Source organism: Tabrizicola sp., from assembly GCF_016792905.1.
Classification (GTDB): Bacteria; Pseudomonadota; Alphaproteobacteria; order Rhodobacterales; family Rhodobacteraceae; genus Tabrizicola.
In genome coordinates, this window is sequence record NZ_JAEULP010000079.1 from 1 (window position 1) to 56429 (window position 56429).

At 67.1% G+C, this 56429-nt stretch carries 52 protein-coding genes, 2 tRNA genes and 1 riboswitch (1 of these 55 running past the window's edge); of the genes, 23 read left to right on the plus strand and 31 right to left on the minus strand.

Annotated elements, in window-relative coordinates; translation table 11 throughout:
* From JNL31_RS16510 to JNL31_RS16520, 3 genes are all read right to left on the minus strand, one after another.
* Nucleotides 1–809: glycine--tRNA ligase subunit beta (locus JNL31_RS16510; RefSeq protein WP_294975605.1), on the minus strand; the 809-nt coding region annotated here is incomplete at its 3' end.
* Between the two features lie 2 nt (nt 810–811).
* Nucleotides 812–1303 (minus strand): DUF6446 family protein, encoded by a 492-nt coding sequence (locus tag JNL31_RS16515; RefSeq protein WP_294975608.1) that lies wholly within the window; start codon nt 1301–1303, stop codon nt 812–814.
* A complete protein-coding gene (locus JNL31_RS16520; protein WP_294975610.1) occupies nt 1300–2226 on the minus strand; it encodes a glycine--tRNA ligase subunit alpha in 927 nt (308 codons plus the stop codon). Before JNL31_RS16520 ends, JNL31_RS16515 begins: the two co-directional genes overlap by 4 nt.
* A 164-nt stretch (nt 2227–2390) precedes the next feature.
* Between JNL31_RS16520 and JNL31_RS16525 the strand changes: the two genes are divergently transcribed.
* The gene (locus JNL31_RS16525) at nt 2391–4133 is read left to right on the plus strand and encodes a peptidoglycan-binding protein (RefSeq protein ID WP_294975612.1); all 1743 of its coding nucleotides are present in this window, start codon (nt 2391–2393) and stop codon (nt 4131–4133) included.
* A 6-nt stretch (nt 4134–4139) separates the two neighbouring features.
* On the opposite strand, the gene JNL31_RS16530 is transcribed toward JNL31_RS16525, so the two are convergent.
* The 3 genes from JNL31_RS16530 to metZ form a co-directional block, all read right to left on the minus strand.
* Complete coding sequence (locus JNL31_RS16530) at nt 4140–5588, minus strand: TrkH family potassium uptake protein (protein WP_294975614.1); 1449 nt, start codon at nt 5586–5588, stop codon at nt 4140–4142.
* Between the two features lie 71 nt (nt 5589–5659).
* Nucleotides 5660–6745, minus strand: coding sequence for a GTP cyclohydrolase FolE2 (gene folE2 / locus JNL31_RS16535; RefSeq protein ID WP_294975616.1), 1086 nt, complete (start codon nt 6743–6745; stop codon nt 5660–5662).
* Nucleotides 6746–6899: 154 nt separating this feature from the next.
* Nucleotides 6900–8084 (minus strand): O-succinylhomoserine sulfhydrylase, encoded by a 1185-nt coding sequence (gene metZ / locus JNL31_RS16540; protein WP_294975619.1) that lies wholly within the window; start codon nt 8082–8084, stop codon nt 6900–6902.
* A 63-nt stretch (nt 8085–8147) separates the two neighbouring features.
* Nucleotides 8148–8225, minus strand: a riboswitch (SAM riboswitch).
* Nucleotides 8226–8328: 103 nt separating this feature from the next.
* On the opposite strand from metZ, the gene JNL31_RS16545 reads away from it, so the two are divergent.
* Nucleotides 8329–9444, plus strand: a complete 1116-nt coding sequence (locus JNL31_RS16545) for a tetratricopeptide repeat protein (protein WP_294975621.1) — start codon at nt 8329–8331, stop codon at nt 9442–9444.
* A 48-nt stretch (nt 9445–9492) separates the two neighbouring features.
* On the opposite strand, the gene JNL31_RS16550 is transcribed toward JNL31_RS16545, so the two are convergent.
* The 6 genes from JNL31_RS16550 to JNL31_RS16575 all read right to left on the minus strand — a co-directional run bounded on the left by JNL31_RS16550 (nt 9493) and on the right by JNL31_RS16575 (nt 14589).
* On the minus strand, nt 9493–10125 hold the full coding sequence (locus JNL31_RS16550) for a hypothetical protein (RefSeq protein WP_294975623.1): 633 nt from the start codon (nt 10123–10125) through the stop codon (nt 9493–9495).
* Between the two features lie 97 nt (nt 10126–10222).
* Nucleotides 10223–10831, minus strand: coding sequence for a septation protein IspZ (locus tag JNL31_RS16555; RefSeq protein ID WP_294975625.1), 609 nt, complete (start codon nt 10829–10831; stop codon nt 10223–10225).
* A gap of 53 nt (nt 10832–10884) precedes the next feature.
* Entirely contained in the window at nt 10885–11763 is an 879-nt protein-coding gene (locus tag JNL31_RS16560; RefSeq protein WP_294975628.1) for a hypothetical protein, read from the minus strand.
* Nucleotides 11753–12667, minus strand: a complete 915-nt coding sequence (locus JNL31_RS16565; protein ID WP_294975630.1) for a hypothetical protein — start codon at nt 12665–12667, stop codon at nt 11753–11755. Before JNL31_RS16565 ends, JNL31_RS16560 begins: the two co-directional genes overlap by 11 nt.
* The gene (ftsY, locus tag JNL31_RS16570) at nt 12664–13833 is read right to left on the minus strand and encodes a signal recognition particle-docking protein FtsY (RefSeq protein ID WP_294975632.1); all 1170 of its coding nucleotides are present in this window, start codon (nt 13831–13833) and stop codon (nt 12664–12666) included. The genes JNL31_RS16565 and ftsY overlap by 4 nt, the downstream gene beginning before the upstream one ends.
* A 63-nt stretch (nt 13834–13896) precedes the next feature.
* Entirely contained in the window at nt 13897–14589 is a 693-nt protein-coding gene (locus tag JNL31_RS16575; RefSeq protein WP_294975635.1) for a lysoplasmalogenase, read from the minus strand.
* Nucleotides 14590–14644: 55 nt separating this feature from the next.
* Between JNL31_RS16575 and JNL31_RS16580 the strand changes: the two genes are divergently transcribed.
* From JNL31_RS16580 to JNL31_RS16610, 7 genes are read left to right on the plus strand one after another with little or no spacing between them, the layout of a single operon-like run.
* Nucleotides 14645–15703 carry an alkane 1-monooxygenase gene (locus tag JNL31_RS16580; protein ID WP_294975637.1) on the plus strand — a complete coding sequence of 353 codons (1059 nt, stop codon included), beginning with the start codon at nt 14645–14647 and terminating at the stop codon, nt 15701–15703.
* Nucleotides 15704–15759: 56 nt separating this feature from the next.
* Nucleotides 15760–16152, plus strand: a complete 393-nt coding sequence (locus tag JNL31_RS16585; RefSeq protein ID WP_294975640.1) for a hypothetical protein — start codon at nt 15760–15762, stop codon at nt 16150–16152.
* Between the two features lie 10 nt (nt 16153–16162).
* Nucleotides 16163–16534, plus strand: a complete 372-nt coding sequence (locus JNL31_RS16590) for a hypothetical protein (protein WP_294975642.1) — start codon at nt 16163–16165, stop codon at nt 16532–16534.
* A gap of 2 nt (nt 16535–16536) precedes the next feature.
* On the plus strand, nt 16537–16926 hold the full coding sequence (locus JNL31_RS16595; protein ID WP_294975645.1) for a hypothetical protein: 390 nt from the start codon (nt 16537–16539) through the stop codon (nt 16924–16926).
* Nucleotides 16926–17312, plus strand: a complete 387-nt coding sequence (locus tag JNL31_RS16600) for a hypothetical protein (RefSeq protein ID WP_294975646.1) — start codon at nt 16926–16928, stop codon at nt 17310–17312. Before JNL31_RS16595 ends, JNL31_RS16600 begins: the two co-directional genes overlap by 1 nt.
* A gap of 1 nt (nt 17313) precedes the next feature.
* Nucleotides 17314–17703 carry a hypothetical protein gene (locus JNL31_RS16605; protein ID WP_294975649.1) on the plus strand — a complete coding sequence of 130 codons (390 nt, stop codon included), beginning with the start codon at nt 17314–17316 and terminating at the stop codon, nt 17701–17703.
* Nucleotides 17703–18092, plus strand: a complete 390-nt coding sequence (locus JNL31_RS16610; protein WP_294975651.1) for a hypothetical protein — start codon at nt 17703–17705, stop codon at nt 18090–18092. Before JNL31_RS16605 ends, JNL31_RS16610 begins: the two co-directional genes overlap by 1 nt.
* A 24-nt stretch (nt 18093–18116) precedes the next feature.
* On the opposite strand, the gene JNL31_RS16615 is transcribed toward JNL31_RS16610, so the two are convergent.
* Nucleotides 18117–18416, minus strand: a complete 300-nt coding sequence (locus JNL31_RS16615; protein WP_294975653.1) for a YciI family protein — start codon at nt 18414–18416, stop codon at nt 18117–18119.
* A gap of 9 nt (nt 18417–18425) precedes the next feature.
* Nucleotides 18426–20000 (minus strand): exodeoxyribonuclease VII large subunit, encoded by a 1575-nt coding sequence (gene xseA, locus JNL31_RS16620; protein WP_294975656.1) that lies wholly within the window; start codon nt 19998–20000, stop codon nt 18426–18428.
* A gap of 119 nt (nt 20001–20119) precedes the next feature.
* Here xseA and JNL31_RS16625 point away from each other — a divergent pair, with 119 nt between their 5' ends.
* The gene (locus tag JNL31_RS16625) at nt 20120–20377 is read left to right on the plus strand and encodes an excalibur calcium-binding domain-containing protein (protein WP_294975659.1); all 258 of its coding nucleotides are present in this window, start codon (nt 20120–20122) and stop codon (nt 20375–20377) included.
* A gap of 9 nt (nt 20378–20386) precedes the next feature.
* On the opposite strand, the gene JNL31_RS16630 is transcribed toward JNL31_RS16625, so the two are convergent.
* Entirely contained in the window at nt 20387–20647 is a 261-nt protein-coding gene (locus JNL31_RS16630) for a hypothetical protein (protein WP_294975662.1), read from the minus strand.
* Between the two features lie 63 nt (nt 20648–20710).
* On the opposite strand from JNL31_RS16630, the gene purD reads away from it, so the two are divergent.
* The 4 genes from purD to ptsP all read left to right on the plus strand — a co-directional run bounded on the left by purD (nt 20711) and on the right by ptsP (nt 26599).
* Nucleotides 20711–21979, plus strand: coding sequence for a phosphoribosylamine--glycine ligase (purD, locus tag JNL31_RS16635; protein WP_294975665.1), 1269 nt, complete (start codon nt 20711–20713; stop codon nt 21977–21979).
* The gene (locus JNL31_RS16640) at nt 21976–22875 is read left to right on the plus strand and encodes a bestrophin family protein (protein ID WP_294975667.1); all 900 of its coding nucleotides are present in this window, start codon (nt 21976–21978) and stop codon (nt 22873–22875) included. The genes purD and JNL31_RS16640 overlap by 4 nt, the downstream gene beginning before the upstream one ends.
* Before the next feature lie 76 nt (nt 22876–22951).
* Nucleotides 22952–24208 (plus strand): aspartate kinase, encoded by a 1257-nt coding sequence (locus JNL31_RS16645; protein WP_294975669.1) that lies wholly within the window; start codon nt 22952–22954, stop codon nt 24206–24208.
* A gap of 144 nt (nt 24209–24352) precedes the next feature.
* The gene (gene ptsP / locus JNL31_RS16650; protein ID WP_294975671.1) at nt 24353–26599 is read left to right on the plus strand and encodes a phosphoenolpyruvate--protein phosphotransferase; all 2247 of its coding nucleotides are present in this window, start codon (nt 24353–24355) and stop codon (nt 26597–26599) included.
* A 25-nt stretch (nt 26600–26624) separates the two neighbouring features.
* Here the strand turns inward: ptsP and JNL31_RS16655 are convergent, their stop codons facing one another.
* The gene (locus JNL31_RS16655) at nt 26625–27320 is read right to left on the minus strand and encodes a thioredoxin family protein (RefSeq protein ID WP_294975673.1); all 696 of its coding nucleotides are present in this window, start codon (nt 27318–27320) and stop codon (nt 26625–26627) included.
* A gap of 183 nt (nt 27321–27503) precedes the next feature.
* On the opposite strand from JNL31_RS16655, the gene acnA reads away from it, so the two are divergent.
* Both acnA and JNL31_RS16665 read left to right on the plus strand, forming a co-directional pair.
* A complete protein-coding gene (gene acnA, locus JNL31_RS16660; RefSeq protein WP_294975676.1) occupies nt 27504–30251 on the plus strand; it encodes an aconitate hydratase AcnA in 2748 nt (915 codons plus the stop codon).
* A 110-nt stretch (nt 30252–30361) separates the two neighbouring features.
* Nucleotides 30362–30493 carry a hypothetical protein gene (locus JNL31_RS16665; protein ID WP_294975679.1) on the plus strand — a complete coding sequence of 44 codons (132 nt, stop codon included), beginning with the start codon at nt 30362–30364 and terminating at the stop codon, nt 30491–30493.
* Nucleotides 30494–30635: 142 nt separating this feature from the next.
* Here JNL31_RS16665 and JNL31_RS16670 read toward each other — a convergent pair whose 3' ends face one another.
* The 6 genes from JNL31_RS16670 to JNL31_RS16695 all read right to left on the minus strand — a co-directional run bounded on the left by JNL31_RS16670 (nt 30636) and on the right by JNL31_RS16695 (nt 35024).
* Entirely contained in the window at nt 30636–31175 is a 540-nt protein-coding gene (locus tag JNL31_RS16670) for a DsbE family thiol:disulfide interchange protein (RefSeq protein ID WP_294975681.1), read from the minus strand.
* Nucleotides 31168–31329: a heme exporter protein CcmD gene (gene ccmD / locus JNL31_RS16675; RefSeq protein ID WP_294975684.1), complete on the minus strand. Its 162-nt coding sequence runs from the start codon at nt 31327–31329 to the stop codon at nt 31168–31170. The genes JNL31_RS16670 and ccmD overlap by 8 nt, the downstream gene beginning before the upstream one ends.
* Nucleotides 31326–32054, minus strand: a complete 729-nt coding sequence (locus JNL31_RS16680) for a heme ABC transporter permease (protein WP_294975686.1) — start codon at nt 32052–32054, stop codon at nt 31326–31328. The genes ccmD and JNL31_RS16680 overlap by 4 nt, the downstream gene beginning before the upstream one ends.
* A gap of 55 nt (nt 32055–32109) precedes the next feature.
* Nucleotides 32110–32766, minus strand: a complete 657-nt coding sequence (ccmB, locus tag JNL31_RS16685; RefSeq protein ID WP_294975687.1) for a heme exporter protein CcmB — start codon at nt 32764–32766, stop codon at nt 32110–32112.
* A complete protein-coding gene (gene ccmA / locus JNL31_RS16690) occupies nt 32763–33377 on the minus strand; it encodes a heme ABC exporter ATP-binding protein CcmA (RefSeq protein WP_294975690.1) in 615 nt (204 codons plus the stop codon). The genes ccmB and ccmA overlap by 4 nt, the downstream gene beginning before the upstream one ends.
* A 69-nt stretch (nt 33378–33446) precedes the next feature.
* A complete protein-coding gene (locus JNL31_RS16695; RefSeq protein ID WP_294975692.1) occupies nt 33447–35024 on the minus strand; it encodes a N,N-dimethylformamidase beta subunit family domain-containing protein in 1578 nt (525 codons plus the stop codon).
* Nucleotides 35025–35148: 124 nt separating this feature from the next.
* On the opposite strand from JNL31_RS16695, the gene JNL31_RS16700 reads away from it, so the two are divergent.
* The 4 genes from JNL31_RS16700 to JNL31_RS16715 all read left to right on the plus strand — a co-directional run bounded on the left by JNL31_RS16700 (nt 35149) and on the right by JNL31_RS16715 (nt 41090).
* The gene (locus tag JNL31_RS16700) at nt 35149–36522 is read left to right on the plus strand and encodes an FAD-binding oxidoreductase (RefSeq protein WP_294975695.1); all 1374 of its coding nucleotides are present in this window, start codon (nt 35149–35151) and stop codon (nt 36520–36522) included.
* Between the two features lie 63 nt (nt 36523–36585).
* Complete coding sequence (locus tag JNL31_RS16705; RefSeq protein ID WP_294975697.1) at nt 36586–37905, plus strand: vanadium-dependent haloperoxidase; 1320 nt, start codon at nt 36586–36588, stop codon at nt 37903–37905.
* Nucleotides 37905–39476 (plus strand): CRTAC1 family protein, encoded by a 1572-nt coding sequence (locus JNL31_RS16710; protein WP_294975699.1) that lies wholly within the window; start codon nt 37905–37907, stop codon nt 39474–39476. The genes JNL31_RS16705 and JNL31_RS16710 overlap by 1 nt, the downstream gene beginning before the upstream one ends.
* 474 nt (nt 39477–39950) lie before the next feature.
* Nucleotides 39951–41090, plus strand: a complete 1140-nt coding sequence (locus tag JNL31_RS16715) for a serine/threonine-protein kinase (protein ID WP_294975701.1) — start codon at nt 39951–39953, stop codon at nt 41088–41090.
* 418 nt (nt 41091–41508) lie between these two features.
* On the opposite strand, the gene JNL31_RS16720 is transcribed toward JNL31_RS16715, so the two are convergent.
* From JNL31_RS16720 to tgt, 8 genes are all read right to left on the minus strand, one after another.
* Nucleotides 41509–42711 carry an ABC transporter permease gene (locus JNL31_RS16720; RefSeq protein WP_294975704.1) on the minus strand — a complete coding sequence of 401 codons (1203 nt, stop codon included), beginning with the start codon at nt 42709–42711 and terminating at the stop codon, nt 41509–41511.
* On the minus strand, nt 42708–43427 hold the full coding sequence (locus JNL31_RS16725) for an ABC transporter ATP-binding protein (RefSeq protein ID WP_294975707.1): 720 nt from the start codon (nt 43425–43427) through the stop codon (nt 42708–42710). The genes JNL31_RS16720 and JNL31_RS16725 overlap by 4 nt, the downstream gene beginning before the upstream one ends.
* A gap of 1 nt (nt 43428) precedes the next feature.
* Nucleotides 43429–44712: an efflux RND transporter periplasmic adaptor subunit gene (locus JNL31_RS16730; protein ID WP_294975709.1), complete on the minus strand. Its 1284-nt coding sequence runs from the start codon at nt 44710–44712 to the stop codon at nt 43429–43431.
* Between the two features lie 88 nt (nt 44713–44800).
* Nucleotides 44801–44876 (minus strand) — tRNA-Val (locus JNL31_RS16735).
* Between the two features lie 101 nt (nt 44877–44977).
* A tRNA-Val gene (locus JNL31_RS16740) sits at nt 44978–45052 on the minus strand.
* A gap of 13 nt (nt 45053–45065) precedes the next feature.
* The gene (locus tag JNL31_RS16745) at nt 45066–45464 is read right to left on the minus strand and encodes an HU family DNA-binding protein (protein WP_294975711.1); all 399 of its coding nucleotides are present in this window, start codon (nt 45462–45464) and stop codon (nt 45066–45068) included.
* A 134-nt stretch (nt 45465–45598) separates the two neighbouring features.
* Nucleotides 45599–47995: an endopeptidase La gene (lon, locus tag JNL31_RS16750; protein ID WP_294975714.1), complete on the minus strand. Its 2397-nt coding sequence runs from the start codon at nt 47993–47995 to the stop codon at nt 45599–45601.
* Nucleotides 47996–48180: 185 nt separating this feature from the next.
* Complete coding sequence (gene tgt / locus JNL31_RS16755; protein ID WP_294975716.1) at nt 48181–49311, minus strand: tRNA guanosine(34) transglycosylase Tgt; 1131 nt, start codon at nt 49309–49311, stop codon at nt 48181–48183.
* A 143-nt stretch (nt 49312–49454) separates the two neighbouring features.
* Here tgt and JNL31_RS16760 point away from each other — a divergent pair, with 143 nt between their 5' ends.
* Genes JNL31_RS16760 through JNL31_RS16770 form a run of 3 tightly spaced genes read left to right on the plus strand, consistent with a single transcriptional unit; the run spans nt 49455 to nt 54591 of the window.
* Entirely contained in the window at nt 49455–50069 is a 615-nt protein-coding gene (locus JNL31_RS16760; RefSeq protein WP_294975719.1) for a TetR/AcrR family transcriptional regulator, read from the plus strand.
* Between the two features lie 5 nt (nt 50070–50074).
* On the plus strand, nt 50075–51250 hold the full coding sequence (locus JNL31_RS16765) for an efflux RND transporter periplasmic adaptor subunit (protein ID WP_294975722.1): 1176 nt from the start codon (nt 50075–50077) through the stop codon (nt 51248–51250).
* 11 nt (nt 51251–51261) lie between these two features.
* Nucleotides 51262–54591, plus strand: a complete 3330-nt coding sequence (locus JNL31_RS16770; protein WP_294975725.1) for an efflux RND transporter permease subunit — start codon at nt 51262–51264, stop codon at nt 54589–54591.
* A 232-nt stretch (nt 54592–54823) separates the two neighbouring features.
* Here JNL31_RS16770 and JNL31_RS16775 read toward each other — a convergent pair whose 3' ends face one another.
* Nucleotides 54824–56429: the 3' portion of a hydantoinase B/oxoprolinase family protein gene (locus JNL31_RS16775; protein ID WP_294975728.1), read on the minus strand. It continues 83 nt past the right edge of the window; the window shows 1606 of its 1689 coding nt (coding positions 84–1689); its start codon lies beyond the right edge, outside the window — the gene reads right to left on this strand; it ends in the stop codon at nt 54824–54826.

The window sequence follows — 56429 nt, forward strand, 5'->3', positions numbered from 1 at the left end:
ACCTCCGGCGGCAGGCCCAGGAAAGCCTCCGCAATCCGCCCCATCAGCGGCACCGGCCATTCCACCAGTCCCGCAACTTCGGCCAGCAAGCCGGGGTCCGCGACCACTTCCATCCCGGCGGCAAAGGCCAGGTTCTGCGCCCCCTGCCAGATCGCCGCCTCGCGCTCGGCCGTATCCAGCACCACGCGCGCCCGCTTCAGCTTCACCGCGTAATCGTCAAAGCCCGAGACTGTGAAGCGCCCGTTGCCCATGAACCGATGCCCCTCGGTCACGTTCCCCGCCTTGATCCCGTCGACCTCCATCGGCACGACATGCGCCCCGGCCTCGTCCGTCAGCAGGCAGATGATCGACTGCAACGGCCGCACCCAGCGCAAGGACCCCGAGCCCCAGCGCATCGACTTCGGCCAGGGGAAAGCGCGGATCACGCCCTCCAGCACCTCGGCCACGATGACCGCCGCCGCCCGTCCCGGCTTTTCCACGACGGCATAGAAGGTCTCGCCCTTCTTCTCCGCCCGCCGCTCCAGTTGCTCCAGCGTCAGCCCGGTCGACCGCAGGAACCCCTCCACCGCCTGCGCAGGCGCGCTGGTCGACGGCCCCTTCCGCTCTTCCCGCACCGGGCGGCTTTCCGCCGTCAGCCCCTCGACCGACAGCACCAGCCGCCGCGGCGTCGAGAAGGCCCCCGCCGAAGCATAGGTCAGCCCGGCCTCGACCAGCCCGTCCGTCACCAGCTTGCGCAGGTCGTCGCGGGCCTTCCCTTGCATCCGGGCCGGGATTTCCTCGGAAAAGAGTTCGATCAGCAGGTCCGGCATGATCAGTCCTTGAATTGGGCGTTCAGCTGTTGCCAGGCATAGGCCCGGCCATCGGCAAAGACCGCGACCACCCGGTCGACGCCGGGGTGGATGTTCGGCTCGGAGAGGAAAGCCAGCGCCTCGCCCGTCTCCAGCGCACGGCCGATGGCGTCGGCGTCGAAGCAGTCGAAGCCCGAGGGCGCGACCAGCGGCTCGGCCCCGGGATAGTCGCGGTAGGTCTCGGTCAGCGTGGCCAGCGTGAGCGGCGTGGTGAAACAGGCGCGGAACTTGATCGGAGAGCTGTCCGCGTCGATCCCCTCGACGCCGCTCACGATGATCGCCTCGGGCTGGTCCGAGGTCAGCGGCACAAGGCGGATTTCCGCGCCGGGCTGGAAGGCGACGGGCGTGTAATAGGCACGCTCGGCGGTATACCACAGGACCGCGCCCGCAATGGCCGCAACGATCACGATAGCCCCCACGATGAGCTTTCCCGCATTGACCGGACCCGCATTCACGCGTCCATCCCCGCTTCCGTCAGCCGGAAGGCATCGGCGCATTGCTTCGCCAGCGCGCGGACCCGACCGATATAGGCCTGCCGTTCGGTCACGGAGATCACCCCCCGAGCGTCGAGCAGGTTGAAGAGATGGCTGGCCTTGATCGTCTGGTCATAGGCGGGATGCGCCATGATGATCCGCTTGCCCGACTTGGGGTCCTGCGGCTCGAAGGCGAGAAGACGCTCGCATTCGGCCTCGGCGTCCTGGAAATGCCGAAACAGCATCTCGGTCGTCGCCCCGTCGAAGTTGTGGCGGGAGTATTCCTCCTCCGTCTGCCGGAAGATGTCGCCATAGGTCAGCGGGATCGGGGACTGGGGGTCGTTGAAGGCCATGTCCATGACATGGTCCACGCCCATCACATACATCGCCAGCCGCTCCAGCCCATAGGTCAGCTCGCCCGAGACCGGCTTGCAGTCATGCCCGCCGACCTGCTGGAAATAGGTGAACTGGCTGACCTCCATCCCGTCGCACCAGACCTCCCAGCCGAGGCCCCAGGCGCCGAGCGTCGGGCTTTCCCAGTCATCCTCGACAAAGCGGATGTCGTGCAGGCCGAGGTCGATGCCGATGGCGGCGAGGCTTCCCAGATACAGATCCTGCAGGTTCGCGGGCGATGGCTTGATGATCACCTGGTACTGGTAATAGTGCTGGAGCCGGTTCGGGTTCTCGCCATAGCGCCCGTCGGTCGGGCGGCGCGAGGGCTGGACGTAGGCCGCCGCCCAGGGCTTCGACCCCAGGCTGCGCAACGTGGTCGCCGGGTGGAAGGTGCCTGCGCCGACTTCCATGTCATAAGGTTGCAGAACCGCACAGCCCTGCCCCGCCCAATAGGTCTGGAGCCGCAGGATGATCTCCTGGAAGCTTTTCGGCGTGGCGGTGGCGTCGGACATGGGGAAGCCTCTGGCGGGGGCGAAACGTGCCGCCTTCCCTATTCCCTGGGGGGCAAAGGGTCAATTCCGGAACGAGACCTTCGCAAACGTGACAGGTTTCGCCTTGCCGCCACGCGCGCCTTCACTAATGTCGCGCGAACGCCATCCGACTTCAGGACGTAAAGATGTTCAGACCCGTTGCCCTCATTGCCCTGCTGCTGTCCGCCCTTTTCCTTGTCAGGCCCGAGACGGCACAGGCCCAGGATGGCACTGTCTGGCTCCAGGTCGAGGCGCTTCCCGACCTTGCCACCGCAACCGACCGGGCCGAGGCCTATGCCTCGCTTTTCCCCGAAACCGGCGGCTTTCGCCTCCGTTCGGGCTGGTATGGCATCGCTCTTGGCCCCTACCCCGCCGATGAGGCGGCACTTCGCCTTGCTGCGCTGAAGCGCGAGGGCCAGATCCCGGCGGACAGCTTCATCGCCTACGCCAAGGACTTCGGCGAGCAGTTCTGGCCGGTGGGCGGCGCGCCCGCGGTTGTTCCCGTGCCCGAGGCGCCGGAAGTCGTGGCGACGGCCGAACCCGAACCCGCCGAGGCCCCGGACGAAACCAAGGCCGAGGCCCGCGACAGCGAGGCGATCCTGCTGCCCGAGGACCGCAAGGACCTGCAGACCGCGCTGCAATGGTTCGGCTTCTATCAGGGCGGCATCGACGGCGCCTTCGGCCCCGGCACCCGCAATTCCATGGCCGCCTGGCAAGAGGCGCAGGGGATCGAGCCCACCGGCATCCTCACCACCCGCCAGCGCCGCACGCTGCTCGACGCCTGGAAGGGCGAGCTGTCGGCCTTCGGCTTCTCGGAAGTCGTCGAGCCCGAATCCGGCATCACCGTCACCCTGCCCCTCGGGCTGGTGGAGTTCGACCATTACGAGCCGCCCTTCGTCCACTACCGCGCCAAGGCGGACGGGGCACCGCGCATCCTTCTGATCTCGCAACCCGGCGACCAGGCCGCGCTTTACGGCCTCTACGACGTGCTGCAGACGCTGGAATCCGTCCCCCTCGACGGCGCGCGCGACCGGGGCGACCGTGATTTCCGCATCCGCGGCACCAGCGCGACCACAGACACCACCGTCTTTGCCGCGCTGAAGGGCGACCGGATCAAGGGCTGGATGCTCATCTCCACCCCGGGGAACGAGACACGCGATGCCCGCATCCTCCAGGTGCTGGAACAAAGCTTCAAGCCGGACGGTGACAGCGTGCTGGACCCCGGCATGGTGGCGATGGACGCAGGCACCAAGGCCGGGCTGCTCTCCGGCCTCGAAGTGCGCAAGCCGAAGCTCAGCCGCACCGGCTTCTTCATCTCGCCCGAGGGCGCGGTACTCACCACGGTCGAAGCCGTCACCGCCTGCGGCCGCGTCACCATCGACCGCGCGACCGACGCGACTGTCACCCTGTCCGACACCACGTCGGGACTGGCGCTTCTTACGCCCAGGGCGCCTCTGGCCCCCCGCGCGGTGGCCGGATTCGCCACCAGCCCCGCCCGCCCCGGCAGCGAGATCACCGTGCCCGGCTATTCCTACGAAGACCGCCTGCCTGCCCCGACCCTGACCTTCGGCACGCTTGAGGATCTGACCGGCCTGAACGGCGAGGCGGGCCTGAACCGGCTGTCCCTGCAATCGCTGCCCGGCGATACCGGCGGTCCGGTCCTTGATGCCTCGGGCGCGGTCCTGGGGATGCTGCTTCCGGCAGCGCCGCAGGGGGGCAAGCAACTGCCCGCGGGCGTGGTCTTCGCGCTGCCCGGCGCCGAGATCGCCCGCATCCTGTCACCCACCGGCATCGCGCCCCTGCCGACCGCCCCGACCGGCGCGCTGTCACCTGCGCAGCTGGCCGACACCGCAATGGGCATGACCGCGCTTGTCTCCTGCTGGAACTGACGGGCCTCAGCGCCGCCAGAAGCTCGGCAAGACCAGGACCAGGATCGTCAGCAGGCCCAGGCGGCCCAGAAGCATGCACAGCGACATGATCGCGATGGCGCCGGGCGGAAAGTCGATGAAGGTTCCGGTTCGCTCGACCAGCGGGCCGAAACCGTAGCCGATGTTGCCGATCGCCGTCCAGACCGCGAACAGCGCCGAGGTGCTGTCGACGCCCAGAAGCGTCATCGCCACGCTCATCAGCCCCAGGATCAGGATATAGCCCGAGACGAACAGGATCAGCGCGTTCAGCACGTCCTCGCCCACCGTCCGTCCGTCGTATCGGATCGGGTCCACGCTCGACGGATTGCCGATCCGCCGCACCTCACGCCGCATCACGGCCAGCACCAGCTGCACCCGGAACACGGTCAGCCCCGCCCCGGACGACCCGGAACAGCCCCCGACGATCCCGATCACGAAGGCCACCACCAGCATGAACCCGCCCCAGGTCGGGAACGTGCCGGTGAAGAAACCGCTCGACGACATGATCGAGGTCAGGTTGAACAGCGCCTCGCGGAACACCGGCTCGACCGGATCGCCCGTCGTCCAGACCCGCCAGAGGGTGACGGACAGGACCGCATAGGCCAGCCAGCGCAGATAGGCCCGCGCCTGGGCGTCGTGCCACAATGGCCGCGGCGAGCCGTTCACCAGCTGCACATAGCGGATATAGGGCAGACTGCCGAGGATCATGAACAGCGACCCGAAATATTCGCCCGCCCCCGCATATTTGTTGAACGATGAATCCGAGGCCGAAAACCCGCCGGTGGCAACGGTCGAGAAGCCGTTGACCACGGCATCCAGCGTTTCCATGCCGATCGCCGCGTAGACCGCGATGCAGATCACCGTCAGCCCGACATAGACGCCCAGGAGCTGCACGGCGATGTCGGTGGCACGCGGCAGGGCCTTGCCGAAGGTGTCGAAGCCTTCGGTGCGGAAGAACTGCATGCCGCCGACGCGCATCAGCGGTAGGAAGATCATCGCGATGAAGGCGATGCCAAGCCCGCCCAGCCAGTTCATCATCCCCCGCCACAGGTTGGTGCCGGCGGGCAGGTCATCAAGTCCGTAGATCACCGTCGCCCCGGTGGTGGTGATGCCCGACACCGCCTCGAAATAGGCGTTGTTCAGGCTCAGCCCCGGCGCGCCAAGCCAGAGCGGAAGGCAGCTGAAGAACGGCACGAGAAACCAGGTTCCTGCCGTCAGGAGATAGGCCTGCCTTGTATCCAGCGGCTTTCCCAGCGCATTGGCGGTCGACAGCGTCAGCCCCGCGCCCACCACACCCGTCAGCGCCGCCGATGCCAGGAAGTCATAGCCATTCACCAGCCCGGCCCGCCAGTCGATGATGGCAGGGGCCAGCATCAGGATCGCAAGGACGATCAGGATGCGACCGATCACATAGGCGACTGGGCGGAAATCAACCATGGTCGCGCATGGCTACGCGGCGCCGCGCGCTGCGTCAATCCGGCCCGTCGATCCAGCCTGTCAGCGCCCCGTCACCGGCCGTGGATCAGGCTCTGGAGCAGATGCGGGTCCAGGCTATCGACCGCGAAGGTCGCGCCTTCTGTCAAAAGGCTGACCGCGTCGTGGCTGTGCAAGGACTCCTGATGGCTCGCCACCACCCGGAAATCGCCGATCCGCGCGTCGGCCCGCAGCGCCTCGCAGAAGAGCCGCGCCGCATCCTCGACGAAGATCGGATTCGCCGCGTTCAACTCGGCAAAGGCCTGCTCGTCCTCGCGCTTGACCATCACCTGCGTCTCGGTCACGACCGCGCCCCGCGCCAGCTCGATCAGGTCCTCGAAAGCCATCTCGCCGGTCAGGACCACCGACAACCGCGCGACCGAGCGCTGCGAATGCGGCGTCGCCAGCTGCCCCCGCGTGGCGCGAGCATGTTCGGCCAGTTCCAGGCTGCAGGGGCAGGTCGAGGAATAGACATAGTCCAGATGCACGATGCGCTGGCGCACTCCCGCCGTGTCGACCAGCTCCAGCGCAAGATCGTAATACTGCCAGCCCGACAGCCCCGACCGCAGCGATTGCAGCTGCATCGGGAACGACACGCGCATCTGGATGCGGGCGTCGAAGGCGCCGAGGTCGGCCTTGTAGTCGTCGAGCGCCGCCTCGATCACCCCGAACGAGAACTCCTTCTCGGCATGGGCATAGAACGACCGCATGATGCGGCTCATGTTGATGCCCTTCTTCTCGGCCTCCAGGCTCACCGTGCCGGTGACGCTGGTCTCCAGCACCAGTGCCGCACCGTCTCGGGTCGCGTAGCGGATCGGCAGGCGGAAGTTGGAAATGCCGACATGCTGGATGCGCGTCTTCGCGCCCCGGATCAGGCTTTCCGGCCCGTTCTGCAAGTCGGGCATCGAAGCCCGATAACCCGCATCCGGGCGGAAACCTTCAGGATAGACGCGCGACAGTGCCGGATAGCCCTGCCCCGGCACCAGCCAGCCCACCGCCGAATCCAGCCGCGAAATCTCTTCGTCGGACGACTTTCCGGCCCACTGCCGCAGCACGGCAAGCGCCGCCTCTGCCTCTTCGCGCGTGGGAAGACGGTCGATCTCGGGGGTATGGATGTTCATCGGGCTGGTCCTTTCGGTTCAGGCGGGCGCATGGCCACACCGTCAATTTCCGGAATATTCTACGAGAGAGGCCCGCCGCCGGATCACCCTGGTCCGGGGCAGACCCCAATCACATAGGCATTCCGCCGCCCAAAGCAAGCACCGATTGCGACGATCACGCGACCGAAAGCGCCCGGTTCAGGTCGGCGACCAGATCACCCGCATCCTCCAGCCCCAGGGACAGCCGGATCAACCCGGGCGTGATGCCCAGGCTGTCCTTCTGGTCCTGCGGCAGGCGCTGGTGCGTCGTCGTCGCCGGATGGGTGGCTATGGTCTTGGCATCGCCCAGATTGTTGGAAATCTTCGCGATCTCCAGCGCGTTCATGAAGCGGAACGCCGCCTCCTTGCCGCCCGCGACCTCGAACGTCACCAGCGTGCCCCCGGACCCCATCTGCGCCATCGCCAGCTTGTGCTGCGGGTGGCTGGCGAGCCCCGGGAAGATCACTTTCGACACTTTAGGATGCGCGGACAGCGCCTTGGCCACCACCAGCGCCGCATCCGCCATCGCCCGGCAGCGCAGGTCCAGCGTCGCCAGGCCGTTCAGATGCATCCAGGCGGTGAACGGACTCATCGAGCCACCGGTGTGCTTCATGTAGGGTTCCAGCACCTTGCGGACAAACTCCGTCGTGCCGCAGACCACACCGCCCAAGGCCCGCCCCTGGCCGTCGACATGCTTCGTCGTGGAATAGACCACCACATCCGCACCCTGCTCGACCGCACGGCTGAAGATCGGTGTCGCGAAGACGTTGTCACAGATCACCAGTGCGCCCGCCTTGTGCGCGATCTCGCTGACGCCGCGAATGTCCACCAGCTCCAGCGTCGGGTTCGACATCGATTCGAAGAACACCGCCTTGGTGCCCGGCACCACAGCCTTGCGCCACGCGTCAAGATCCGCCCCGTCGACGAACGTGACCTTCACGCCAAAGCGCTGCAACACCTCTTCCAGCACATAAAGGCAGGACCCGAACAGCGCGCGCGACGACACCACATGGTCCCCCGCCCGCAGGCAGGACATCAGCGCCCCGGACACCGCCGCCATGCCCGAAGCCGTGGCAAAGGCGTCCTCCGTCCCTTCCAGCGCCGCGATCCGTTCCTCGAACATCCGCGTCGTGGGGTTGCCGTAGCGGGCATAGATGAACTCGTCCTCGCCCGCCTTGACGAAGCGCGCCTCGGCCGCCTCGGCCGTCGGGTAGACGAAACCCTGCGTCAGGAAGATCGCCTCGGCCATCTCGCCATACTGGCTGCGGCGGGTGCCTTCGTGCACCAGTTGCGTGCGGGTCTTCCAGTCCTTCGACGACATCGCCAGATCTTCCCTAGAACGGCCTCCCGGCCAATAAAAAGCCCCGGCAAACCAGAGGTGCCGGGGCTGACGCCCTTCACCTCTTTAGCGGCTTGTTTAACGTGGCCCGCAATCCGGTAACAAATCGCCACGAGCGCCCTCTTACGCCCCCGCCCCGGCCCGGTCAATGCCGCGCCCCCCATCGCCCTTGATTTTCCCCCGCAGGTGGCCGACGCTCCGCCCCGGAACCACCATGCAGGCCCCCATGCGCTCCTTCCTTTTCGTCCTCGCCGCCGTGCTTCCGACGAATGTCCTGGCAGAGACCTGCGATGACCGCAGCCAGGATTTCGAAGCCCGGATCGCGCTCTGCGACCAGGCCTTCGAGGCCGCCGATACGCCCGAGGCCGCCGCCCAGGCCCTGTCGCTCAAGGGCGAGGCACAACGCATGCTCGGCCAGCTGGACGAAGCCGCCGCGACCCTGCAGCAGGCGCTTGGCTTCAACGCGGAAAGCGCCTGGGTCTGGGTCGAGCTGGGCAATGTCCGCTACGACCAGGGCGACACCGCCGGGGCGCTGGCGCATTACTCCGCCGCGCTGGCGGTCGAGGACTACATCGACGCCTGGGCCAACCGCGCCGAAAGCTGGTGGCAGTTCAACAATGGCCAGCGCTGTTCCGACGACGCCGACAACGCCCTGCGCCTCGACCCGCAATATGCCTATGCGAACGAAATCAAGGGACGCTGCCTGATCGACCTCGGCCAGGCGGAACAGGCGCTAAGCTACTTCGACACCGCCATCTCGCTGATCCCCGGCTATCAGAATGCCTATCGCAACAAGCTTGCCGCCCTGGCAGCGCTCGGTCGCTACGAAGACCTTGTCGCCGTCGCGGACGAGGCGTTGCGCCCCGGTGTGGTCACCGACCCGAACCCCTCGATCGAAGAGGACATCCTGGCCCGCCGCCTGCTGGCACTTGGCGAATATGCCCCCCCGGCCACCGTCGCGGCCGAGGCGGATGCGCTTCTGAAGCGCTATCCGCAGAATCTGGCCGCGGTAAACGTGCAGGGCGCCGCCCTTCTCGCCGACGGCAAGGTGGAAGAGGCCGATCGTGTGACCCAGGTCCTGCGCCAGAACCCCGACGGCGCCCGGATGGAGGCGACCTATCACGACACGCTTGCCCGGATTGATGCGGCCATGGGCCGGATGGAAGACGCCTACGCAAACTACGAGGCGGCATTGAACCTGGACGCGTCGCTGTCCAAGACCTATGCGCGCAAACTGTCGGAACTGGGGTTCCTGCCCTTGTCCAACGCACCGGCAGGCGTCCTGACGGCGCTGCGTCGCTGCATCGACGTCAAGAAGACCGGTTGCGTGATGTCGCACTGAAACGGGCGCCCGTCACGGACGCCCGACACTCTCCATCTGCACCGGCGTTCAGGCTTCGTGGCCCGCGTCCAGGTTGATCACCGTCAACACCATGGCGCGCAGCACCGTATGCCCGATGATCGGCAGCACGGCCCAGAACAAGAGCCAGTGCGAGGGATCGACGGCGCGGATCATGGTTTCGTTCAGAAGCAGGAAGCCGAAGTTGTAGACCACCATCATCCGGGTCAGGTTCGGCAGATGCTCGCGCATCTCGGCGTCCGGCCAGAAGCTTGCCGCGGTCGAGGTCCGGCCATGCATCAGGTCCTGCAGGAAGATGCCCGCGATCACGACATAGAACACGCTCTGCATGCGCTGGCACCACAGCGGATCGTCGACCAGCGCCAGAACCGCCAGCGGCAGGCCCGCCATCAACAGCGCGAAGACCACCGCTTGGCCCGCCGAATAGCGCGTCAGCATCCGCCGCACCATGCCCTCGAAGCCCATCCCGATCCGCACCGCCAGCGCGGCAAGGAAGGCGGTCGCGAAGGCCTGGCCACCGTTGTCCGACCCAAGAAGCACCGACAGGACCGGATAGCCGATCAGCAGGACCGCGCCCGGCAGATAAAGGGCCCGCGACAGGGGCGGCAGATCCTGGAACAGGCTCAGGAACAGGCGGACAAGATCAAAGGGGCTGCGGTGCATCGGTGAACTCCATCAAGCTCACCGTCTGGTCTAGCCAGCCATCAAGGCAGGTCTGGGGCAGAACCCGGCCCCAAGCGGGGCATTCCTGTGCCGAGTGTCAGCTTTCGTCCGTCGGCTCTTCGATGAAGTAGCGCTGCAGCGCCATGAAGTTCGCCATCAGGAACAGAAACAGTGCCGCAGGCATCGCGAAGGTCTCCAGGATGACCCAGGTCTCCTCCGCCTGGGTGCGCCAGATGATCTCGTTGGCGACCGCCAGCCCTGCGAACATCGCCGTCAACCGGCGGGTCAGGATCATCCAACCCTCTGGTTTCATGGCCAAAGCTTCCGCCATCACCCATTGCAGCAGGCTTTTCCCGCGCAACAGGCCCGCCCCCAGGATCACCGCGAAGATGCCATAGACGAAGGTGGTCTTCATCTTGAAGAAGGTCGCGTCGTTGAACCAGGCGGTCAGCCCGCCGAAGAACACCACCATCACCCCGACGAAGATCTGCATCCGGCTGACCGTGCCCGTCAACAACCACAGGGAGAGCGTTGCAACCAGAAGCAACGGGATCAGGATCAGCGCCGCCACAATGAAGCCCGAATATTCGGTTCCCCCGAACATGAAGGTCTGATCCTTGATCCGCATGTAGATCAGGAAGAACAGAATCGTGGGCCCCAGCTCCAGCACCTGCTTGAGAATCGGGTTGATCTTCCGCCCGGCCATTGCCTCACCCTTCGTCAGAACCTGCGCCTATCTGGCCCGGATCGCCGCGCGGTTCAAGGTGCAAGCCCCGGCTGCCAGTCGACCGCCAGAGCGGCGTCGGACAACAACCGCGCCAGTGCCTCCGGCCCCGCCGGATCGTCGGACAAGGCCAACAGGCCGAGCTGCGCCGCGCCGATCCCGGTTTCCGCCCCGAAGTCCAGCACCAGCCGACCCCGGCCTTGCGGCAACGCGGCGATGAACCTTTCCAGCGCCTCGCCGTCGGCCTCGGGCAGATTGCCCTCCGGTATCGCGTGAACCACCCCAAGCAAGGCCGCCCGCGCCGCAAGCACCGCCTGCGTCCCCGACATCCCGGGATCGACCTCGGCGCCCAGGGCCTCCATCACCGGACGCAGCGTCCGGCCATCGTTCGTCCACTCAAGATGCAGTGCCACCACCCGCCCGGTCAGGATCGACCCGGCCGACAGCCGAGCCTCCGCGACTTCCGCCGTCAGAAGCAGCTCGCCACCCCCCGACAGCCCCAGACGCCCGCCCTCCAGCACCAGCCGGCCCGTCGCTTCGTCACGCCGCACCAGCAGGTGAACCTCCGCCGACTGCAACCGCAAAAGGTCGCGCAGCCAGCCCGGCATGTCCCGGTCGTTCAGCGCCGGTCGCACCCGCAGCCCGGCGCCGTCGATTTCCACCGACAGCAGTTCATCCTCCGCCATCGTTCCCGCCAGCCGCAACCGCGCGACCGAAACCTGCGGCGCCCCGTCCCCGGTCAGCCGCGCACCGTCCAGCACGCACCAGCCATCTTCCAGCGCGGCGGGCGGAAAGCTCAGGCTCAATCCGGTGAAAGATTCGACTGCCGCAACGACCGTATCGCAGCCTGCCGCCGTCTCGCCCGCCACCGGACCGGCCATGAGCGCCAGCAGCATCCAAAGCCTAAGGCGCATCGACATGGCTCCAGTCCACATCCAGCGTCACGCCCTGGAACAGCGGTGCCGCCTCGGCCAGCGTCCCGGGCATCCCCGTCACCGCATAGCCCGCTGCCCGCACCGGCCCGAGCCCGGGTTCTGCGCGCACCGACACGACAAGGTCGCCCGCCGGGTTCGGAAGTTCACCGATCAGCGCCACGAGTGCAGCCTTGCTTTCGGCCGATACGCTCGTCTCCGGCAGTTCGGCCACCACCGTCCGCAGATCGGCCCTGATCCCCTCCGCCGCCGCCTCCATGTCACCCTCTGGCGGCAACATCGCCGGCCCCAGCGTCATCAGCGCGTACCATTCGAACAACCCGTGCGTGGTGATCCGCAGGTCGGCCTCGGTCAGCGCGAAGCTGGTGGCCGACATCTGAATCGCCCCGGGCGAGGACAGGTCCACCCCCGTCAGCACGGCAGAGGCTTCGACGAGATTGTCGCCGGGGAAGTCCAGGCTCAGCCCCTCCAGCCGCAGCACCTTGGCTCCCGCATCCCAGGCCAGCGAAGCCTGAGCGTCGATCCCGTTCGGGCGGGCCTGCGCGGCGAAAAGCCAGTCCATCTGCGCATTCCCGGTCTGCACCACCAGCCGCAGCCCCTCCACCGCAATCTCAAGGCCCTCGGGGGTCCCGGCTCCTTCCGCGATCCAGCCCAGCGCCGATCCGCGAAAGCGCAGCCGATCCAGATGCCAGTCCGGCAGATACTGTCCTTCAAGGTCCAGAACCAGGCCCTGAACGAGGCACCAGTCCCCATCTTGCGAAAGCGTGCCGCTCACCGAGCCAAGTTCGGACAGCGCCGCCGAGACCTTCTCCCAGGCCGCCGGACACAACTCCGCGGCCCCCGCCGGACCCGCCAGCATCAGCCCCAGAAGCCCGGCGCGGATCACCCGTCCGCCCCGACCAGTGCCTTGGCAAACTCCTCGGGGTCGAAGGGCGCCAGGTCGTCGATCTGCTCGCCCACGCCAATCGCATGGATCGGCAGCCCGAACTTGTCGGCCAAGGCCACCAGCACCCCGCCCTTCGCGGTCCCGTCCAGCTTGGTCATCACCAAACCACTCACGTCCGCGATCTTGCGGAAGATGTCGACCTGCGTCACCGCGTTCTGCCCGGTGGTCGCGTCCAGCACCAGCAGAGTATTGTGCGGCGCCGTAGCATCGACCTTGCGGATCACTCGCACGATCTTCGCCAGTTCCTCCATCAGGTCCTGCCGGTTCTGCAACCGTCCCGCCGTGTCGATCATCAGCAGGTCCGCGCCATCCGCCTTCGCCTTGGTCAGCGCGTCGAAGGCCAGCGAGGCCGGGTCCGAGCCTTCGGGCGCGGTCAGCACCGGCACCCCGGCCCGCTTGCCCCAGATCTGCAACTGCTCCACCGCCGCCGCGCGGAACGTGTCGCCCGCCGCGATCACCACCGTCTTGCCCGCCGCCTTGAACTGGCTGGCAAGCTTGCCGATTGTCGTGGTCTTGCCCGACCCGTTCACCCCCACCACCAGCACCACCTGCGGTTTTGTCGGATAGAGGGGCATCGGCCGCGCCACCGGCTCCATGATCCGCGCCACTTCCCCGGCCAGCGCCCCACGCAGCTCGCGGGTCGAAACCTTCCGCCCGAAGCGCCCCTCGGCAATGTTCGCCGTCACCCGCACCGCCGTATCCACGCCCATGTCGGCCTGGATCAGCAATTCCTCCAGGCTTTCCAGCATCGCGTCGTCCAGCACCCGGCGCGGCTCCTCTGCCGCGCCCCGTCCGAACAGCCGCCCCAGAAGCCCCGGCCGCGCCGCCTCTGGCGCCGGGTCGGCTACCGTGGTGGGTGAAACCCGGTCCATGGGCATCGGATCCTCGGGTTCCGGGTTCTCCGGTTCCGGCGCATCCGGTTCGGGGATCTCCGGCAGGTCGGGCTCCGGCACCTCCGGCTCGGGCAGGTCCGGCACCTCCAGCGGCACCTCCGGCACCGGGTCGCGCGGCCCCTCCGCCCCTTCCGCGACCAGCGCCTCCAGCCCCTCGCCGATCTTGTCCGAGGAACGGAACATCCGGTCCTTGAGCTTCTTGAAGAACGACATGCGGGCGCCTTTCGGGAAGGATTTCCCTTCACCTAGTCGCTTTGCCCCGCCATTGAAAGACTGTCAGCCGGAACCCACGCCCCAGAAGACAACCGCACCCCAGGCAATCAGCACCTGCCCGCCCCAGTAGGCGGGCCAGAGAGCCAGCGCCAGCCGCCGCCGCAGGCCCGCGCCCGTCGCGACGAACAACTGGATCGCCAGCATCAGGTCGGACAGGATGAACAGCGCCGCCCCCCAGCGCAGCACAGACTGCCCCGACGCCACTGGCAGCAACACCGCCGCCACCCCCATCAGCCCGATCAGGACCACATAGCCCCGCACCGGCCAGCGCAAGTCTCCCGTGCGCGGTGCCAACCAAAATTCCGTCGAAACCAGCAGCCCCGCCAATACAACGAGCGCCAGACCCTCGCCCGTCGACACTCCGTCGAACCCCAGCGCCCCCGACCGCAGCAGGAAGCCCCCCGCATAGGCCAGATGCCCCAGCCCGAACGCTCCGACCCCCGCCAGGAACCACCGCTCCCCCTTCAGCGCCAGGCACAGATCGCCCAGCGCCCCCAGCGCCAGGCCCAATGGCACCAGCCAGAACCACCCCGTCCCCGGCATCGTGGCCAGCAGAACCGCGAGCAGCCCGGTCGACGCCGTCTTGACCCCGGCCCCCCGCCAGCCCTTCTCCTCGGCTGCGGCAAAGAGCCAGCCGTAGCCCACCGCCGCCGCCAGCGACAGAATGGCAGTTGCGATTGCCGCGAATTCGCCCAAGGCTGCCCCCCGAACCTGATGCCTCGCCAAAAGCGTTGACCCGGACCCGAAGCCGATGCAAGCCGAACCCCGCCGCCCCCTGCCCCTGGCCTCCTTCGCCGTGGCGTCACTCCTGCCCCTGCCGCTCCTCGGCCTCGGGCTCTGGCACGGCGGCCTCTGGCTCTGGGCCGCCTTCCTCTACATGGCCATCCTGACCATCCTCCTCGACCAGCTTGTCCCCCTCGTCCCCGGCCAGTCCGACGCCAGCGAATTTCCCGGCGCCGACCTCCTCCTCGCCACCATCGGCCTTGGCACCCTCGCCCTCCTGCCCGCCGCCACATGGGCCATCGCCGGGCCCTCCGCCCTCACGTTCACCGAGCGCGTCCTCACCTTCTTCGCCACCGGCTTCTGGCTGGGCCAGGTCGGCCATCCCGCCGCGCATGAGCTGATCCACCGGCCAAACCGCACACTCTTCCGCCTCGGCGCCGCCTATTACAGCGCCATCCTCTTCGGCCAGCACGCGAGCGCCCATCGCCTTGTCCACCACCGCCACGTCGCCAGCCGCGAGGACCCGAACTCCGCCCGCGCGGGCGAAAGCTTCTACCGTTTCGCCCCCCGCGCCTGGATCGGCAGCTTCCGGCAGGGCTGCGCCGCAGAAACCGCCCTGCGCTCGGGCCATCCCAGCCTCCACCCCTACGCTGCCTACCTCACCGGCAGCGCCGCCGCCCTGATCCTCGCCTCGCTGATCGCGGGCCTCCCCGGCCTCCTGATCTGGACGGCCCTCGCGCTGCACACGCAAAGCCAGATCCTCTTGTCCGACTACGTCCAGCACTACGGCCTGACCCGCGCCCGCCTGCCCGACGGCAGGCTCGAACCCGTCGGCCCGGGCCACAGCTGGAACACGGCGCACTGGCTCACCTCGGCGATGATGCTGAACGCCCCCCGCCATTCCGACCACCACCTCAACCCCTCACGCCCCTTCCCCGCGCTGCGTCTTCCCGACGACGCCCCCCGACTGCCCTGGCCGCTGCCGCTGGCCTGCGCCATGGCGCTTTGCCCCCGGATCTGGCGCCGCGCCATGTCCCCGCACCTCGCCCGCTGGCAGGATTCCAGACCCGGAAACACAACGGCTTGACTGGCCAAGCCCGCGCCGCTCTGGCACTCTCCCCCCGAATACGAACGGAGCCCTTGATGCGTGCCCTCCTTCTTGCCCTCGCCCTTCTCGCCACCCCGGCGCTGGCCGAAACGCCGCTCAATGCCGACGAATTCGATGCAGCCACCAGGGGCGCAACCCTCACCTACGACTACGGCAACGGCCTCTACGGGACCGAGGAATATCTTGACGGCCGCCGCGTCCGCTGGGCCTTCGAGGGCGATCTCTGCATCTACGGCGTCTGGTACCAGAAGGACGACGAGATCTGCTTCGACTACGAAAACGATTCCACCCCCGCCTGCTGGCTCTACTTCCTGGAAAACGGCAAGATCCGCGGCCGTTACATGGGCGAGGGCGGCGGCTGGGAAATCCTCGAATCCTCCCGCGAGGGCGGCCCCCTGCCCTGCGCCGGGCCGGATGTGGGCGTCTGAGCCCATGCGCGTGGCGGTGATAGTCGGCCTTCTCGCCAGCCCAAGCCAGGCCGAACCGCCGATCACTGCAAGCGAATTTGCCGCCCATGTCGGCAACGACACAATCGTCTACCAATACACCGACGAAGTGGGAATCGCGGACTACGGGCCCAACGGGTCCCTCGTCTGGCGGCGAAAGGAAGACTTCTGCGTGGCGGGCCATTGGCGGCAGGAAGGAGACGCGCTTTGCTTCTATTTCGCAAATTCGGAAGAATCCCACTGCTGGCACTTCTTTCTCAGGGGCGGGAAACTGGAAGCCGTCGGGACCGGGCGCGACCATACAAGAATCCGCGAAGTGTCACGCTCGGATCACCCCCTCGACTGCGCCGAGGTTCAGCTCTAGCGATGCGCTTCATTCTCTTCGCATTGCTGATCGCCACGCCCCTTCGGGCCGAAACCCCGATTACCGCCGAAACCTTCGAGGCGCATGTCACCGGCAAGACCCTGACCTACCGGCAATTCGACTATGTCTTCGGGATCGAGGAATACCTGCCCGACCGCAAGGTCCGCTGGTCGACCGCGCCCACCGAATGCCTTTATGGCAGCTGGTATCCGCAAGGCGACGACATCTGCTTCGTCTACGAATACGATCCGACCCCGGCCTGCTGGACCTTCTGGCTGAAGGACGGCGCGCTGGTGGCGCTCTCCAGCACCGGATTGCCCGGCGAGGAGCTGCACGAAGTCGACGCCAGCGCCCGGGGCCTGCCCTGTCCCGGGCCGGATGTGGGCGTCTGATGCTGCGCGCCGTCCTCTGCCTTGCCTGCCTTCCCGCCGCTGCGGGCGCCGAAACGGCCATGACCAGCGCCGAATTCGAGGCCTGGTCGACCGGCAAGACGCTGGAATACGATGTCGACGGCAGACACCGGGGCAGCGAGATGCATCTCGCAGGCCGCGCCACTGTCAACGCGCATGTGGGAAAGGCGTGCAGGTCGGGCCACTGGTATCCGTCGGGGAACCTGATCTGCTTTGTCTATGACACCAGCCCCGGCCCGCATTGCTGGCGCTTCCTGAAAGTGGGCGATCAGGTCTTTGCAGAATTTGCGGGTGACGATGAGCCGCAGAGGATTTCCGTAACCCTGTCGACCGCACGCAATCCCTGCGATCCGGGTGTGGGACTCTAGGATGCGCGTCGCCCTCGCCCTTGTCCTTCTGGCAGGTCCAGTCTTGGCCGACCCGCCCCTGTCGGCCGATGACTTCGACGCTTTGACCCTTGGCCGCACCATGACCTGGGCGGCATTCGGCACGGTCTACGGCGTCGAACAGTACCTGCCGGGCCGCAAGGTGCGCTGGACCTTCACCGGCGACGAATGCAAGACCGGCTATTGGTATCCGGACGGTCCCGCGATCTGCTTCCAGTACGAGGGCGACCCCGAACCCGACTGCTGGGAAATCACCACCTCCGGCCCCGATCTCCTCGCCCGCTACACCACCGACCCGCCCGGCACCGAGCCGGTGCTGGTTCGGGAAACCACCGAACCTCTCGCCTGTTTCGGCCCGAAAGTCGGCGTCTGATGCGCGCTCTGGCTCTCGTCCTCATGCTCCTTCCCGGCGCGACCCTGGCGGAAGGCGATCCACCGATGACGGCCGAGGCCTTCGAGCGCTTCGTCGAAGGCCGAACCATGGACACCCACAACCGGAGCGGCCGTTACGGGGTGGAAACCTTCCTCCCGGGCCGCCGGGCGATCTGGCGCGACGCCGAGCAATGCCTCGAAGGCCGCTGGCGGCCACAGGGCGACCTGATCTGCTTCGACTACCAGGGGATCGACCTGCCCTATTGCTGGACCTACCACGACCGCGGCGGCTGGCTGATGGCCTGGCTCGACGGCGACCGGGCGACCGAGCCGATCATGCTCTACCCGGCGGAGGACGTCGTGACCTGCGAGGGCTATTTCGGCGTGTGATGCAAGCCGACCGCGGCCAACCGATCAACCCATGCCCATGTGGTTGTTCTCCTCACAGGACAAATCCCAGGCTCGCAGCTCCAGCCGGCGCAGCCCCGATCGGACGAAAGGATCGGACCGCGCCATGGCCTCGGCCTGCGCGGCGGTTTCCGCACGCAGGATCACCATGCCGCCCGACCCGTCCGCGAAGGGTCCTGCCAGTTCCAGCGAACCCGCCACTTGCAGGGATCGCAACCAGGCCACATGGGCCCGAATCGCCGCGATGTCGGTCGTCACGCCCGGCACCGGATGCAGCAGCGCGACATATCGGGTGAATTCGCCCATCCTTGCCCCTCAGAACAGGGTCCCCTGCCCGCTTTCTCCATCCCCCTTCGACCGCTTCCCGGCGCGGCCACCCACGGAAAGCCGCCCGTCCCGGAACTCGATCTCCAGCGCCGCCGCCTTCTCCGCCGCCGCCTTCGACGTGACAACCGCCCCATCCCCCCGCACGACCGCATAGCCCCGCTTCAGCGTCGCCGCATAGCCCAGCGTTCCCCTCGTCCGGTCCAGCGCCTCAAGCCGGTCGGCGAGCCGCGCCAGCCGCTGCCCGGACGCAGCCTCCAGCCGGTCGCCCAGCGCCGCCAGCCTGCCCCGCCCCTCTGCCGTCCGCCGCCCGGCATCGCCCAGCATCCGCGCCAGCGCCGGGGCCAGCCGTGCCGCCAGCGCCTCCAGCCGCTCGCTCCGCCGCTCCAGCCGCAGAAGGATCGCCCGCCCCAGCCGCTCCCCCCGCGCCGTCAACTGGTCCCCCTGCCGCGCGAGCCCCGCCCGCAGCGCCTGCGGCTGCAACCGCCCCGCCACCCGGTCGAACTCGCGGTGCTTGCGCGCAACCGCCAGCCCAAGGCCAGAGGACAGCCGCAGCACCGCCCCGTCCAGCCGCTGCCGCGGCGTCGCGACCAGCGTCTCGACCCGCGGCAGCGCCCGGGCCAGGTCGCGCAGCCGCTGCCGCCGCAGCACCACTCCCTGCCCGATCCCGCGCACCAGCCGCGCGCCCAAGGCCTCCAGCACCGCCAGCAACTCCAGCCGCACCGGCACCGCCAGCTCCGCCGCAGCCGTCGGCGTGGGCGCCCGCAGGTCGGCGGCAAAGTCGATCAACGTGGTATCGGTCTCGTGCCCCACCGCCGAAATCAGCGGAATGCGCGACCCCGCCGCCGCCCGCACCACCACCTCCTCGTTGAACCCCCAGAGGTCCTCTAGCGACCCGCCCCCCCGCGCGACGATCAGCACGTCCGGACGCGGGATCGGCCCGCCTGGCTCGATCGCGTTGAAGCCCTTGATCGCCGCCGCCACCTGCGCCGCGCAGTCCTGGCCCTGCACCGCCACCGGCCAGATCAGCACATGCCGGGGAAAGCGGTCGCGCAGCCGGTGCAGGATGTCCCGGATCACCGCCCCAGAGGGAGACGTCACCACCCCGATCACCTTGGGCAGGTAGGGGATCGGCTTCTTCCGCCCGGCATCGAACAGCCCCTCGGCCTGCAACGCCGCCCGCCGCTTCTCCAGCATCGCCATCAGCGCGCCCGCCCCCGCAGGCGCCACGTCATCCACGATCAGCTGATACTTCGACTGGCCCGGGAAGGTCGTCATCCGCCCCGTGGCGACAACCTCCATCCCCTCCTCCGGCCGGACCTGCATCCGCGCGACCTGGCCCTTCCAGCTGACCGCCGCGATCACTGAACGATCATCCTTCAGGTCGAAATACATATGCCCAGACGACGGCCGCGACACCCGCCCGACCTCGCCCCGCACCCGGATCAGCCCGAACTCCCCCTCGATCACCCGCTTCACCGCGCCCGAAAGCTCGGACACGGTGTATTCCGGCTGGTTGCCCTGCGGGGCGGGCCCGGTGCCGTCGCTGTCGTCGATCAGATCCATCGCCCATTCATGCCCCGACCCGGACCGGGTTGCAACTCGCGGGCAAGATGGCCGCGCGATAGCCTTGCCCCGGGGGATCGGTTAACATCCGGCCGAAAGTTGCCTCCCTTCCCCGCCGCATGGTCCGACGCATGGTCCGCAGCCTCGCCCTTCCCGCGATCCTTGCCGCCCTGGGCGAACTCACCCTTGCCTCCGCCGCATCGGCACAGGACTGCGATCCTAACTATTCCGGCAAATGCGTCCCCATCGCCTCGGATGTCGACTGCGCGGGCGGCAACGGCAACGGGCCTGCCTATGTGGGCGGGCCGGTCTACGTCGTCGGCAGCGACATCTATGAACTGGACCGGGACGGCGACGGCGTGGCGTGCGACCGCTAGCTCCGGCGATCAGTCGCCATTCCCCGGACGGTCAGCGCCGATGTCACCCGACCAGCCTTCCCCGGGCGGCATCCGGCCATGTTTCCGGCGATAGGCTGCGTAGCTTCCGACGATCATCGCAGCGCCAAGTCCCGTCAGCCACAACGGACCCGTCCCGATCCCCCAGACGACTGCCATCAAACCCGCCGCCTCGGTCAGCCTGACCAGCGGCGACGGCTTCGGCCTGTGCGACTTGCCGGTGCCCAGTGTGACGGCGACATCGGGTTCCATGCTTGCCTCCCGCTCGCGCGCATCCTAAGACGCCTTCACCTTCAGGCCAAGCGGGGCGCGTCCATGAACATCCTGATCCTCGGTTCCGGTGGCCGCGAACATGCCCTTGCCTGGGCGGTGAAGCAGAACCCGAAATGCGACCGCCTGATCGTCGCCCCCGGCAATGCAGGCATCGCCATGCTGGCGGAATGCGCCGACATCGACATCCTGGACGGGGCGGTCGTGGTCAGCTTCTGCGAGGAAAACGCCATCGACTTCGTCATCGTCGGACCCGAGGCGCCCCTCGCCGCCGGGGTCGCCGACGCAGCTCGCGCCGCCGGACTCCTCACCTTCGGCCCCTCCGCCGCCGCCGCGAAGCTCGAGGCTTCGAAAGCCTTCACCAAGGAAATCTGCGACGCCTGCAACGCCCCAACCGCCGCCTGGGCCCGCTTCACCGAAGCCGCCCCCGCACGCGACTACATCCGCAAGCAGGGTGCCCCCATCGTCGTCAAGGCCGATGGCCTGGCCGCCGGAAAGGGCGTCATCGTCGCCATGACGGAAGCCGAGGCGCTCGCCGCCATCGACGACATGTTCGGCGGCGAATTCGGCGCGGCGGGCGCGGAAGTCGTGATCGAAGAGTTCATGACCGGCGAGGAAGCAAGTTTCTTCTTCCTCACCGACGGCACCAACGCCCTGCCCATCGGCACCGCGCAGGATCACAAGCGCGCGGGCGACGGCGACACCGGACCGAACACCGGCGGCATGGGCGCCTATTCCCCCGCCCCGGTCCTGACGGACGCGATCCAGACCCAGGCCTTGGACGAAATCGTCCTGCCCACGATCCGCGAGATGGCCCGGCGCGGCACGCCTTACCAGGGCGTCCTCTATGCCGGGCTGATGATCGAGAATGGCAAGGCCCGCCTCGTCGAATACAACTGCCGCTTCGGCGACCCGGAATGCCAGGTCCTGATGATGCGGCTTGGCGCGCAGGCCCTCGACCTGATGCTCGCCTGCGCCGAGGGGCGCCTGGCCGAGGCACAGGTCAACTGGGCCGAAGACCATGCCCTGACCGTCGTCATGGCCGCGAAAGGCTATCCCGGACCTTACGAAAAGGGCAGCTTGATCAATGGGCTGGACCGGATGCCGGAAGACAGCCGTCACATGGTGTTCCACGCCGGAACCGCGCTGAAGGACGGGCTTGTCACCGCGAACGGCGGCCGCGTCCTCGCCTTCACCGCCCGCGGCGCAAGTCTGGAAGAGGCGCACCACCGCGCCTATGCGATGATCGACCTCCTGGACTGGCCGCAGGGCTTCTGCCGCTCCGACATCGGCTGGCGGGCGCTGCCACAATGATCGTCCGCGACAAGCCCGGCGTCCTGCAACTTCTCTTCGCGGTCCGGGGCTCGGTCCTGCCGCATATCGCGCCCGAGCTTCTGTTCGTTGCCGCCTTTTCCGCCGCCGTCGTCGCCCTTGATCATTATGTCGTGCCGCTTCCGCATGTGCAGGCCGCACCGCTGGCGGTATTCGGTGTCGCGCTCTCGCTCTTCCTCGGTTTCCGCAACAACGCCGCCTATGACCGCTGGTGGGAAGCGCGGCGGCTCTGGGGCGGCCTCCTTGCCGACACGCGGAGCCTTGCGCGCGAGGCCGACCTGTTCCTGGCCGACGACGCCGCCCGGCTGGCCACCCTGCGGCTGACGCGCGTCTTCCTGCACCTGCACCGTGCGCATCTGCGTGGCATTGCAGGCGATCCGGTGGCAATCAGCCTGTCGGCCGCCGAGGGCCTGACCGGCGCGCACCCCCTGCCCCCGGACGCCGCGCTTGACGCGATGAACCGGGTCCTGACCGCGGCGCATCGGGGCGGCACCCTCGACGGCTTCGGCGCGCGGGCGCTGTCGGCGCGGCTCGGCTCGCTGGCCCTCGCCCAGGCGGGATGCGAGCGGATCAGGGCCACCCCCCTGCCTTACGTCTATTCCCTCCTCATCTTCCGCACGAGTTGGCTCTACTGCCTGCTTCTCCCCTTCGCGCTGATCGAGCCCACCGGCTGGCTGACCCCCCTCTTCGCGGTGATCGTCGCCTACACCTTCTTCGGCCTCGCCGAAGTCACCGAGGAACTGGCGCATCCCTTCGGCACCACGGCGAACGCCCTGCCGCTGGACGCGATCTGCCGGACGGCGGAAATCAGCCTTGCCCCCCATCTGGGCGAGGTGCCACCCCCGCCACTGCAACCCACAGACTACCGGCTGGACTGATCCACCGGCCCCTTGCGCCCGCCCCTGCCCCCGCATAAGAAGCCCACGTTTTCGAAGGCCCATGGGGGAGGCGCGGATGCCGCTTCTGGTGATGAAATTCGGCGGAACTTCGGTTGCCGACCTGTCGCGGATCGAGAATGCCGCGAAGAAGGTCCAGGCCGAGGTCGAGCGCGGCTACGACGTGATCGTCATCGTCAGCGCCATGTCCGGCAAGACCAACGAACTGGTCGGCTGGGTCGAGACCACGTCCAAGCTTTACGACGCCCGCGAATATGACGCCGTGGTGGCCTCGGGCGAGAATGTCACCGCCGGCCTGATGGCGCTGCGCCTGCAAGAGATGGGCGTCCCGGCCCGGTCCTGGCAGGGCTGGCAGGTGCCGATCAACACCACCTCCGCGCATTCCTCGGCCCGCTTCGTGTCGATCCCGCGCGAGCACCTCGACGCCAAGTTCGCCGAAGGCTTCAAGGTCGCCGTCGTCGCGGGTTTCCAGGGCGTCAGCCCGGAAGGCCGGATCACCACGCTGGGCCGGGGCGGCAGCGACACCACGGCCGTCGCCTTCGCCGCCGCCTTCGGCGCCGAACGCTGCGACATCTACACCGATGTCGACGGCGTCTACACCACCGATCCCCGCATCAGCCCCAAGGCACGGAAACTTCCGAAGATCGCCTTCGAGGAGATGCTGGAACTCGCCTCCCTCGGCGCCAAGGTGCTGCAAACCCGCTCGGTCGAGCTGGCCATGCGCTACAAGGTGCGGCTGCGGGTGCTGTCTTCGTTTGAAGACACCGACGAAAACTCTGGAACCCTGGTCTGCGACGAGGATGAAATCATGGAATCGAAAGTCGTCTCCGGCGTCGCCTATTCCCGCGACGAAGCCAAAATGACCCTGCTGAAGGTCGAGGACCGCCCCGGCGTCGCTGCCGCCATCTTCGGATCGCTGGCCGATGCGGGCGTCAACGTCGACATGATCGTGCAGAACATCTCCGAACAGGACGACCCGACCGACAAGCGCGCCCATACCGACATGACCTTCAGCCTGCCCACGAACCAGGTCGACCGCGCCAAGAAGGCCATCGACGAGGCCGCCGCAGCGGGCAAGTTCGTCTTCACCTCGCTTGTCACCGACACCGATGTCGCCAAGGTCTCGGTCGTGGGCATCGGCATGCGCAGTCAGGTCGGCGTCGCCGCCAAGATGTTCGCGGCCCTGGCGGCGGAAAACGTGAACATCAAGGTCATCACCACCTCCGAGATCAAGATCTCGGTCCTGATCGACCGCAAGTACATGGAGCTTGCCGTCCAGGCGCTCCACGACACGTTCGAGCTTGAAAAGGCCTGACCCGGCAACCGCCGCCCAAGTCTTGTGCACGGCCCCGGTCCCGTCGCGGCACGGCGGGACGCGAAACCGCGTCAATCCGCGCAATTCCGTTTTCTTCCTGACATGGCGCACCTATAGGTAGGGGAAGACCAGAGGAACGCCGCGATGACCGAACGCACCGAAAGCGAAAGCCGCAAGCTTCTCCGCCGCTTGCGCGATGTCCTGTCGGTCTCGGGCGAGGGGCAGGACCGGCTGGATCGCATCACCCACCTGATCGCCGACAGCATGGGCACCGAGGTCTGCTCGATCTACCTCTTCCGCGACCCCGAGACGCTGGAGCTTTGCGCAACCGAAGGCCTGAAGAAGGAAGCCGTCCACCAGACCCGGATGAAGCTGGGCGAGGGCCTTGTCGGCCGCGTCGCCCGCAGCGGCCAGCCGGTGAACACCGCCGACGCGCCCTCTGAAAAGGGTTTTCGCTACATGCCCGAAACCGGGGAGGAACTCTTCTCCTCCTTCCTCGGCGTGCCGATCCAGCGCGTCGGCGAAAAGCTCGGCGTCCTTGTCGTCCAGTCGAAGACGGCGCGGCAATTCAGCGAAGACGAGATCTACGCCCTCGATGTCGTCGCCATGGTCGTCGCCGAGATGACCGAGCTTGGCGCCTTCGTCGGCGGCGAGGATGGCGCGATGCGCGCGCTGCACAAGCAGCCGGTGATGTTCCGCGCCACCTCCGGCCAGGAAGGCGCGGCGGAAGGCCGGGTCTGGCTTCACGAACCCCGCGTCGTCATCACCAACCCTGTCGCCGACGACCCCCTGACCGAGATCGACCGCATCCGCGGCGCCGTCGGCGAATTGCGCGTGTCCATCGACGACCTCCTCGCCGCCCAGCAGCTGGACAAGGACCAGAAGCAGGTGCTGGAGGCCTATCGCATGTTTGCCCATTCCCGCGGCTGGCTGCGCCGCATGGAGGAAGACATCATGCGCGGCCTCTCCGCCGAGGCCGCGGTGGAAAAGGAACAATCCGCCGCCCGCGCGCGGATGGAGCAGGTGCCCGACCAGTACCTGCGCGAACGCCTGCAAGACCTTGACGACCTCTCGAACCGGCTCCTCCGCATCCTGACCGGCCAGGGCCAGGACACCGGGGCCGAGATGCCCGACAACCCCATCCTCATCGCCCGCAACATCGGGCCCGGGGAACTCCTCGACTATGGCCGCAAGCTGAAGGGCGTCGTGCTGGAGGAAGGCTCGGTCGGCAGCCATGCCGCCATCGTCGCCCGCGCCCTTGCCATCCCCCTGGTGATCAACGCCAGCCGCGTCGTGGCCGAGGCGCTGAACGGCGACCACATCCTCGTCGACGGCGACCAGGGCATCGTCCACCTCCGCCCCGAGGAAACCATCGCCCGCGCCTTCCGCGACAAGATCGCCATGCAGGCCGAGGCGCAGAAGCGCTATGCCTCCCTGCGCAGCCTCCCCGCCACCACGCTTTGCGGCACCACCATCAGCCTGCACATGAACGCCGGGCTCATGGCCGACCTCCCCAGCCTGGAAGGGTCCGGCGCCGATGGCGTCGGCCTCTTCCGCACCGAACTGCAATTCCTGATCCGCTCGAAGATGCCGCAGCGGGCGGAGCTGGCCAAGCTCTACGCCCGTGTCATGGATGCGGCCAAGGGCAAGCGCGTCGCCTTCCGCACCCTCGACATCGGGTCGGACAAGGTGCTGCCCTACATCAAGGCGCCCGAGGAGCCGAACCCGGCGATGGGCTGGCGCGCGGTGCGGGTGGGCCTCGACAAGCCCGGGGTCCTTCGCATGCAGGTGCAGGCGCTGATCCGCGCCGCGAACGGGCGGCCCCTGACGGTGATGTTCCCGCTGATCACCGAGATGAGCGAATTCCAGCAGGCCCGGTCCTATGTCCTGCGCGAGCTGCACCGCGAGAAATCGCTCGGCCATCCGGTCCCGTCAAAGGTTGAAATCGGCGCAATGATGGAGACGCCCAGCCTTGCCTATGCGCCGAAGGCCTTCTTCGAACTGACCGATTTCATTTCTGTCGGCGGCAACGACCTGAAGCAGTTCTTCTTCGCCGCCGACCGAGAGAATGAACTGGTCCGCCGCCGCTACGACACGCTGAACCTCACCTTCCTCGCCTTCCTGGAACAGGTCGTCGCCCGCTGTGCTGAGGCCGGAACCACGCTCTCTTTCTGTGGTGAGGACGCGGGCCGCCCCATCGAGGCGCTGGCCCTTGCCGCCATCGGCTTCCGCACGCTCTCGATGCGCCCGGCGTCGGTCGGCCCGGTGAAGGCGCTTCTGCGCAAGATCGACCTGACCGAGGCGCGGACGGTGATCGACAAGGCGCGGGCAGAGGGCGCCGAAACCGCGCGGCCTGCGCTGATGGACTGGCTGGCGTCGCAAGGCGTCTAGCGTCGCACCCTGCCAGACCGGCCGTTCAGTCCACCCGCGCCGCCGCCAGGATCTCGGCCGGCCCGGCCGTCTGCACGATCACCGCGCCCGGCTCGTCTCCGGGATAGGGCGCGGTCACTTCCAGCGGAGCCGTGCCGCCCCAATCCTCCAGCCGCTCCCACGAGGTGACGATGTTGCGATAGGTGATGGTCTTCCCCGCATTCTCGCCGCGCTCGATCGTCACCGTTTCCTCGGGGTTGTAGCGCACGAGCTGCACCCGAACCGGCTCGGTCAGCGGCGGATCGGCCTCGGCCCGGATCACCAGCCTGTCGCCCTCGCGCGTCACCGTCAGCCGGACCGGCGTGCCCGCCGCCAGATGGTCGCGCAGCCGCTCGGCGGTTTCCTCCGGCGCGTAGCCCTCGATTCGGTCCACCCCGCCGATGATCAGCTGCGGCGTGTAGATCGTCCGCGACCCCGCCGCCTTGGCATAGTCACGCTGGCGGTCGGTGAACTTCCCTTGAGCGAAATGGTCTTCCCAGCCGATGTAGTCCCAGTAGTCGACATGCAGCGCCAATGGCAGGATGCGGGGGTCGGAGGCCAGCATCGCCAGGAACTCATCGGCGGGCGGGCATGAGGAACAGCCTTGCGAGGTGAAGAGTTCCACCACCACCACCGGCTCGGCCTGGACCTGTGCCGTGGCCGCCAGCCAGAGGCCGCAAGCGGCGCTGACGAAATGTCGCATGTCGCGTATCCTGATCCTTGGTCCCCTCCGCTGTTATAGGGATGCCAAAACGCACGAGCCAATCAAGGTTTTGCGAGAGAGCTGTCATCTGTCGTATGAAAGCCACGCCGAGGGGCTGGATATTCGGCATACAATGGTATACAACGCGCGCAGCAGCCGCCTTTCCTTACTGGGAGCCACGATATGACCGTCACCGTCGGACATGACCTTTCCAAGACCCGCAAGACCCTGACAGCCGGGGGACAGACGGTCAGCTACTATTCCATCCCGGCAGCCGAGGCCGCGGGCCTGGGCAATTTCGCCAAGCTTCCCGCCTCGCTGAAGGTCGTCCTGGAAAACATGCTGCGCTTCGAGGATGGCAAGACCGTCACGGTCGACGACATCAAGGCCTTCTCGACCTGGGGCAAGAACGGCGGCCAGAACCCGATCGAGATCGCCTACCGTCCGGCCCGCGTGCTGATGCAGGATTTCACCGGCGTTCCGGCGGTCGTCGACCTGGCGGCGATGCGTGACGGGATCAAGGGCCTTGGCGGCAATGCCCAGAAGATCAATCCGCTGGCCCCCGTTGACCTCGTGATCGACCATTCGGTGATGATCGACGAATTCGGCAATCCCCGCGCCTTCCAGATGAACGTCGACCGCGAATATGAGCGGAACATGGAGCGTTACGTCTTCCTGAAATGGGGACAAAGCGCCTTCAACAACTTCCGCGTCGTGCCGCCCGGCACCGGCATCTGCCATCAGGTGAACCTGGAATACCTGGCCCAGACCGTCTGGACCGACACCGATCAGGATGGCCAGCCCGTCGCCTACCCCGACACGCTGGTCGGCACCGACAGCCATACGACCATGGTCAACGGCCTTGCCGTCCTCGGCTGGGGCGTCGGCGGGATCGAGGCCGAAGCCGCGATGCTGGGGCAACCCGTGTCGATGCTGATCCCCGAGGTTGTCGGCTTCAAGCTGACCGGCGCAATGGTCGAAGGCACCACCGCCACCGACCTTGTGCTGAAAGTCGTGCAGATGCTGCGCAAGCATGGCGTGGTGAACAAGTTCGTCGAATTCTACGGCGAGGGGCTGGACCGCCTGCCCCTGGCCGACCGCGCCACCATCGCCAACATGGCCCCCGAATACGGCGCCACCTGCGGCTTCTTCCCGATCGACGCCGAGACGCTCCGCTACCTGCACATGTCCGGCCGCGACGAATCCCGCATTGCCCTGGTCGAGGCCTATGCCAAGGCCAACGGCATGTGGCGGGACGAGGCTTACGATCCGGTCTACACCTCGACCCTGCACCTCGACATGGGCACCATCGTCCCGGCCATTTCCGGCCCGAAACGCCCGCAGGATTACCTCCCCCTGCCGGATGCCGCGCGCAACTTCTACAAGACCGTCTGCGACTATCGCGGGCTCGATGTCTCGGCCGATGCCCGCGCAATGGCGGATGAAGGCGGCGCCGCGGTGATGGCGCGCGATCCGCGCAAGACGACGGCGGTCGAAGGCCAGGACTACACGCTGGGCGACGGATCGGTCGTGATCGCCTCGATCACCTCCTGCACCAACACCTCGAACCCCTATGTGATGATCGGCGCCGGTCTGGTGGCGCGCAAGGCCCGCGCGCTGGGGCTGAACCGCAAACCCTGGGTTAAGACCTCGCTCGCCCCCGGATCGCAGGTCGTTTCGGAATACCTCGAGGCCGCCGGCCTTCAGGAAGACCTCGACGCCATCGGCTTCAACCTTGTCGGCTATGGCTGCACCACCTGCATCGGCAACTCCGGTCCCCTTCAGCCCGAGATTTCCAAGGCGATCAACGAGCATGACCTCGTCGCCGCCGCCGTCCTGTCGGGCAACCGCAACTTCGAGGGGCGGATTTCTCCCGATGTTCGGGCGAACTACCTCGCCTCGCCGCCGCTGGTCGTGGCCTATGCGCTGGCCGGCAACATGAACATCGACCTCGCCAACGACCCAATCGGCACCGGAAAGGATGGCACGGCGGTCTTCCTCAAGGATATCTGGCCCTCCAACAAGGAGATCGCCGATCTGGTGGCCAAGACCGTCACCCGCGCGGCGTTCCAGAAGAAATACGCCGACGTGTTCAAGGGCGACGCCAAGTGGCAGGGCGTCAAGGTGACGGATTCCGAAACCTATGACTGGCCGCCGACCTCGACCTATATCCAGAACCCGCCCTATTTCCAGGGCATGTCGAAGACGCCGGGCACGATTTCCAACATCACCGGCGCCCGGGTGCTGGCGCTTCTGGGCGACATGATCACCACCGACCACATCTCGCCTGCCGGTTCGTTCAAAGCTTCAACTCCGGCCGGCAAGTATCTGACCGAACGGCAGGTTCCGGTCAGCGAGTTCAACTCCTACGGTGCCCGGCGCGGCAACCATGAGGTGATGATGCGCGGCACTTTCGCCAACATCCGCATCAGGAACGAGATGCTGGACGGCGTGGAAGGCGGCTACACCAGAGGGCCGGACGGAGTGCAGACCAGTATCTACGACGCCTCGATGGCCTATCAGGCGGTCGGCACGCCCTTGGTGATCTTCGGCGGCATCGAATACGGTGCAGGGTCGTCCCGCGACTGGGCCGCCAAGGGCACGGCACTTCTGGGCGTCAAGGCCGTGATCGCCGAATCCTTCGAGCGTATCCACCGCTCCAACCTTGTCGGCATGGGCGTGATCCCGTTCGAGTTCACCGGCGGCGACACCCGCAAGTCGCTGGGCCTGAAAGGCGACGAAGTGGTCAGCATCGGCGGCCTTGAGGGCGACCTGAAGCCGCTGAGCCTTGTCCCCTGCACCATCCGTTACTCGGACGGGACCGAGAAGACGATCCAGATCAAGTGCCGGATCGATACCGCCATCGAGATCGAATATGTCGAGAACGGTGGCGTCCTGCACTACGTCCTGCGGAACCTCGCGGCGTCCTGATTTCGGAAACGGATTGTTTCGACCGAGGGCCCGGGCAACCCCTGGGCCTTCACCTTTTGTTCTTGTCTTCGCGCGCAGTCTGACGACACCCCAGCCAGAAGGCGCCGAACATGTCCGACCGCTTCCCGCCGCTTCGCCCGCAAGCCCCGCAATCTGTCAGGCGGGCGCCGCCGGGCACTGCCGCCATCGACATGACTGTCCTCGCCGCTCTGGTCTTCCTCGCTGCCCTTGCGCTGCTGTGACGGGACCGGTCGCGACTCGTAGGGTGGGTCGTTCTGCGCCGAAAGACGCAGGTTGACCCACCATCGAGGTGTTAAGAAAATCTGAACGTCCGCGGATATCCCATTGATTTCCTTGGGTCCAAAAATCTGTCCACCGTGGACATCACTTCTGCCCGTCCAGCGCCTTCTCAAGTTCCGGCACGAAACGGGTCTCGTAATCGGTCCCGACAAGCGGCCCGACGAAGCGGAAAAGGACGGTCCCGTCGCCGCCCACGATGAAGGTCTCCGGCGGGGCCGTGACCCCCCATTCCACCCGGTTCCGCCCGTTCGGGTCGGTCGCGACGCCGAGGAACGGGTTGCCCTCCTCGGCCAGGTATTCCACCGCCTTCGCGTCGTCATCCATGATGTTGACGCCGCCCACCCGCACCCCGTCGGCGGCCATCTGTTTCAGGACCGGATGCTCGGCCCGGCAGGGCGGGCACCAGGTGGCCCAGAAATTGACCACCGTCACCTTGCCGGTCTTCAGCTCGGCATCCGACAGGCCCGGAATGCCGGGCAGCGTGGTCAGGGGCAGCGCAGGCGCCGGATGGCCGACGAAGACCGACTTCAGCTCACCCGGGTTCTCCCGGTACATCCCCGCGTAGAACAACCCCGCCAGCCCCGCGAAGAGGACCGGCGGCACGACCATCAGCCATCTAGCCATCCGTCTTCCCCTGCCGCGCCTCGACCTCGGCCAGCGCCCGTTTCATCCGCGCCGACTGCCAGAGCGTCAGCCCGACCAGCGCCGCGATCAGAAGGGCCGTCGCCAGATAGGACCCCAGCACCGCCCCCGCGTATTTCCCCAAGTCCGGCATCACGCCACCCTTTCCCGCGCCAGAAGCGCCTTCAGCCGCCGCGAGCGGATTTCCGTCCGCGTCCGCAGCAGGACCATGGTCACGAACAGAAGGATGAACCCCGCGATGCAGACCAGAAGCGGCAGCCAGAACACATCCGCCACGTTCTCCTTCTCGTCCATCGACAGCGACGCCCCCTGATGCAGCCCTTGGTTCCAGAACAGCACCGCATAGCGGGAAAGGAGCGCAAAGACCGACCCGACAAGGCAAAGGATCGAGGTCAGGTCGGCCGCGGTATCCGGGTCCTCGATCGCCGACCACAGCGCCATGTAGCCGAAATAGAACAGCGTCAGGATCAGGAACGAGGTCAGCCGCGGGTCCCAGGCCCACCAGGTCCCCCACATCGGCTGGCCCCAGAGCGCCCCCGTGACCAGCGCAATCAGGGTGAAGGTCAGGCCCACAGGTGCTGCGGCCTTGGCGGCGAGCGCCGAGACATGGTGGCGGCGGACGATCCAGACCAGCGATGTGACCAGCATCATCCCCCAGGCATTGATCGCCATCATCGCGGCGGGGACGTGCAGGTAGATGATCTTGACGGTCGCGCCCTGCTTGTAGTCGTCCGGCGTGAAGAAGAAGCCCCAGACAAGGCCGGTGACGAGAAGCGCCAGCGTCAGCCCCACCACCCAGGGCAAGGCCCGGGCCGAGGTCTCCATGAACTTCTTCGGGTTCGCATATTCCCAGATCGACATGGGGGTTCGCCTATCCTGTTCCGGGTTGCCGCTCAACACACCATCGCGCGATACCTCAGCGCAGATTGACGCGGATCGCGCTGGCGGCCGCAAAGGGAAGGAGCGCCGCCGCGCCAAGGCTGATCGCACCGAGGAGCGCGAGCGGGGTCGCCAGTGCCATGCCTTCCGCCCCGCGCCGCACGACCTCACCGCCGAAGATCAGGGTTGGGACATAGAGCGGGAGGACGAGGAGGCTGAGGAGGAGGCCGCCCCGGCGCAGGCCCACGGTGATCGCCGCGCCGAAGGCCCCGATCACCGAGAGCGCCGGGGTGCCGAGGAGGAGCGTGAGGACAAGCCAGGAATAGCCGCCCGCAGGCAGGTTCAAGAGGACCGCAAGGCCCGGTGCGATGACGGTCAGCGGCAGCCCCGTGACCAGCCAGTGCGCCAGCGCCTTGATCGCCACCACCGCCTCCAGCGGGATCGGCGCGGTGGCGAGAAGGTCGAGCGAGCCGTCCTCGTGGTCCAGCGCGAAGATGCGGTCGAGCGAAAGGAGGCAGGCAAGGAGCGCGCCAACCCAAAGGATGCCGGGGGCGATGCGGCCCAGCATCCCGCCTTCGGGGCCGACGCCGAGCGGCACCAGGACGGAGAGGAGGAAGAAGAACGCGAGCCCGAGCCCGAAGCCGCCGCCCGAGCGGAAGGCAAGCCGCAGGTCGCGCAGGAGAAGCGCCTTCATGCGAAAGCCTCGTCGAAGCCCGTGCTCTGGATATCGCGGGCGCGGTGCGGGTCGAGGTCGAGCACCGTCGCCTCGGGCAGGCCAAGATCGACATGGGTGGCGATGACGGCCAGGCCGCCCTTCGCCAGATGGTCCCGCACCACATCGGCGAAGAGCGCGACCGAAGCGACGTCAAGGCTAACGGTGGGCTCGTCCAGCAGCCAGACCGGGCGGCCCGTGACCAGAAGCCGCGCAAGGCCCAGGCGGCGCTTCTGCCCGGCAGACAGTTCTCCGGCGCGGCGGCGAGTCAACTGAGTGAGGTTCAGCGCGGTCATCGCATGGTCGATGCCGGGGCCGCCGTAGATGCTGGACCAGAAGGCGAGGTTCTCGGTCACGGTCAGGGTGGATTTCAGCCCGTCGGCATGGGCGGCATAGGCGACACTGTCGGGGGGCAGGTCGTAGCTGCCCTCGGCAGGGGGTTGCAGGCCCGCGAGCGTGCGCAGGAGCGTGGTCTTGCCTGACCCGTTGGGCCCGCGCAGGATCAGGGCCTGGCCGGGATGGACGGCGAGGGTCAGGCCGCGCAGCACCGTGACGCCGCCCCGGGCCACCGAAAGATTGGACAGGCTCAACATGGGCGAAGGCCTAGCCGATAGGGCCGCGCGGGAAAAGGGGATTGGTCAAGTCGTCCGACCTTTGTCGCGTCAGCCCCAGTCGCCCAGCAGGATGTTCCTTGTCACCACCTCGACCGGGCGCTCCCTCGCGATCAGGCCCGCCACCCATTCACAGGACCCGGCGTTGTAGACCGCCCCCCTGCCCCGGCGATACTCCGCCATGCAGCCATTGCCCCGGCTCGCAAGGCCCAGGGTCTCGGGGGTGATTTCGCCGTAGATGGTCTGGGCCACCTCTTCGGCGTCGAGGGTGCCGATGAAATAGTCCATGTCATGCGGGCCGGTGTGGTGCGACAGCGTGGTGGCGGGCGACAGGCCGACGATGGTCAGTTCCCCCTCCAGCCCCGTGCCCTCGGCGGCGTGGGGCAGGCCCTTGCGGGTTTCGTAGTCGATGCCGTCCACCTCGTAGCCGAAGATTTTCGAGGACGCACCCAGCACATCGCCATAGCCAAGCCCGGTGCCCTTGAGCGACCAGTGGTCGGGACGATAGACGGTGAATCCGCCCGAGCCGTGCGCGGCGCAGCGGCTCCACCCGGCATAGACGCCCATGCTGCCGGTCAGGCCCATAGTGGCCACGGCGGGTCGGCGGGCCTGCGGGTGGTCCCAGTAGCTGGTCAGCCGGTCGGTCGCGCCCAAGGGGTCCTCCGCCTCGGCCCGGGTCTTGTAGCAGGTCTGGGTGGTCAGGTCGGCGGAGAGCCGGGTCTGCCAGAAGAAGTTGCCGCCGAAGCGGGCGAGTTGGCCGCCGCGGTCGAGCCAGGCCTCCAGATGGTCGCGCATCTCCCAGGTCCAGTATTCGTCATGGCCGACGATCACGGCGCGGGGATAGCCGTCGAGGAGTTGGGGGTCGGCGTGCAGGTCGTGCTGGGTGAAACAATCGAGCGGGATGCCCTGAGCCTCGCACCAAAGCGCGAAGGGCCGCTCGAAGGCCGCCCAGCCGGAGGAGGCGTATTTCTTCGAAATCCCGTTCGCGCGGGCATAGTCCATGTGCGGATAGCGCGGGCGGCTGAGAAGCGGCGATGCATGGGGAATACGCGGCGCATCTTCGGGCCAGCGGACGAAGCCCGTGGCCCAGGGGCGAAGCAGGCTGACCTCTCCGGCGAAATCGCCGCCCGAAGGACCGGTCAGGCCCTGATAGTGGTTCGACCCGCCCCAGTCATTGTAGGCGCACCAGGTTCCGGTCGCGAGGATCAGGGCAAGCTTCGCCGTGGGTTTCGCCGGTTTCAGGACGAACATGCCCCGGCTTTCGTGGCCCTCGATGGACAGGGTGATGGCATGGACGCCGCTCGGCCAGTCGCCGGGGATCACCGTCTCGAAGACGACGGGCCAGCCGCAGCCCTTGACCGAACAATCGGCGGGCGTGGGGGCGAAGCGGGTGGGAATCGTGGTTTGCAGCACAGGTTGCGGCGTCAGCCCGTCACGGATGATGGTAAGCCGCGCCTCGGGCGCGCTCGACATGGCGTGCAGGCGCAGCGTGTCGCCCGGCTTGTAGGACAGCGCGGCCGTATAACCCCAGACCTGCGGGCGCGCGGGGTCGCTTGAAGCCATCTCATAGTAATGCCCGGTGACGGGATCGCCGTCGTCGAACGGGCCGGTGACGAAAAAGCCCTGCATGTATCGCTCCCTGCTTTTCCCGCAGCATCGGCGGGGAGTGGGCCCTTGGCAACGGGGCAGGACGCCGCTTGGCCCTTGAAATGCGGCGGGGGCTGTGTCTCCCTTTGGGCCAAAAGGGGGACGCATGCGGATCGGGGACGTTTCTTTCTGGTATGCCGACATCGGCCTGCCCTACCGCCGTGCGGCGCTGGCGGGCGACACCACGGCGGATGTTGCGATCATCGGGGCGGGCTATACCGGGCTTTGGACCGCCTACTACCTGAAGCGGGCCAATCCGGCGCTGGACGTTCTGGTGATCGAGAAGGACTTCGCGGGCTTCGGCGCCTCGGGGCGCAACGGCGGCTGGCTGACCGGCGGCTTCGCCTGGAACCACGCGCGCTATCTGGAGACATCCTCGGAGCATGCCGTCCGCGCGATGGTCGAGGCGATGAACGGCACGGTGGACGAGGTGATCCGCGTGGCCGAGGCCGAGGGGATCGAGGCCGACATCCAGCGCACGGACGAGCTGATGGTGGCGACGAAGCCCGCGCAGGTCGGGCGGATGCGAGGAGAGGTGGCGCACCGGCGACACTGGGGCGAAGAGGGCCGGGTGTTCGAGATGAACGCCGCCGACCTGGCCCAGCGCATCCGCATCCCCGACGCCCTCGGGGCCATGGTGGTGACGAACGTGGCCCGGGTGCAGCCGGCGAAGCTGGTGCGGGGGCTCGCCAGGGCGGTAGAGCGGCTGGGGGTGCGGATCGTCGAGGGGACGGCGGTCACGGCGTTCGAGAAGGGCATGGTCACGACCGACCACGGGACGGTGCGGGCCCCGGTGATCCTGCGCTGCACCGAAGGCTTCACCGCAGGACTGCCGGGACGCAAGCGGGAATGGCTGCCGATGAACTCGGCCCAGATCGCGACCGAACCGCTGCCGCCGGAGATCTGGGACCAGATCGGCTGGCAGGGTCAGGAGATCGTGGGGGATTTCGCCAATGCCTATTGCTACTGCCAACGCACCCGCGAGGGCCGCATCACCGTGGGCGCGCGGGGGGTGCCCTACCGTTTCGGCTCCAGCCTCGACACCAATGGCGCGCCCGATGCCGAGACGATCCGGCGGCTGACGGCGATCCTGCACCGGCATTTCCCGGCTACCCGGGCAGCGAGGATCGACCATGCCTGGTGCGGCGTCCTGGGCGTGCCGCGCGACTGGTGCGCGACGGTCGGGCTTGATCCGGCCACCGGGCTTGGCTGGGCGGGAGGCTATGTCGGCGTCGGCGTCTCGACCTCGAACCTGGCCGGGCGGACACTGGCCGACCTCGCCCTTGGCCGCGACACCGACCTTGCGCACCTGCCCTGGGTCAACCGCCGGGTGAAGGACTGGGAGCCGGAGCCCTTCCGCTGGCTGGGCGTCCACGGCATGTATGCGCTCCTCAACGCCGCCGACCGGCAGGAGGACAGGCCCGGCGCCGGTCCGTCACGGCTGGCGGCGGCCGGGAACTGGCTGACCGGGCGCGGATAGCAATATTCGTTGCGCGCGCACCGGGTGCATGACAAAACCGTTGCAACACAGGGGGAGAGAACCATGAAGCTGCGCCGTCGCCAGGTCCTGGGGCTTTCCATTGCCGCGCCGCTGGCCTTCGGGCTGGGCCCGGCGTTCGCCGCCGACCGGCAGGCGGTCGAGCGCGAGACGATCACCACCTGGTACAACCTGATCCTGGAACTGGTGCGCCATACCGCGACCTATTCGCCTCCCGTCGCCAGCCGGGCCTTCGCCTATATCGGCATCGCCGCGCATGAGGCGCTGGCCACCGGCAACCCCGCTATGGTCTCGCTCGCAGGTCAGATCAACGCGCTGACCCCGCCGCCAACCCGCGAGTCGGGCGCTCATGACGAAGCCTGCGTGTTGCACGCCGCGATCGCCAGTGCCGCCAAGGCTCTGTTTGCCAACACCGGCCCGACCGGGCAGCGCGCCCTGGGAAAGATGGAGGAAAGCCTAGGGCGCAAGGCGATGGAAGGGATCGACCCGGCGGTGGCCGAGCGCAGCGTGGCGCATGGCGCGGCGATCGCGGCGCATATCCTGGCCTGGGCACAGGACGATGGCGGTGCGGTGATCGAGAACATGGGCTTTCCGCTGGACTATGCGCCGGGCACCGAGCCGGACGACTGGGTGCCAACCAGCACGATCGCCCTGCAACAGGCGCCGTTGCTGCCCTACTGGGGCACGGTCCGCACCTTCGCCATGCCCGCGGGCGACACCTGCGCCATTGCCGGCCCCCCGAGCTACAGCGAGGATCCGGCCTCGGCGTTCTTCAAGGCCGCGAAGGAAGTCTACGACATCGGCAACGGCCTGACCGACGACCAGAAACTGTCGGCGCGGTTCTGGTCGGATGACCCGATGCTCTCGTCCACCCCGCCGGGGCACTGGATCGCCATCGCGGTCTACCTGATCGAGCGCGACGCGATGCCCACAGGCCGCGCGGCGGGCCTGATGGCGGTGCTGGGGGTGGCGATGGCCGACGCCTTCATCGGCTGCTGGCAGACGAAATACGCGTTCAACCTGATCCGCCCCGTCAGCTTCATCAAGCGTCACATCGACCCGAAATGGGAGACGTTGCTGGTCACGCCGCCCTTCCCGGAATACCCGTCCGGCCATGCCACGGTTTCCGGTGCGGCGGCGGTTGTCCTCACGCAGATGCTGGGCGAGGACTTCGCCTTCGACGACCCGACCCATGAGCCCGACGACCTGCCAGTGCGCAGCTTCACGAGCTTCTGGCAAGCGGCGGAGGATGCGGCGATGTCGCGGGTCTATGGCGGCATCCACTACCGCTTCTCCTCGGAGGGCGGGCTGGCGCAGGGCCGCTGCATCGCCGCCTATGCCACCAAGCTGCGGACCCGTGCGTGATGCGCCCGGCTCTGGCACTTCTCGCCCTGTCCGCCCCCGCCCTTGCCGACCCCGTCGTCCCGGTCTTCACCGACGAGACGAAAACCGCAGGTCTGTCCACGCTGTACGAGGGCGAATGGGAATACATGGCGGGCGGCGGGGTCGCGAGTTTCGACTGTTCCGGCGACGGCTTCCCCGAGGTGTTCCTGTCGGGTGGTGCGGGGCCATCCGCCCTGTACCTGAACCGCAGCCCGCTTGGCGGGGCGCTGGCCTTCGAGAAGACCGACGCCGTGACTTTTGACGCGGTGCTTGGCGCCTACCCGCTCGACGTGGACAGCGATGGGGTGATGGACCTTGTCGTCCTGCGCCAGGGCGAAAACAAGCTGATGCGCGGCCTGGGCGACTGCCGCTTCGAAGCGGCGAACGAGACCTGGGGTTTCGACGGCGGCGACGCCTGGTCGACCGCCTTCGCGGCGATCTGGGAGAAGGGGCAGAGCTGGCCGACACTGGCCATCGGCAACTACATCGACCGCAAGGAAGATGCCTTCCCCTGGGGCTCCTGTACCGACAACTGGCTGCACCGGCCCGAACCGGGGCCCGAGGGCACAAGGTTCGGCGCGCCGATCCCGCTGACGCCATCCTTCTGCGCACTTTCGATGCTCTTCACCGACTGGAACCGCTCGGGCCATCCGTCGCTGCGGGTCTCGAACGACCGCGAATACTACAAGGGCGGGCAGGAACAGCTCTGGCACCTGGAACCTGGCCAGCCGCCGAAGCTTTACACGGAAAAGGATGACGGCTGGAAACGCCTGCGGATCTGGGGGATGGGGATCGCCAGCGCCGACGTCAACCTGGACGGCTTTCCGGACTATTTCCTGACCTCGATGGCCGACAACAAGCTGCAGGTGCTGAAGGATGCGGCCAGCGGCAAACCCGATTTTGCCGATATCGCCCTGAAATCCGGTGTCACCGCGCACAAGCCCTACGCGGGTGACGATGTTCGCCCCTCGACCGCCTGGCATGCGCAGTTCGCCGACGTGAATAACGACGGTCTGTCGGACCTGTTCGTCGCCAAGGGCAACGTCGACAAGATGCCGGACTTTGCCGGGAAAGACCCGAACAACCTGCTGCTGGCGGCGGGGGACGGCAGTTTCATCGAAGCGGGGGACAAGGCTGGCGTGGCCAGCATGAATGTCGCGCGGGGGGCACAGATCGTCGACCTGAACCTCGACGGGAAGCTGGACCTTGTGGTGCAGAACCGCTGGACCGGGCCGGAAATCTGGCGGCAGACCGGCGAGGCGGGGGCTTGGGTCGAGCTACGCCTGGCGCAAGAGGACACCAACCGCGATGCCATCGGCGCAGTGGTCGAAATTCGGCGCGGCGACAAGGTCGAACGGCACGAGATCACCTCGGGCGGCGGCCATGCCTCGGGATCGGTCGGCTGGCTGCATTTCGGGCTGGGTGCGGCGGAAAGTGCCGAATTGCGCGTGATCTGGCCGGACGGGACCGAGGGCGACTGGCTTGCCCTGCCCGCGGGCAGCTTCCAGATTCTGCGCCCTGGCGCCCCCGCAGAAGCCTGGCTGCCCGAATGAGGGCAACGAATCGTTTTTGGCGGGCTTCATGCAATCGGGCTGCTCAACCCCGGGCTTAGTCATGCGGCCAGTCTGCGCGCTGTGGTCGTCAATGTCGCGGAAACATGGCAGGAACACGACGCATCCCTCTGGGATCGTTGTTGTTTTTACCACAGTTTGCATTTTGCAACACAGCAACCCAAAACCGCTTTGGTTGCAACTAATCCGTTCAGATTCAGACATTTACCGCAGCCGATCTACCCCGCTGCCGCACCGTCGGGCGGATCCGGAGCACATGCGGTCGATTCTTGCGGGGGTACGTCGGTGCTGTCAGTTTGCGCGGCAGGCCGGTCCGGGACTACAATAGCCCTTGGGAAACGTTTTACTCCGGAGCTGAGGCCGAAGTAGTTTACCCATGGGAAAGTTGGATTGTTTACGATGTGCCACGCGACGCTGCGTGTGCCCTTGTCTTGATGAGTGACCAGCCCGGTAGGAATGAACGTGACACAAGGTCCGACACAGATCAGCGCTCAACTGGAGTCCGAGCTGGACCGGGTTGATCCTGACGCTTTTGCCGATGATCTGAAGCCCGGCACGCGGCTTCTGGGCGGGCATTATGTCATCTCGGGCTTTCTCAACAGCGGCGGGTTCGGCATCACCTATCTGGCCAAGGACAGCCTGGACCGCACGGTCGTCATCAAGGAATGCTTCCCGAACGCGCTCTGCCGCCGCTCGACAAGCCTCGTCCGTGCCCGCTCGCGCAAGCATCAGGGCGATTTCCGCGGTTTCGTCGAAAGCTTCCTGGCCGAGGCGAAAAGCCTGTCCCGCCTCGTGCATCCGAACATCGTGGGCGTGCACCAGGTGTTCGAGGACAATGACACCGCCTACATGGCCATCGACTACATCGACGGGCGCGACCTGCACGACATCCTGGATTCGACCGACCAGGCCTTCACCCCCGACCAGGTCGTTGCCATGCTGAAGAAGATGCTGAGCGCGGTGGAATTCATCCACCAGGTCGGCATCCTGCACCGCGACATCTCGCCCGACAACATCCTGGTCGACAAGACCGGCAACCCGATCCTGATCGACTTCGGCGCCGCCAGCGAGCAGGTGATGCGCGCGACCCGTGTCCTGACCGGGCGGCGGGTGATCAAGGAAGGCTACTCGCCGCAAGAGTTCTATCTGACCGGTGCCGAACAAAGCCCGGCGAGCGACCTCTACTCCCTTGGCGCGACCTTCTACCATGTCATCACCGGCAGTCCTCCGCCGGAAAGCCAGCGCCGCCTTGCCCGGGTGGCCGAGGGGGAGAGCGACCCCTATCAGCCGCTTGCCGGCCGGTTCGAAGGCTATCCACCGGGTTTCCTTGAGGCGATCGACAAGGCCGTGCGCGTGATGCCCAGGGATCGCATACAGTCGGCGGGTGACTGGCTGGACTGGATTCGCATCGGCGAGGAAGGCGGCCCCCTGCCCGCAGCGCTGACCGACGCACCCCAGGTGATCCAGTCCCGCCCGCTCACGCGGCCAACGGTCGGCGGCGGCGGGCTGCTGGCCGACAACATGGGCTATCTGGTCGGTGCGGGCGCGGTGTTCCTGATTGCCGGGATCGCGGCCCTTTGGTCCTACCTCGGCTGAGGCGGATCGACCGTTGGCCGGAAGTGGCGCGATCTTCGCGCCCTCGACGACCTGGTCCGAGCGATGCAGGATCACCCGGTTTCCGGGCTGAAGCCCGTCCGGCACCTGCGCGAAATCGCCGTTCCGTTCCCCCGCCCCATCCGGCGACCTGCGCCGCGTCGCGTGCCAGGAGGTCGACCACAAGTTCAAGGTTGCCGGGACCACCGGGTTCCAGGATCGGCGTTTCCGGCCGGAAGAGTATGCGCCGGACGCACCCGGCGCGTCGCTTCGAATCCACCGCGCCCTTCATGCGACATCGCAGGCGAGGCTCCCGGGCAGACAGCAGACGAAAAATGCTTTCGTCGAAATCATCCAACGTTTGCCATGCGGTTGCGCGACCAGAGTGCTGCGGCTTGCTGCGCAGCGACGTCAATTTCGGTCATTCGTGCCGCAGGGCAACGATTGGATCAAGCGAAGCCGCTTTCCGGGCCGGGAAGTAGCCGAAGATCACGCCGATCAGCGCCGAGAAGCCGAAGGCCAGCACCACGACGTAGGTCTGCGGCGCGAAGGGGATTGCCATGAAGAACGAGGCCACGAAGGCCAGGAGAAGGCCCACCGCCACGCCGATGATCCCGCCGACCAGCGACAGGACCACCGCCTCGACCAGGAATTGCGTCAGCACCTGCCGCCCTTCGGCCCCGACCGCCAGCCGGATGCCGATCTCGCGGGTGCGTTCCGTGACCGAGACCAGCATGATGTTCATGATGCCAATCCCGCCGACCAGAAGGCTGACGGCGGCGACCGATGACAGCATCCCCGTCAGGACCGAGTTGATGCCGGTCAGGATCGAGGCGAGCTGCGCCATGTCCATGACGCTGAAATCGTCCTCCTCGCCCACCGCGATCCGGCGCCGTTCGCGCATCAGGGTCTGGATTTCGCGGATGCCACGCGCACCCGACACGCCCGAGGCCAGTGCCACCGAGATGGAGCTGACATTGTCGGTGCCAAGGAACCGCCGCTGCACAGTGCGGATCGGCATCAGCACGATGTCATCCTGATCCTGCCCGAAGCTGCCGGCCCCCTTGGCCTGCAAAAGCCCGATAACCTCGCAGGTGACGTTGCCCGCCCGCATCTGCTGGCCGGTCGGGTCCGAATTGCCGAAGAGCGCCTGACGCACCGTCTCGCCGATGATGCAGACTGCGGTGCCGGAACGATCCTCGGATGCGCTGAAGGTCCGCCCGCGCAGCAGCGTCCAGTTGCCAACGACCAGATAGCCCGAGGTCGCCCCGGTGATCGTGGTCGACAGGTTCTGCCCACCCGCCACCACGGTCTGCGTGCTGCTGACCGTCGGCGAGATGCCGGCTATCACCGGCAGGTCGGCCAGCGCCTCGGCGTCGCGCAGGGTGAAGGGACGCAGGGTCTGCCCGCCGCCGGGACCAGGACCGCGGTCGGGGCGAACGGACAGGACGTTGGTCCCGAGGCTCGCCACACTTTGCGTCACCGACCGCGAAGAGCCCTGTCCCACCGTCACCATGGCGATGACCGCGGCCACCCCGATGACGATGCCCAGCATGGTCAACCCCGACCGCAGCTTGTTGCGACGAAGCGCCAGAAGCGCCAGGCGCACGGTTTCCCAGATCATGCGCTTGCCCTTTCCGGCACCGGACCATCGCTGGCCACCTTGCCATCGGTAAAGACGATCAGCCGGTCGGCATAGGCGGCGATGTCATCCTCGTGCGTGACCATGACGATGGTGATCCCGTCCTCGCGGTTCAGGGACCGCAGAAGCCGCATGATCTCGTGGCTGCGGTGGCTGTCGAGGTTGCCGGTCGGCTCGTCCGCCAGGATCACCATCGGGTTGCCGACCAGCGCCCGGGCAATGGCAACGCGCTGCTGCTGGCCACCCGACAGTTGCGAGGCGTCATGGTCTTCGCGCCCGTCAAGGCCCACCTTGTGCAGCGCCGCGCGGGCGCGCCCGATCCGCTGGGCGCGCGGCATGCCCTTGTAGATCAGTGGCAGCTCGACGTTTTCCAGCGCCGAGGTCCGGGGCAGAAGGTTGAAGCCCTGGAAGACGAAGCCAAGATAATGCCGACGTAACAGCGCGCGCTGGTCACGATCCAGCTCCTGCACCTCCAGGCCATTGAACAGGAACCGGCCCGAACTTGGCCGGTCAAGAAGCCCGATCGTGTTCATCGCGGTCGACTTGCCCGACCCCGACGGGCCCATGATCGCGACGAACTCGCCCTGCCGGATCGTCAGGTTCACATGGTCGAGCGCACGCACTTCTGTCTCGCCCGAGCCATACACCCGGCTGACATCGGCCAGCTCGATCAGGGGTGGATCGGCCGGGGTCGCCATCTCAACCGCCCGTGGTCTGGTCGATGATCACCAGGTCGCCCTCGGCCAGGTCATCCGAGCGGACCGCCGTCAGCTTGCCGTCGCTCGCGCCGGCCTCGACCTCCACTTCCGTCGCGACACCGTCGCGCAGGACCCAGACGGTCGGCGCATCCGTCGCCTTGGCCTCGCTCGACGCGGCCGAGGGGCGGCGCGGCATGATCATCCCGATCAGCCCGCTGCCGCCGCGGCTATCGCCACTTTCAGCCGTTTGCGGCGGCTCGAACCGCAACGCAGCGCTTGGCACCCGCATCGTGTCCTCGACGACGGTCACGGCAATGGTCGCGGTCGCAGTCATACCGGGGCGCAGCAGGCCCTCGCTGTTGTCGACCGACAGGATGGCCTTGTAGGTCACGACGCCGTCCGTCGTCTCGGGGGCATAGCGGACCGTGGTGATCTGGGCGGGGAAACTTCGGCCCGGATAGGCGTCCACGGTGAACGTGGCCGCGTTGCCCACGGCGACCCGGCCGATGTCGGCCTCGTCGACATCGACCCGCAATTCCATCCGCGCCAGATCCTCGGCCAGCGTGAACAGCACCGGCGCATTCAGCGAGGCGGCGACGATCTGCCCCGGCTCGGCCGTGCGGTTCAGCACCACGCCAGAGACCGGCGAGCGGATCGTGGTCTTGCCCATGTCGGTCTCGGCTGCGGAAAGCCCCGCCTCGGCCAGTGCGACCGAGGCTTTCGCGCCGTCCACCACCGCCTGGGCCTTGTCGCGCGAGACCTCGGCCGCGATCATCTTCAGTCGCGTGCTTTGCCCGCGTTTGTCCAGCTCGCTCTGCGATTCATAGGTAACCTCAGCCTCTCGGGCTGCCGCTTCGGCCTGGGCAAGGCTGGCCCTTGCCGCCTGCAACTGGGCGGTGGCCGTCAGGACCTGGTCAGCAAGCTTGCTGTCGTCCAGCCGGGCCAGCACCTGACCGACCTCGACCCGGTCGTTGAAGCCGACCAGGACCTCTGCCAACGCGCCGGAAAGTTCCGAGGACACGTCGACCTGCGTCGTCGGCTGGACCGACCCCGTTGCGGTGACGGTCACGACCAGCCGGCCCCGGCTGACGGCCTCGGTTTCATAGCGAACATCGGCGGTTTTCAGAATCACACCGGTCCAGATCCAGGTTCCCGCGCCCCCCAGCACGAGCAGCGCCAGCCCGATCCACAGCCAGCGACGCCGGGGCCTGCGACCCTTGGCCAGGATCCGGGCCATGTCCTCCGCCGCATTCGCCATCGTCCAGTTTCCTTGTTCGGGCCGCATCTTCCGGGCGCGATGCCGCGTCACCGGATCGCCAAGCCTCCGATCATACGTCGCAGCCGCCGTCTTCCGTCGCGGTCAGGTCGGAAAATGGTGGGCGGTGAGGGGCTCGAACCCCCGACATTCTCGGTGTAAGCGAGACGCTCTACCAACTGAGCTAACCGCCCCCCTCCGGTGCCTAACCCGCCGGGCCCGGCCTGACAAGCCCCGACAACCGCTGCCCAGCAATCACAAAGGCGCGCCGGTCAGGCGCGCCTTTGGGGAATGATGGTGGGCGATAACGGATTTGAACCGCTGACATCTTCGATGTGAACGAAGCGCTCTACCGCTGAGCTAATCGCCCGATGCGCGGTCTTCTAGCTATCCTCGCCGTCGTCCGCAAGAGCCAATGCGGCTGCGCTCGCGGCCTCGGCGCGGCGCAGCTTCAGGGTCAGTGACGGGCCCTTGGCCTTGACGACACGCAGCTTGCCCAAGGGCGGCAGAGCCAGCGCCTTGCCGGCGGCCAGCGCCTCGCCCATGGCCGCAAGAGTCGCCGCTACCACGGCCTTGACCTCGGGCTTCTTGCCCCCCGTCGCGGCCGCGACGCCTTCAATCAGGTCCTTCAGCTTCATGGCCGCAACCTTTTCCGCCGTCTCGGGAGACCCGACCAGCGTCGGCGCAGGTTTCGGTGCAGCTTCGGCGACGGGCTTCTTCTTGCCCGGCTTGGCTGCCCTGGCGGGCTTCTTCTCGGCGTCTTTCGGTGTGCGGGGGGCCATGGTGCCTGACTGTCCTTCGGGTTCGTTCGGGGCGGGACGATAAAGCGCCTTTTCCGGCAGGGCCAGCCAATTCGGGCACGAATGCAAAAGGCGCGCCCAACGGGGGCGCGCCTTCGCCTGTCATTTGCGCGGGATCAGTGCGCGGTCTGCACCGGCGGCACCACCGCCGCCGCCCGTGCCGCCGCGGCCGCCTCTTCCGCCGCCTCGTCCCATTCCACCGGCTCGGGCTGGCGCACCAGCGCCTGGGCCAGGACCTCGCGGACATGGCTCACCGGGATGATCTTCAGGCCGGTCTTCACGTTCTCCGGGATCTCCGCCAGGTCCTTGGCGTTTTCCTCCGGGATGAACACCGTCTTGATCCCGCCGCGCAGCGCGGCGAGCAGTTTCTCCTTCAGCCCGCCGATCGGCATGGCGTTCCCGCGCAAGCTGACTTCGCCGGTCATGGCGATGTCCTTCCGAACCGGAATCCCGGTCAGGACCGAAACGATGGAGGTCACCATCGCCAGACCCGCCGAGGGCCCGTCCTTGGGCGTCGCACCGTCCGGGACGTGGACGTGGATGTCGATCGCGTCGAACTTCGGCGGCTTCACCCCGATCTGGGGGCTGACCGAACGGACATAAGATGCCGCCGCGTCGATCGATTCCTTCATCACCTCGCCCAGTTTCCCGGTCGTCTTCATCCGACCCTTGCCCGGCAGCTTCAGCGCTTCGATCTGCAAGAGATCGCCGCCGACGCTGGTCCAGGCAAGACCCGTCACCACGCCGACCTGGTCTTCCTTCTCGGCCAGGCCATAGCGGTAGCGCTGGACGCCCAGGTATTCTTCGACCTTCGCCGGGTCGACCTCCACCCGTCTGGTCTTGCCCTTCAGGATGTCGGTCACGGCCTTGCGGGCCAGCTTGGCGATCTCGCGCTCCACGTTCCGCACGCCCGCTTCCCGGGTGTAGTAGCGGATGACGTGGTTCAGCGCGTCGTCGCTGACGCTGAATTCGCCCTTCTTCAGCCCGTTGGCCGCGATCTGCTTCGGCAGGAGGTGCTGTTTGGCAATCTCGCGCTTTTCATCCTCGGTGTAGCCCGCAAGCGGGATGATCTCCATCCGGTCCATCAGCGGCCCCGGCATGTTGTACGAGTTCGCCGTGGTGATGAACATCACGTTCGACAGGTCGTACTCCACCTCCATATAGTGGTCGATGAAGGTGTTGTTCTGTTCGGGGTCCAGCACCTCCAGCAGGGCCGAGGCCGGGTCGCCCCGGAAGTCCTGGCCCATCTTGTCGATCTCATCCAGCAGGATCAGCGGGTTGGTGGTCTTGGCTTTCTTCAGCGACTGGATGATCTTGCCGGGCATCGAGCCGATATAGGTCCGCCGATGGCCGCGGATCTCGGATTCATCCCGCACGCCGCCCAGCGAGATGCGGATGAACTCGCGTCCCGTGGCCTTGGCGACCGACCGGCCAAGCGAGGTCTTGCCCACGCCCGGAGGCCCGACAAGGCACAGGATCGGCCCCTTCAGCTTGGTCGACCGCGCCTGCACCGCCAGGTATTCGACGATGCGTTCCTTGACCTTTTCCAGACCGAAGTGATCTGTATCCAGCACCTTCTGCGCGGCGGGCAGATCCTTCTTCAGGCGCGACTTGACGCCCCAGGGCACGCCCAGGAGCCAGTCGAGGTAGTTGCGCACCACGGTCGCTTCCGCCGACATCGGCGACATCGACTTCAGCTTCTTGACCTCGGCATCCGCCTTCTCGCGCGCTTCCTTGGAGAGCGCGGTCTTGGCGATGCGGGCCTCCAGCTCGGCAACCTCGTTCTGGCCGTCCTCGCCGTCGCCGAGTTCCTTCTGAATGGCCTTCATCTGCTCGTTCAGGTAGTACTCGCGCTGGGTCTTCTCCATCTGGGTCTTCACCCGCGACTTGATCTTCTTCTCCACCTGCAGGACGGACAATTCCCCCTGCATGTGGCCATAGACCTTCTCCAGCCGCTCGGCGACGTCGAGCGTTTCGAGGATCGCCTGCTTCTGGCCCACCTCGACGCCCAGATGTCCGGCCACCAGATCGGCCAGACGCGCGGGTTCGCGGGTGTCCGAGACGGCGGCCAGCGCCTCCTCGGGGATGTTCTTCTTCACTTTCGAATAGCGCTCGAATTCCTCGCCCACCGCGCGGACCAGCGCCTCGACGGCGGTCTGGTCGCCTTCGGTCTCGTCCAGGACTTCGGCGCTGGCCTCGAAGAAGGCCGGGTTCTCGACAAAGCCGGTGATCTTCACCCGCGCCTTGCCTTCGACCAGCACTTTCACGGTGCCGTCGGGCAGCTTCAGAAGCTGCAACACGTTGGCCAGAACTCCAGTGCGGAAGATGCCATCCGCATCCGGGTCATCGGCCGTCGGGTCCTTCTGCGCGGACAGTAGGATCTGCTTATCGTCCTGCATCACCTCTTCCAGCGCGCGGACCGATTTCTCGCGCCCGACGAAAAGCGGCACGATCATGTGGGGAAACACCACGATGTCGCGCAAGGGCAGGACCGGATAGCTTTGGGTGCTCATGTGTCTACCTTCATTCGCGGCAGCGATACGGGGTCCCGACCATCGGCAACCCTGCCCGCTCCGCCTTCAGATGTGTTAACTTGTGGTCCCCGAGCCGGGGATTCAAGTTCCGGTTTGGTTCGGCAGAATGAACCCTCGTGCGGGTGCGTGCAAGGTGGGAAAAGGTCTGGTGCTTGAGCCCGCAGTCACACCGGCTCCACATCCCCCTCGGCCCGCCGCGCATGGAACCCGGCCACGAACCCGGCCAGCCCTCCCGCCTCAATCGCCTCGCGCAGGCCCTGCATCAGCAGCTGATAATAGTGCAGGTTGTGCCAGGTCAGCAGCATCGACCCGATGATCTCGTCCGCCTTCACGACATGGTGCAGATAGGCACGGGAGTAGCTCCGGCAGGCGGGGCACTGGCACCCTTCCTCCAGCGGACGCGGGTCGTCCTTGTGCCGGGCGTTGCGCAGGTTCACCTGCCCCCGCGCCGTCCAGGCCTGCCCGGTGCGGCCCGAGCGGGACGGCAGCACACAGTCCATCATGTCGATCCCGCGTTCCACCGCGCCCACGATGTCGTCGGGCTTGCCGACCCCCATCAGGTAGCGGGGCCTGTCCGCGGGCAGAAAGCCCGGCGCATAGTCAAGGACCGAGAACATCGCCTCCTGCCCCTCCCCCACCGCCAGCCCGCCGATAGCATAGCCGTCGAAGCCGATCCGCTGCAGCGCCTCGGCAGATTCCTCGCGCAGCTCGCGCGTCACGCCACCCTGCATGATCCCGAACAACGCATGGCCCGGCCGGTCGCCGAAGGCATCCCGCGACCGCTGCGCCCAGCGCATCGACAGGCGCATGGATTTCGCCACGGTGGCTTCGTCGGCAGGCAAGGCCGGGCATTCGTCGAAGCACATCACGATGTCCGACCCCAGAAGCCGCTGGATCTCCATGCTGCGCTCCGGCGTCAGCATGTGCTTCGACCCGTCGAGATGCGAGGAAAACCGCACCCCCTCCTCCGTCAGCTTCCGCAAGGGCCCCAGCGACATCACCTGGAACCCGCCCGAGTCGGTCAGGATCGGCTTTTCCCAGTTCATGAAGCGGTGCAAGCCGCCCAAGGCCGCCACCCGCTCCGCCGTGGGCCGCAGCATCAGGTGATAGGTGTTGCCCAGAAGGATGTCCGCCCCCGTCGCCGCCACGCTTTCCGGCAGCATCGCCTTCACCGTTCCGGCGGTGCCCACCGGCATGAAAGCCGGTGTGCGAATCTCTCCCCGTGGCGTGGAAATCACCCCGGTCCGCGCCGCGCCATCCGTCGCGCCCACCGTGAAATTGATGCCCGTCGCCATGCACGCGCCCCCTGCTCTGCCGCTCCTTTGGGCCAAATCGCCCGAAAAGCCAAGCCGGACGCCATGACCCGCATCATTCTGCTTGACGTTTTCGTGAGGTCGCCTATTTGCGTGAATGAACGTTCATTCCCAAGACTGGCCTCATGTCCCTCGCCCCCCATCCCAGCCAAGCCGATGCGCGCAGCCACGAAATCCTTGCCTCGATCCGGCAGGCCTTCGCCGAGAAGGGCTTCGACGGCGCCTCGATGCAGGACCTTGCCCGCGCCGCCGGGATGAGTGTCGGCAACTTCTACCGCTACTTCCCCTCGAAGTCCGAGATCGTGAAAGCGATGTGCGGCTACGACCTGTCCGAGATCCAGGCCGAATTTGCCGATGTCCAGAACGCCCCCGACCCGATGCTCTGCCTGCGCGACCACATCCTCGGCCACTTCGACGGCAAGGAAGAGGCCGACGGCCAGCTTTGGGCCGAAATCACCGCCGCCGCGATCCGCAAGCCAGACATCCGCGAGGCGGCGGCAATGATGGAAGGCACGATCATCGCCTTCCTGATCGCGATCTTCGCCGCAGTCACCCGCCGCAGCGAGGCCGAGGCGCGCCAGCGCTACGAAGGCCAGGCGCAGATGCTGGTGATGCTGGTCAAGGCCATGGCCATGCGCACGTGCCAGTGCGGCCCCGCTAGCCCCGCGCTGTCGGCGCAGGTGGTGGCGGTCGTGGACCGCGTCCTGTCCGAGATATCCAACGACAAAGCAGAAGGCTGAGACCCATGCGCCCGACCCTTGCTCTTGCCGCCCTTCTTGCCCTTGCCCCCCTGCTGCCCGCCCGGGCGCAAGAGGCCGCAGCCGCCGAAAGCGCACCCGCCGCCCCGGCACTGCCCGCGATCACCGTCAGCTCGGTCACGCCCCAGACCCTGACCGACCGGATCATCGCCTCCGGCCTGATTTCTGCCGTCGAGGAGGTGCAGGTCGCGCCCCTGGTCGAGGGCCAGCCGCTGGACCGGCTTCTGGTCGACGTGGGCGACATGGTGGCCGAAGGTCAGGTTCTCGCCGTCCTGTCGAAATCCACCCTGGAATTGCAGAAGACCGAGGCCGTCGCCTCGCTCGCCGCCGCGCGCTCGACCATCGCCCAGGCCGAGGCACAGAAGGTCGAGGCCGAGGCCGCCGCTGCCGAGGCCGCCCGCGTCGTCGACCGCACGACCAAGCTCCGCGCCAGCGGCACCGCCCCGCAGGCGACCTGGGATACCGCGAACGCCAACGCAATCGCCGCCAACGCGCGCGTCATGGTCGCCACGCAGGGCCTGGAATCCGCCCGCGCGCAGCTGGCGCTTGCCGAGGCGCGGCTGGAAAACGTCGACCTGATGCTCAACCGCACCGAGGTGAAGTCCCCCGTCGCGGGCCGGATCGTGGCGCGCAACGCCAAGATCGGGGCCATCGCCACCGCTGCCGGGCAACCGATGTTCGTGATCACCCGCGACGCCGCGCTGGAACTCCGCGCCGATGTGGCGGAAATCGACCTCCTCCGCCTCGCCCCCGGCCAGACCGCGCATCTGCGCGCCGTGGGCATGACCGAGGCGCTTACCGGCACCGTCCGCCTGGTCGAGCCTGCCATTGACCCCGTCACCCGCCTTGGCCGCGCCCGGATCAGCGTCGAAGCAGGCGACACGCTCCGCACCGGCATGTTCGTCGAGGCCGAGATCATCGCCGCCGAGCGCGACGGCCTTGCTGTCCCCGTCACCGCCATCGGCGCCTCGCCCGAGGGCAGCACGGTGATGCGCGTGAAGGACGGCGTGGTGGAACGGGTCACGGTCAAGACCGGCATCCGTGACGGCGGGCTGGTCGAGATCACCGAGGGCCTGACCGCAGGCGACACCGTCGTCACCAAGGCCGGGGCCTTCGTCCGCACTGGCGACCGGATCAACCCGGTCCCTGCAGCCACGAACTGAGGGGCCTGCGCATGAACTTCTCCGCCTGGTCGATCCGCAACCCCGTCGCCCCCCTTCTGGCCTTCTTCCTGCTGCTGATTCTCGGCTGGCAAAGCTTCAACGCCCTGCCGATCACCCGTTTCCCGAACATCGACGTCCCCCTCGTCGCCGTCTCCGTGGCCCAGTCCGGGGCGGCGCCTGCGGAAATGGAAAGCCAGGTCACCAAGGAAATCGAGGATGCCGTCGCGGGCCTGACCGGCGCCAAGCGCGTGACCTCGACCGTCACCGATGGGCTTTCGACCACCGTGATCGAATTCCGCATGGAAGTGCCGACCGACAAGGCGGTGCAGGACGTGAAGGACGCCGTCGACCAGATCCGCGGCGACCTGCCGGGCGGGATCGAATCCCCCATCGTCACCCGCATCGACGTCGAGGGCCAGGCGATCATGACCTTCGCGGTCCACGCCCCCGACATGACGATGGAGGAGATCAGCTGGTTCGTCGACGACACCGTCACCCGCGCCCTGCAAGGCAAGCCCGGTATCGGTCGCGTCACCCGCATCGGCGGGGCCGACCGCGAAATCCGCGTCGAACTCGACCCGGTGAAACTGGACAGCTACGGCGTCACCGCACAAGCCATCAGCGCCCAGATCGCCGCTACCAACACCAACCTTGGCGCCGGCAAGGTCAAGCTTGGCACCGGCGAGCAGGTCATCCGTACACTTGGCGACCAGGGCACCGTCGACAGCCTTGCCAACACCACCATCGCCCTGCCCTCGGGCCGGTTCGTCAAGCTGACCGACCTCGGCCAGGTCATCGACAGCTATGAGGAGCTGAAAAGCTTCGCGCGCATCGACGGCGAGGCCTCGGTTTCCTTCCTCGTGTTCCGTTCCAAGGGCGCATCAGAGGTTTCAGTCGCCGAAGTCACCAACCAGGTGGTCGAGGAACTGCGCCAGCAGAACCCGAACGTCTCCATCACCATGGTCGACGATTCCGTCTTCTACACCTACGGCAACTACGAATCCGCGCTCCACACGCTCCTCGAAGGCGGGCTTCTGGCGATCCTCGTCGTCCTCGCCTTCCTCAGGAACTGGCGCGCCACGCTGATTTCCGCCGTGGCCCTTCCCCTCTCGGCGATCCCGACCTTCTGGCTCATGTCGCAGCTCGGCTTCTCGCTGAACCTCGTCAGCTTCCTGGCCCTGACGCTCGCCACCGGCATCCTCGTCGACGACGCCATCGTGGAAATCGAGAACATCGCCCGCCACATCCGCATGGGGAAAACCCCCTACCGCGCGGCGATCGAGGCCGCGGACGAGATCGGCCTGGCCGTCATCGCCACCACCTCGACCATCATCGCGGTCTTCGTCCCCGTGTCGTTCATGCCCGGCATCCCCGGCCAGTACTTCCGCCAGTTCGGCCTGACCGTGGCCATCGCCGTCTTCTTCTCGCTTCTCGTCGCGCGCCTGATCACCCCGATGATGGCGGCCTATTTCATGCGCGCCAAGGATGCGGTCGGTCATGAAGAGGGCCACGCCGATGGCGCCTTCATGCGTGCCTACATGCGGGTGGTGAAATCCACGACCAAGGTCCGCCGCTGGAAGAAACACCCCCGGATCGCCCTTCCCACCTACTACATCACCCTCGTCGTCGCCGTGATCGTGGTGATCATCTCGGTCATCGCCATGCTGCAAGTGCCCGGCAGCCTCTTCCCGCCGGAAGACGAAAGCCGCATCGTCGTTTCCGTCGAACTGCCCCCCGGCTCCACCCTCGACGATACCGCCGCCACCACCGACGCGATGCGCGAGGTTGTCAAGGACATCGACGGGGTGGACTCCGTCCTCGTCATCGGCGGCTCGACCCCCCTTGGCGACCGCGACATCCGCCGTGCCACCTTCACCATCATCCTCGACCGGCTGGACAACGGCCTCGAACGCAAGCTGATCGACCTTGGCCGCGCCCTGCCCCTTGTCGGCAACCTGATCCCGGAAATCCCCTCCGAAGGCCGCCTGCGGCCCCAGGTGGAAATCGAGGCCGATGTCTTCCAGGCGCTGAAAGCCGTCCCCGACGTGCGCGCCTTCAAGGTCTCCACCATGGGCGGCGGCGGCTCGCGCCCCTTCGCCTATGACATCCTCTCGACGGATGAGCAGGCTCTCGACACCGCCGTCCGCAAGATCGAGGAGGCGCTGCGCGACGAGCCGATGTTCCTCAACCCCTCGACCGAGGCCGCCCTGCCGCGCCCGGAAATCCAGATCACCCCCAAGGCGGACGAGGCCGCGCGGCTGGGCGTCACCGTGCAGCAGATCGCCACGGTCGTCCGCGTCGCCACCATCGGCGATGTGTCGGCGGCGCTCGGCAAGCTGTCCATCGACAACCGCCTGGTCCCGATCCGCGTGCAGCTGGACGAGGTCTCCCGCGACGACCTCGCCCGCATCGCCGCCCTGAAGGTGATGACCACCGCCGGTCCCGTCCCGCTCTCTGCCGTCGCCACGGTCGAGGTCGGCGAGGGTCCTTCGGTCGTCAAGCGCCTCTCGCGTCAGCGTGTTGCCACGCTTGGCGCGGACATTGCCCCCGGCAAGGTGCTGGATCAGGTCACTGCCCGCTTCAACGAGATTCTGCCGACGCTGCACCTTCCCGCCACCGTCAAGGTCGCGCCCTCGGGCGATGCCGAGGTGCAGGCCGAACTTCTGGTCAGCTTCCAGAACGCGATGATCCTGGGCGTCCTTCTGATGATGTTCGTGCTGATCCTCCTCTTCCATTCGGTCCTGCAACCGATCACCATCATCTTCTCGCTGCTCCTCTCGGTCGGCGGGGTAGCGACGGCCCTGATCGTCACGCAGAACCCGCTCTCCATGCCCGTGCTGATCGGCATCCTGATGCTGATGGGGATCGTGGCGAAGAACGCGATCCTCCTGATCGACTTCGCGATCGAGATGCGCGACCGCGGCATGTCCCGGATCGAGGCCGTGGTCGAGGCCGGCCACAAGCGCGCCCAGCCCATCGTGATGACCTCCATCGCCATGTCCGCCGGGATGCTGCCTTCCGCGCTCGGCGTCGGCGAAGGTGGGGCCTTCCGTGCCCCCATGGCCATCGCGGTGATGGGCGGGATCATCGTCTCGACCGTGCTCAGCCTTGTCGTCGTGCCCTCGATGTATCTGGCGATGGACGACCTCTCGCGCTTCTTCTCCTGGGTGCTCGGCCGCTTCATCGGCAAGAAGGAGGTGGAGCCGAAGGTCCCCGACCCGTTGGTCCTCGCCGACAGCATGGCGCGCAACCAGATCGACGTGGCACTCTTGCAGGGCCGGATTTCGCTCCTGGAAGAGACGCTCGCCCGCCGCACCCCGAAGCCCCACGCGGCAGAATGACCACCTCCCGCTCCCCGTAGGGTGCGCTACAGCGCACCATCCGTCCGCTGTTCGCGATTCGTCCTGCGTGGTTAACGGCGATACGTATGGCCGTGCGTATGGATGGAATCCAGACGGAAGGAAGACGCTTTCCAGACGGGAAATTCCGGCAGACCCGGCGCCATTAATCCAGCGTTCCCAACGGGTTGCCCGGGCCCTGACACCCCGTTGCGCAGCCCTGGAAGATTTTTCGTCAACCTTCCCTTAACCCCGGCCACAACCGCGCGGCCTCTTCTGCCGTGTATCGCCCCAGCCGCACATCCTCGGCCACCAGCGCCGGGTCACGCTTCGCCGGGTCGCCATAGCCCCCGCCGCCGGGCGTCCTGACCCGCACCCGGTCCCCCGGCTTCAGCGCAATGTCCTGCGCCTTCGACAGATGCTCCGGCACCATCACCACGCCATCCCGGATCACCTCCACCCGGTTCACCGCCCCGTCCTTCCCCCCCAGCGCGCCTTGCGGCCCGACCCGCCCGTGATCCATCACGAACGACGCCCGCGCCTCGCCGCGCAGAAGCTCGATCTCGTAGTCGAGGCCAAATCCCCCCCGATGCTCCCCCGCCCCGCCTGACCCCTCATGCAGCGCGTAACGCCTGTAGATCACAGGGAAATTCTGCTCCATGATCTCGACCGGCGGCGCCTTGGAAATGCCGATGGTCGAACAGCCATTGGCAATCCCGTCCCCCCCCGCGAACCCGCCGTAGCCCCCGCCCGAGATCTGGTACATCACATAGTCCCGCCCCTTCTCCGGGTCGTTCCCGCCCAGCCCGAAGTTGCCCGAAGTCCCCGCCGGGGCTGCCGTCACATGCCCCGGCACCGCCTGCACCAGCGCCGCGAAGACGACTTCCGCAATGCGCTGGCTGACCTCTGCCGCGCACCCCGACACCGGGCGCGGGTAGTGGGCGTCAAGGAAGGTTCCTTCGATCCCGACCACCTCCAGTGGCTCGAACGCCCCCGCCGAAATCGGTACGTCGGGAAAGATATGCCGTATCGCCAGATAGACCGAGGACAGCGTCGTCGCCCGGACCGAGTTCATCGGCCCCATGCAAGGCCTTGAAGAACCAGAAAAATCGAAGCTCAGCCCACCCCCTGCTTTCGTCACCGCAAGGGCAATCGTCAAGGGCTCGTTCACCACCCCGTCACTGTCGACGATGGCCGTCGCGCGATAGACCCTCTCCGGGATCAGCCCGATCATCGCCCGCATCTGCCTTGCCGCCAGCCGCCGCATTTCGGCAATGGCCTCGATCACGGTCGCATCGCCATATCGGTCCAACAGCGCCCCCAGCCGCTCCGCCCCCACCAAGAGCGCCGAGGCCTGCGCCTTCACGTCGCCAATCCGTTGTTCCGAAACGCGAATGTTGGAACAGATGATCTGATAGATCTCCGGGTCCAGCACGCCCTTCTTGAACAGCTTTACCGGAGGAATCCGCAACCCCTCCTGTTCCGCACTGATGGCGCTTGCCGAGAACCCGCCCGGCACAGCACCGCCGGTATCCGGCCAATGCCCGGTGTTCGACAGCCAGCAGAAGATCCGCCCCCCGCGCCAGACCGGCATCGCGAAGCGCACATCCATCAGGTGCGTGCCCCCGAGATAGGGGTCGTTAACAATGTATATGTCACCTTCCTCGGGCGGAGCCGTCACTCCCGCCGCGATGCGCTCCAGGATGGTCCTTGTGGAAAACTGCATGACGCCGACGAAAACCGGCAGGCCCTTCGACCCTTGCGCGATCAGGCTGCCATCGGTCGCCGAATAGATGCCGTCGGATCGGTCATCCGCCTCGGCGATCACCGGACTGAAGGCC

Bases quoted from the DNA above. Each gene is read 5' to 3' on its own strand.
- JNL31_RS16765 (WP_294975722.1), top strand. From the start codon at position 50,075: ATGCGCCCGACCCTTGCTCTTGCCGCCCTTCTTGCCCTTGCCCCCCTG.
- JNL31_RS16615 (WP_294975653.1), bottom strand. From the start codon at position 18,416: ATGGGCGAATTCACCCGATATGTCGCGCTGCTGCATCCGGTGCCGGGC.
- JNL31_RS16760 (WP_294975719.1), top strand. From the start codon at position 49,455: ATGTCCCTCGCCCCCCATCCCAGCCAAGCCGATGCGCGCAGCCACGAA.
- JNL31_RS16720 (WP_294975704.1), bottom strand. From the start codon at position 42,711: ATGATCTGGGAAACCGTGCGCCTGGCGCTTCTGGCGCTTCGTCGCAAC.
- folE2 (WP_294975616.1), bottom strand. From the start codon at position 6,745: ATGAACATCCATACCCCCGAGATCGACCGTCTTCCCACGCGCGAAGAG.
- JNL31_RS16600 (WP_294975646.1), top strand. From the start codon at position 16,926: ATGCTGCGCGCCGTCCTCTGCCTTGCCTGCCTTCCCGCCGCTGCGGGC.
- JNL31_RS16560 (WP_294975628.1), bottom strand. From the start codon at position 11,763: ATGCGCCTTAGGCTTTGGATGCTGCTGGCGCTCATGGCCGGTCCGGTG.
- JNL31_RS16730 (WP_294975709.1), bottom strand. From the start codon at position 44,712: ATGCGGCCCGAACAAGGAAACTGGACGATGGCGAATGCGGCGGAGGAC.
- JNL31_RS16705 (WP_294975697.1), top strand. From the start codon at position 36,586: ATGAAGCTGCGCCGTCGCCAGGTCCTGGGGCTTTCCATTGCCGCGCCG.
- JNL31_RS16605 (WP_294975649.1), top strand. From the start codon at position 17,314: ATGCGCGTCGCCCTCGCCCTTGTCCTTCTGGCAGGTCCAGTCTTGGCC.
- JNL31_RS16520 (WP_294975610.1), bottom strand. From the start codon at position 2,226: ATGTCCGACGCCACCGCCACGCCGAAAAGCTTCCAGGAGATCATCCTG.
- JNL31_RS16530 (WP_294975614.1), bottom strand. From the start codon at position 5,588: ATGGTTGATTTCCGCCCAGTCGCCTATGTGATCGGTCGCATCCTGATC.
- JNL31_RS16630 (WP_294975662.1), bottom strand. From the start codon at position 20,647: ATGGAACCCGATGTCGCCGTCACACTGGGCACCGGCAAGTCGCACAGG.
- JNL31_RS16545 (WP_294975621.1), top strand. From the start codon at position 8,329: ATGCGCTCCTTCCTTTTCGTCCTCGCCGCCGTGCTTCCGACGAATGTC.
- JNL31_RS16640 (WP_294975667.1), top strand. From the start codon at position 21,976: ATGATCGTCCGCGACAAGCCCGGCGTCCTGCAACTTCTCTTCGCGGTC.
- purD (WP_294975665.1), top strand. From the start codon at position 20,711: ATGAACATCCTGATCCTCGGTTCCGGTGGCCGCGAACATGCCCTTGCC.
- JNL31_RS16665 (WP_294975679.1), top strand. From the start codon at position 30,362: ATGTCCGACCGCTTCCCGCCGCTTCGCCCGCAAGCCCCGCAATCTGTC.
- JNL31_RS16770 (WP_294975725.1), top strand. From the start codon at position 51,262: ATGAACTTCTCCGCCTGGTCGATCCGCAACCCCGTCGCCCCCCTTCTG.
- ptsP (WP_294975671.1), top strand. From the start codon at position 24,353: ATGACCGAACGCACCGAAAGCGAAAGCCGCAAGCTTCTCCGCCGCTTG.
- ccmA (WP_294975690.1), bottom strand. From the start codon at position 33,377: ATGTTGAGCCTGTCCAATCTTTCGGTGGCCCGGGGCGGCGTCACGGTG.
- JNL31_RS16585 (WP_294975640.1), top strand. From the start codon at position 15,760: ATGCGTGCCCTCCTTCTTGCCCTCGCCCTTCTCGCCACCCCGGCGCTG.
- tgt (WP_294975716.1), bottom strand. From the start codon at position 49,311: ATGGCGACGGGCATCAATTTCACGGTGGGCGCGACGGATGGCGCGGCG.
- JNL31_RS16670 (WP_294975681.1), bottom strand. From the start codon at position 31,175: ATGGCTAGATGGCTGATGGTCGTGCCGCCGGTCCTCTTCGCGGGGCTG.
- JNL31_RS16715 (WP_294975701.1), top strand. From the start codon at position 39,951: ATGAACGTGACACAAGGTCCGACACAGATCAGCGCTCAACTGGAGTCC.
- metZ (WP_294975619.1), bottom strand. From the start codon at position 8,084: ATGTCGTCGAAGGACTGGAAGACCCGCACGCAACTGGTGCACGAAGGC.
- JNL31_RS16725 (WP_294975707.1), bottom strand. From the start codon at position 43,427: ATGGCGACCCCGGCCGATCCACCCCTGATCGAGCTGGCCGATGTCAGC.
- JNL31_RS16655 (WP_294975673.1), bottom strand. From the start codon at position 27,320: ATGCGACATTTCGTCAGCGCCGCTTGCGGCCTCTGGCTGGCGGCCACG.
- JNL31_RS16595 (WP_294975645.1), top strand. From the start codon at position 16,537: ATGCGCTTCATTCTCTTCGCATTGCTGATCGCCACGCCCCTTCGGGCC.
- JNL31_RS16580 (WP_294975637.1), top strand. From the start codon at position 14,645: ATGCAAGCCGAACCCCGCCGCCCCCTGCCCCTGGCCTCCTTCGCCGTG.
- acnA (WP_294975676.1), top strand. From the start codon at position 27,504: ATGACCGTCACCGTCGGACATGACCTTTCCAAGACCCGCAAGACCCTG.
- xseA (WP_294975656.1), bottom strand. From the start codon at position 20,000: ATGGATCTGATCGACGACAGCGACGGCACCGGGCCCGCCCCGCAGGGC.
- JNL31_RS16695 (WP_294975692.1), bottom strand. From the start codon at position 35,024: ATGCAGGGCTTTTTCGTCACCGGCCCGTTCGACGACGGCGATCCCGTC.
- JNL31_RS16555 (WP_294975625.1), bottom strand. From the start codon at position 10,831: ATGGCCGGGCGGAAGATCAACCCGATTCTCAAGCAGGTGCTGGAGCTG.
- JNL31_RS16710 (WP_294975699.1), top strand. From the start codon at position 37,905: ATGCGCCCGGCTCTGGCACTTCTCGCCCTGTCCGCCCCCGCCCTTGCC.
- JNL31_RS16700 (WP_294975695.1), top strand. From the start codon at position 35,149: ATGCGGATCGGGGACGTTTCTTTCTGGTATGCCGACATCGGCCTGCCC.
- JNL31_RS16625 (WP_294975659.1), top strand. From the start codon at position 20,120: ATGGTCCGACGCATGGTCCGCAGCCTCGCCCTTCCCGCGATCCTTGCC.
- JNL31_RS16645 (WP_294975669.1), top strand. From the start codon at position 22,952: ATGCCGCTTCTGGTGATGAAATTCGGCGGAACTTCGGTTGCCGACCTG.
- ccmB (WP_294975687.1), bottom strand. From the start codon at position 32,766: ATGAAGGCGCTTCTCCTGCGCGACCTGCGGCTTGCCTTCCGCTCGGGC.
- JNL31_RS16680 (WP_294975686.1), bottom strand. From the start codon at position 32,054: ATGTCGATCTGGGAATATGCGAACCCGAAGAAGTTCATGGAGACCTCG.
- ftsY (WP_294975632.1), bottom strand. From the start codon at position 13,833: ATGTCGTTCTTCAAGAAGCTCAAGGACCGGATGTTCCGTTCCTCGGAC.
- JNL31_RS16610 (WP_294975651.1), top strand. From the start codon at position 17,703: ATGCGCGCTCTGGCTCTCGTCCTCATGCTCCTTCCCGGCGCGACCCTG.
- lon (WP_294975714.1), bottom strand. From the start codon at position 47,995: ATGAGCACCCAAAGCTATCCGGTCCTGCCCTTGCGCGACATCGTGGTG.
- JNL31_RS16550 (WP_294975623.1), bottom strand. From the start codon at position 10,125: ATGCACCGCAGCCCCTTTGATCTTGTCCGCCTGTTCCTGAGCCTGTTC.
- JNL31_RS16525 (WP_294975612.1), top strand. From the start codon at position 2,391: ATGTTCAGACCCGTTGCCCTCATTGCCCTGCTGCTGTCCGCCCTTTTC.
- JNL31_RS16745 (WP_294975711.1), bottom strand. From the start codon at position 45,464: ATGGCCCCCCGCACACCGAAAGACGCCGAGAAGAAGCCCGCCAGGGCA.